Source organism: Aquimarina aggregata, assembly GCF_001632745.1.
Taxonomy (GTDB): domain Bacteria; phylum Bacteroidota; class Bacteroidia; order Flavobacteriales; family Flavobacteriaceae; genus Aquimarina; species Aquimarina aggregata.
Genome location: NZ_LQRT01000002.1, coordinates 922,747 through 980,417, shown reverse-complemented (window position 1 = coordinate 980,417; position 57,671 = coordinate 922,747). Strand labels below are relative to the sequence as shown.

Below are 57,671 nucleotides of genomic sequence, written 5' to 3'. Positions count from 1 at the left end.
ACTTGTTTTTAATATAATATTAGGACCATATTGAAAGTATAAGACAATGTAAATAATATACTGTTAATAGCTTCTTCAGAAGTTCAAATTTTTTGATATAATTGTTAGACAGGTAGTATCAATCAAAACTTGTTGTAAAAAATGTTTGACTATTGTTATTCAGTCTGTTATAGCGTTCTTCTTTGATATATATTAACTAGTTATTATGACTTTTTAAAATCAATTCAATAGTTCTGTTTTTAATTTTTTATCGTTACAATTGCCTTATTTTTGAATTCCGGTAAAAGTCCTATCATATAAGGATAAATTAAGCTCTACTTTATGTTTATTATACTTTTCCTTTAATATTTTTAAAGATATAGTTCCATCAATTGAAACAAAACTATATTTATCAAGAGGTTGGAGATAAGCTTTGATACTAGTGTTTAAAAGTTCAAACATAAGAACACCTTCTTTTTTTGATAGAAGAAGTTCCATAGGAAACTCTTCTATTGGATATATACCAAGTATACTATTGTCTAGATTCAATGATTCGTATTGATTTGATAATGAGGGGTAAAAGTTATCTGACTCATTAAAATCAGGAAAATCTGAATTGATTACTATAGATTCTATTTTTTTGAAATTAGGAATTTTAATAGTAAGGGTGCGATTGTTGTTTTTCCAAATGTCTGCTCCTAAAATAGATGAGTAGTTTTGTAGGGATTTTTTATTTATACTATCATATGCTACTTTTAAACTAATGGGTACAGGTCTTTCTCCTATTCTTTTTATAATAAGATTCCCTTCATTAAACGATTCAATTTTTAGATCAGGATATCCCATTTTAAAATACCAAGAATTCCAAAAGAAACTTAGATCTTCACCGCTAACATTCTCAAAAGTATAGAAAAAATCATATGGGGTTGGTGATTTTTTTGCCCAACGTTCAATATATGTTTTTAAACATTTAAGAAATTTTTTCTCACCTAAATGCTGGTAGAGTAATGCATAAGTAAATGATGGAAGGGAATAGGCATGATAACCATAATTATCAGTGGTGTATACGGTAGAAGTAACTGCCGGCAGACTACTAATGCTGCCAATTTTTCTTTGTACTCCAAGCTTAAATTTAGAATAAAACGAATGATCTTCTTTTTTATCATTAAAAAACTTATGCATGGTCAATATTTCAATAAAATCTGCCCAACCTTCATCCATCCATGCAAAGCGCCTTTCATTAATTCTTACATACATAGGGAAATATGAATGAAATAATTCATGAATTGTAAGAGGTTTACCTGGACCTCCATTGTTCGCCATCATAGGAAATTCCATACCACTACCTCTATTTTTAAGCCCAATAAAGGTTGTAAATTGTGGATACGGATATGGAACCCCGGGAACATCATAGGTAAAGTGTTTAATTATTTTTTGTTGAATGTGAGTTACTTCTTTATATTTTTCAATTTCTTGAACGGGAAAAGCAGTGTTGATAAGAACATTGTTCTCTTTTACTTTCTCAACAGCGGCATCCCATAAATAATGATCACTCATTGCAAAAGCAAAGTCGGTAACTTCTGTTGCCTTATAGTTCCAGGTTCCGCTTTTTAATTTTAAATTTTTAAGCTCTTCAGAAGTAACGATATTTATTACATCTTTTGAAGATTGAGCTTTTAGGTATTTTTTATGAATACTAGTAGGAAGAATATCTGCACTATTTTGTAAGGTACCTGTTGCCCAAACAAGAAAATTATCTGGTGCGGTAATGTTTACATCAAAACTTGATAGATTATTGTAAAACTCAGTAGTAAAAGTATAATCTATTTTATCCCAACCAAAAATATCATCATATACAGCTACTTGTGGATACCAGTATCCAATAAAAAATGAGGTTTCATCTACAGCACCTGTTCTTCTAAGTGTTAATGGTACTTTTTGCTGCCATTCAAATTGTAATGTTATTTTCTTTCCTGTTTTTAAGGGCTCAGCTAAAAGGATACTCATGTTTGTACCAATACGGCGTATTTGTTTGCGGTCAGAAAGATCATACTTTACACCTTCAACTATAACGCTTTTGATAATTGTACCTTCACCAATATCTTTTTCATTAACTTGAATACTCCTAGCATTGCCTTTTTTAAAGACATCATAGTACAATCTTATTACAACTTCAGATAGATCATCAGGACTGTTATTAGTAAACTCAACAACTTCTTTTCCATTGATTAATCTAGTTGAAGGAGTAACCGCAACATCTATTTTATAATTGACTTCATTTTGCCAATATTTTTCTCCAGGTTTTCCGTCTTTAGATCTAGTTTGTTTTTCATAAGCTGATTGAATTTCTCTAGGAATATGCAGATCGCTTTGTGCATTTATACTATTCGATAATATTATAAAAGAAAATGAAAGGATAAATATTTTTAATTTCATTGGGAATGAATTGTTTTTACATAGTTAATGTCTAAAAACAGTAGTATGTTACTCTTAAGAAAAATATATAATTGTATATGTAGTCTTCCTGTGATTTATTAGAGTAATTTAAAACATTAGTATAAGTGCTATTATAAAAAGCTTTATGATTAGCTAAGTTTAGCTACTACTATATACTAAACAAGTCATTTACATCACTCTTTACGGCAGCTAAAGCAATTTCACTAGGAGATCCTTTTTCTATTACAGTAGTTAGAATTATTTCTCTCATTCGATCAGTTGAGTCTACGGTTTCATCCAATGTTACTTTTCTAATTAATGAGATGATCGCATTTTTTGCTGTTTTAACTGTATTCCAACATTCGTCAGATATATAGATTTGTTGAGTTAGATTGTGCTCATATTCTTGATCAATAGCATGAATTAAGAGTACTTCATAGTTCTTTTTATTATCCCCAACAGGCTCCATTCTTTGCAATAGTTTTCCTGGAGAAATTCTTTCTAAAAATAAGGCTATACGTTCGTAAGCCTGAAGTTTAAGAGGTAATGCTTCCTTCTGGTTTTCTCGATACAAAAGAAATCTACGTCTTTTTTCTTCATTTGAGGTATGTAGTTTGAAAAAATACACAGACACTAAGGTTATTAGTATTGCAGGAATCAAAGATATAACTAAAGGTATTACTTCAATATTCATGAGAAAATATAGATTGTTAGTGTTAATTATTTTTTTAAATGACTATTTCGAATTATAAGAACCACCAAGATACGTACATTCTTTTAAATCCGTTGCACAGTTATACGCTACAGGAGTCTTGGTATACTTAAAAGATTCTTCTAATGTTTTTGTAAGTTCACCATCATCTACATTAAGGTCAATGTCTTGCATCGAAAATTGACAGGGGTGTTCATAACCCGATGCATGTGTAATTTCTATAAATTCTTTTCTAAATGTTTTAAAATATTGTGCTAAACGATCTGACTTAAGAGGAACATCGATACCTTTTTGTAACCATTTACTTTGCGTAGCTATTCCACTTGGACAGCGATTTGTATGACACACTTGAGCTTGTATACAGCCAATACTCATCATAGCTTCACGAGCGACATTAATACAATCTACCCCCATAGCAAATGCCATAGCTGCTTTGGCAGGAAATCCAAGTTTACCACTTCCTATAAAAACAACTCTATCGGTAAGATTGTATTTTTGAAATATTTTATAAATGGCTGTAAATCCATAAATCCAAGGCAAGGAAACATGATCAGCAAAACTTGGTGGAGCCGCACCAGTGCCACCTTCACCGCCATCTATTGTGATAAAATCAGGCCCTCTGTTAGACTCAGACATTAACTTAGCTAAGAGTTCCCATTGTTCAGTTTTTCCAATAGCCGCTTTGATACCTACCGGAAGTCCCGTTTCTTCAGCAATATCCTCGATAAATTGTAAAAGTTCAGGAACACTCGTAAATGCAGTATGAGATGATGGCGATAATACATCTTTACCAACTTGTACGCCTCGAATCTCTGCAATCTCGGGAGTTATTTTTGCACCTGGCAAAACACCGCCTTTGCCTGGTTTAGCTCCTTGCGATAATTTAATTTCAATAGCACGAATGAAAGGGTTTTTGGTTACCAATTCTTTCATTTTTTTCATTGAAAATTTACCATCATCACCACGAACACCAAAATAACCCGTACCAAAATGAAAAATAACATCACCACCATTACTATGATAGGGGGAAAGACCACCTTCTCCTGTATTATGATAAGAATGAGATTTTTGGATTCCTATGTTAAGAGATTCTACTGCGCGTGCTGATAAGGAACCGAAACTCATTGCAGATACATTTATTACAGATCCTGGACGATATGGTTTTTTACGTTGGTTGTAAAGCCCCATAACTTTTGCACAGGGCAAAAATGATTTATCATCTTTGTTGGGATGATCCTTATCCATTTGAAAAGGGATCATACAATTTTTTATAAAAATATGTTGATGCTCGTAAATATCTCTATCTGTACCAAAACCTTCATAATTATTCTCGTTTTTAGAAGAGGCATATACCCAACTTCTTTCAATTCTATTAAATGGAAGTTCTTCTCTATTATTAGCCACAAAATATTGCCTGATCTCGGGACCGATACTTTCTAATAGATATCTAAGATGACCTACAATAGGGAAATTATGACTGATTGTATGTCTTTTATTAAAAAAAACGTCTCGAATAGCAATTAAAGCAAAGGCAATAATGATCCATATCCACCAAGATATTGAAGCTAAAAAACCAAGTATACTTTCCATGTTACACTAAATCTATTTTATTGGGCGTTAAGATAATCTAAAGTTAACTGTGACATCACTTTAACCCCTAATAATAAACCACTTTCATCAATGTAAAAATCAGGTGTATGATGTGAAGGAGCGTTCTTTGTTGAAGGAGACTTACCACCTAAAAAGAAATAAAAGCCAGGCACTACTTCTTGAAAATATGAAAAATCTTCACCTCCAGTAGTTGCTTTTGACAAAAGTACATTTTCTTTACCTGCAATACTTTGAATAGTAGGTAACATTTGTTTTACCAAATCTGGATCATTATAAGTGATGGATGTATTGTTTTGAAAATTGATTGTTGCTTCAGCTCCGTAGGCTTTGGCAATTGCAGGTACCATTTCATTCATTCTACGAATAATAAGAGCTCTCATTTTAGGGTCTAAAGTTCTTACAGTACCAATCATTTCAGCACTTTCAGGAATAATATTAAATCGAACTCCACTAGTAATTTTTCCAACAGTAATAACAGCTGCTTCATTAACTAAAGGGGATTCTCTACTAATAATAGTTTGTAATCCGTCAATAATTTTTGCTGAGATAAGAATTGGATCAACTCCTGTCCAAGGTGCAGATCCGTGAGTTTGTTTTCCTTTTACATTAATGACAAAACGTTCTACAGCTGCCATTGTTCCTCCAGGTTTGTAACGGATTTTTCCTACATCGGTTCCAGAATTGATATGTAGTCCGAAAATTGCGTCTACATCAGGGTTTTTTAGCACACCTTCTTTAATCATTAATTTAGCACCACCTTCTTCTCCGGGTGGCGGTCCTTCTTCTGCCGGTTGGAAAATAAACTTTACAGTACCGTTTATTTTACTTTTGTTTTTCGCAAGAATTTCAGCTACTCCCATTAATATTGCAGTATGGGTATCGTGCCCACAGGCGTGACTAACACCAACCTCGGTATCTAAAAAAGTAGTTTTTACCTTTGATTTAAAGGGTACATCTGCTCTTTCGGTAACAGGTAAAGCATCAATATCTGCTCTTAAAGCGACTGTTTTTCCTTTTTTATCCCCTTTTAATATAGCTACAACGCCTGTTTTACCAACCTTTTCAGTTACTTCAAGCCCTAAGCTATTAAGGTGTTTAGCAATCTTTTTTGCAGTTTCAAATTCTCGATTAGAAAGTTCAGGATTTTCATGAAAATCTCTTCTCCATTCTATAACTTTTGATTCTAATTTTATTGCCATTGATTCTACTTCAGGATCTATTTTTTGAGCCTGAACTGTACAAATAGCCATTAAAAAAAGTACTAGTAGCGTTTGTGTGTTCATTATATTAAAAATTAATAAGTCTGTAGTTTTTATTCTGTAATTGAACCAAAGCAGTCATTGCAGACAATGCATATTGTACTTCTGGTAAAGTATTTTCTTTTAATATCTTACGGTAGGCTGCGGTTTGCCCACAAAGAATAATTTGCACGCCTTCCTTTGATAAATCAGCAATAAGCTTCGTGTTTGGGTTATTGATACCGTATTTAGCCTTATACTCGGAATCAATTAGGATATCATTGGCAGCAGAACCGTGAATAACTAATGCAACTTTAAGTTTTTCTAGTGCTATGCCAGCATCTGCATGCATATTTAAATATCGCGCCGCCGTGTTAAATAAAGGATTTACTTTTGAACTATCCTTAAAGGTGCGGCCAATATCAAATACTGCTTTTAACTCATTTTCTTTATCGGTTTTAAAGTCTGGTTTTTTCACTTCATAGGTTTTACCATAATCTGTTATGATTTTACCTTCTTTTTGTGAAAAAATGAATAACGGAAATAGAATAAGACTAAACGTAAATAGAAGAATATTTTTCAAAAGCTATTTTTTTGGCTTCTAAAGATATTCAAAAATCTATTAAAGGAAAGTTAAAATACCACTTAAGATATGTTAGTTACTAAAAAAGCCTATCTGCTTTATGAGCAGATAGGCTTTGTAATGAACTCAAAGTGAGTGTATTTTAAACTATTGTTTTACTAATTTTCCTATATATTTATTATCAATAAGTATCATATACAATCCTTTTGATAATTCAGAAACATCTAATTCAGGAGTAGGCATGGTTCGCAGCACGACTTCGCCAAGTACATTTACGATACTTATATTAAAATCATTAGCAGTAATACCATCTATTAATAAAAGTTTATCGTCGCTAACAGGGTTAGGGTAGTAGGTATATGTTTTACTATTAAGACTTAAATTAAGTTGAGATTGATCTACAGCAAATTCTGCAGAAAGAGCAGTACAACCAGCTTGATTAGCTACCTGTAATGTATATGTTCCTGTTTCTTCAGGAAGATATGTTGATCCATTAGCATCAGCTAATACTTCTCCATCCAAAAACCATTGGTATGAGGTAAACTCTGTATCTATGGCTAGTCTTTGATTTTGATTGACTGCTATAGTTGGAGATGTAGGTATTTCAAGAACTATAGCGCTTACCTCTGTTCTGGTAGCTGTTGTGCAATCTCCAATAATTCCCGAAACATAATACGTTTGTGATGCATCTAAAGCAGGTGTGTTATATGTTGCACCTGTAGCAATTACAATACCACCAGTTGGTTCTGAATACCATCGGTATTCACTATTTCCGGAGATTGTGATATTGGCTGATTCTCCAGGACAGATGTTTTGATCACTTGCAACAGGTTGTTCAGGAAGATTTATAGTTACATAATCCTTTTTTTCATTTTTGTTTTCTCCTATATCATTTACTGCAGTTAAGGATACGGTATATGACCCATTAGTGGTATAAGTATGTGTTGGGCTTTGCTCTGTAGATGTTGTTCCATCTCCAAAATCCCATAAATATGAGTTTACTTTGTTTATTGTAGTGCTTTTAAAAGTAATATCAGAACAGTCATTTCCAGATATTTCGAAATTTGCAACAGGAGGTTGTCTGTTATCTCCAGGCGTATATTTTCCAGAGATAAAATAATTACCCAATGATGAGTAATCCGAATATCCGTTTATAGGAGTTCCTTCACCAACACCATCAATTTCAATAAAGTACGTTCCTGCGGCTAAAGTTTCATTAATAGATGCAGATAAACCATCAGGATCAGAAGATACAATCTCTTCGCCAAGTGCATTAATAAGTCTGGCTTGTATATTCAAATTCGGATAATCGGGGTCAGGATTAAAATCAAAAGATACATCGCCAGCCTCTGCTATAAAGGAAAATACATCTTTATCATCTCTTTTACCAATAAAACCAAAATTTTGACTAGCACTAACATTTCCATCAGAGTCAACTTTAATTTCTGTTACCTCATTGTTTATAACATTACTATGATCATCATCTCGAAAACCAACACCATTGTTATTATCAGCCATTACTGCTATATCGTCTTGTGTTTGATTAGCGTTTTCAAATTCTCCTTGACTCCATTGCCCAATAGCTCTACTAGCACTCCATCCCATTATTGGACTCCATTTTCCATGTCCGGCATAATACTCTGTACTGCCTTGGCTATCATGTTGTAAACCTAGTGTATGGCCTACTTCATGTGAACCAGTTTCTCCAGCAACTCTACTGCCGCTTATATTATAAACCCAACAAGGGTTGTCATTACTTCTTCCAAAAGATCTTAAAAAAGCTACACCTCCAGAACCTGGAGCTGCATCATCTGTAGAAGTGAAAATACACATCATTCTGCGATTTCTTGGGGCTGCTTCAAAAATGTCTCTTCTTGTTGTAATATTGATATTAAATGGTCTAAAGTCTTCAGCCATTATTTTCCAAATCCTTAAAATTTGTTCGTCAGAAAAACTTGTAGCTCTAGCATTTATTGTAGCACCACCTTTCCAACTAGTACCTGTTACAACTTCACCATCAAAATCTAAGTATACGACACCTGTTGCTCCAGGAAGACTCTCTAACTCAAGTGCCATTTTTGTAATGGGTGTATTTTTACTAGAAGTCTTACCGCTTACTTTTTCATAATCTATACATAGGACACTATGGATATCAGTTTCTTCGATATATACTTTATTATCTGATGCTACGAAAATTTTATATGCTTTCTTAGAATCTTGTAGAACAATATTACCTTCTAACTTTCCAGCTACTTTTGATAAAGAAAGTATTGATGTTTTTTGATTATCGACTTTACCTATAATTGTAAATTCTTGATCGGTTTGCTTTTTTAGCGTAATAGAGCATAATAATGTTTCATCTTTAGATATTTTAATAGCCATAGGTTGGTTGCTTTTTTGGCTTATTAAATCATTGATAAAACTTTGTTGATCTTGGGCGATTAGATGTTTTGTAGATGATTGTGAATGAGTTATAAAACTACTTATTGTAAATAGAGTAAGTAGAAAAATGTTTACTAGTTTCTTATTCATTATGAGACGGGTATAATATCGTAGATATTGAATGCATTTTTGTAGTACAACTGAAAAAAAACAATTTTAGTATGTTAAACACGTATTTAGTATAATTGTTAAATATATAATTCTTTGTTCGGATCTGCTTTATTTTAAGAAAGTAAGACGTATTTTGAAAACAAAATACGCCGTTACCATAATCTAAAAACATAGATTAAAAAAAACTCGATGATTATCTATATCTAAGATTTAGAAATATCATGGTTATATTAAAACTTATGAGATGCTTATAATTCTTTCTAGAGGTATGATAGTAGATTGCTTTAAAATAACTTCTCGGTCAGTTATTCCCCAAATTGTAGTTTCTACTTTTTTAAATCCAGTATCGTCTACAAAGACTATTTTAACTTTTTGACGCTCAAGGTTGCCTAAAGATAAAGCTCTTTGTAACTCTAAAAATCGGTCAATTTGATCTTTTCTTTTATCCAGGACATCTTTTTTGGGAAACTTCAAAAATTTAATTTGCTCTTTTTCTATAAACTGTACATTCACATTTGGGGCCATAGTGTGTTAGATTAAGGTTGGGATTTAGTTGAGTAAAAATGGGTAAATTTTAAAAATTTCTTAAATATAACACATTTTAACTTAAAACAATGTATTTTGTCTATTAAATTTACTAACAATTGATTTTTATGTAGGAAAAATCTTTGTTAACAATTAAGTTTGCACTATCGTTTTTGTGTTTAAATTAACTTTTAAGAGTTCGAGTTTAGTACTGTTTACGATGGTATTGTAATCACGGTAAAATTATAAAAGTTATTGACGATGATTTGTTTACAAAAAGAGCCAAGAGTGTTTTTATAACCGTTATTCTTTCCTTAAATTTCCATCTTTAAAATTGTTACGTTGGAAGAATATTTAGCAGAGTTGAATGATGCACAAAGAGCCCCTGTACTTCAGAAAGATGGGCCTATGATTGTTATTGCCGGTGCAGGGTCAGGAAAAACGCGTGTATTAACTTATCGAATTGCTTATTTGATGCATCAGGGAGTAGATTCATTTAATATTTTATCGTTGACTTTTACCAATAAGGCAGCGCGTGAAATGAAAAAACGTATTTCTACTATAGTAGGAGCTAGTGAAGCCAAAAATCTATGGATGGGAACATTTCATTCGATATTTGCTAAAATTTTAAGGTTTGAAGCAGATAAATTAGGATACCCTTCTAATTTTACCATCTATGATACTCAAGATTCTCAACGTTTAGTTGCCTCTGTAATTAAAGAGATGGGGCTTGACAAAGATATTTATAAATACAAACAGGTTTATTCAAGGATTTCATCGTATAAAAACAGTTTGATTACCGTAAAAGCTTATTTTCAAAATGGCGAATTGGTAGAAGCAGATGCAATGGCAAAGCGCCCTAGAATGGGTGAAATTTATCAGCATTATGTAGATCGTTGTTTTAAAGCCGGAGCTATGGATTTTGATGATTTATTGCTTAAAACTAATGAATTATTAAACAGGTTTCCTGAAGTATTATCTAAATATCAAAATCGATTTAGATATATATTAGTAGATGAGTACCAAGATACAAATCACTCTCAATATCTTATTGTTAGAGCTTTGTCAGATAAATTTCAGAATATCTGTGTAGTAGGTGATGATGCACAGAGTATTTATGCTTTTAGAGGTGCTAACATCAACAATATCCTTAATTTTCAAAGGGATTATGATAATGTACAGCAATACCGTTTAGAGCAAAATTATAGATCTACAAAAAATATCGTAGAGGCTGCAAACTCAATTATTGATAAGAATAAAACCAAATTAGATAAAGTAGTATGGACCGCAAACGATCCTGGCCCTAAAATTATAGTAAATAGGTTATTAACCGATGCCGATGAGGGTAGATATGTCGCAAGTTCTATATTTGAAAATCAAATGAACCATCAATTAGATAATGGTAATTTTGCAATACTGTATCGAACAAATGCGCAATCACGATCTATAGAGGATGCATTACGTAAAAGAGATATAAAATATAGGATTTATGGTGGACTCTCGTTTTATCAACGTAAAGAAATAAAAGATGTTCTTGGCTATTTGCGATTGATAATTAATCCTAAAGATGAGGAAGCATTAAAAAGAGTAATTAATTATCCCGCTAGAGGTATTGGTGGTACCACGGTAGATAAACTTATTGTGGCTGCTAATCATTATGATCGGTCAATATTTGAGGTAATTGAAAATTTAGATCGTATTAATCTTAAAATTAATAGTGGTACTAAGACCAGACTAGAAAATTTTATGAATATGATCAAGAGTTTTCAAGTCACTAATCAAACTTCAGATGCTTTTGTTTTGTCTGAAATAGTTGCAAAGAAAACAGGATTATTACAAGAGTTAAAGAAAGATGGTACTCCAGAAGGTATTGCTAGAATTGAAAATATTGAAGAATTATTAAACGGTATTCGTGATTTTGTAGAAGGACAGAAAGAAGTAGTAGATTCAAAAGGATCATTAGCAGAGTTTCTTGAGGATGTAGCACTAGCAACAGATTTGGATCAAGATACTGGTGATGATGATAGGGTTGCACTAATGACTATTCATTTAGCAAAAGGACTAGAGTTTCCATATGTGTACATTGTAGGTATGGAAGAAGACCTTTTCCCTTCGGGAATGAGTATGAATACAAGAAGTGAGTTAGAAGAAGAAAGACGTTTGTTTTATGTGGCATTGACCAGGGCTGAAAAACAAGCTTACTTGACATATACACAATCTCGATATCGATGGGGAAAACTCGTTGATGCAGAACCAAGTAGGTTTATAGAAGAAATCGATGATAAATTTCTTGAATACCTAACACCTGTAGAAGGCTACAGATATAAGCCTTTAATAGATGCTGATATATTTGGAGAAGTAGATAAAAGTAAATTGCGACTCAAAAAACCGGTGTCTGGTGCGCCACCATTAGCACATAAACCAAACGAAGAACAGCTACGAAAGTTGAGAAAATTGCGTCCCGTTTCTAACGGTTCAACAAATACAGATAATAACACTAATTTATTTGATCAAGAATTAATTCCTGGTAGTGTTGTAGAGCATATGCGTTTCGGAATTGGAAAAATTATTAAAATTGAAGGAGTAGGGCAAGACAAAAAAGCAGAGATTAATTTTGAAAAAGGAGGGATTAAAAAATTGTTGCTTCGTTTTGCAAAATTAAAAGTAATAGGTTAGCTCCTGATGTATAAGTAATAGTATACTTCTTTGTATTATTAGTAAGAGGAACCTTTAATTTTGAGAGATATACACAAGAAGAATTATCTTTGAATAGCATTAACTTCGTTATGGCAGAGTTTATAAAAATATATAATGAAAATCCAAATCCTCGAGAAATACAACGAGTAGTGGATTGTTTGCGAGATGGGGGATTGATTATTTACCCTACAGATACGGTTTATGGTTTAGGTTGTGATATTACAAATACACGAGCATTAGAAAAAATTGCTAAAATCAAAGGGATTAAGTTAGCGAAGGCAAACTTTTCATTTATCTGTAAAGATCTTAGTAATTTATCTGATTATGTAAAACAAATCGACAATGCTACTTTTAAGTTATTAAAGAGAACACTTCCTGGTCCTTATACATTTATATTACCAGGTAATAATAATTTGCCAACCGTTTTTAAAAAAAAGAAAACAGTTGGTATCAGAGTACCAGAAAATAATGTATGTCTAGCTATTGTTGAAGGTTTGGGTAATCCAATTGTTTCTACTTCAATTTATGATGAGGATGAAGTTATAGAATATACTACCGATCCAGAGTTAATTCTCGAAAAATGGGATAAACTAGTTGATATTGTAATAGATGGTGGTTTTGGAGATAATATACCTTCTACTATTATAGATTTAACTAGCCATGAACCTGTTCTCGTTAGAGAAGGAAAAGGGAGTATAGACATTATCTAGGTTTTAATTTGTTGTGTTATAATGGGTAATTGTGATTAAGAAATCACATAATTTAATTCTGTCCTATACATACTGGGGGTTTTTCCTGTAAATTGTTTAAATAATTTACTAAAATGAGAGAAATTACTAAAGCCACTTTCATAACAAATATCTGTAATACTGGTTTGTTTTTCATGTAATAACTTTGCCGCATGTACCAATCTGTATTCATTTACAAATTGAGTAAATGTTTTTCCTGTAATTTTTTTGAAATACCTACAAAACCCTGGAACGCTCATACTTACTTTATCCGCGATTTCATCTAGAGATATTGGTCTGCTAAATTCCTGTTGTACAAAATTAAATATCAGGTTAATCCTATTATTATCTTGTAATGAAGTTTCTACGATAAAACCTTCTGCATTAAGTATGGTATAATCATTAGTTTTTTGCATTTCTCTTAGTACTTCTAAAAAACCAAGTAGTTTTTCAAAAGGCTCTAGATCTTTAAGCGCTTCGATTTGTGCTCCAATCCTTCTTTTAGTATCACCATGATATACAATACCTTTTTTTGCTTGCTCAAGAAGTTGACCAATGGCATTCATCTCGGGGACATCAAAAAATGTAGAACCAAGAAAATCGGGTAGCATTTGAATTATAGTTTCACTACTGTTCCCTGTAGTATGATCTGTAAATCCGCAATGGGGTAGGTTAGAGCCTATAAGCATTAATGCACCCTTTCTATAATAAGACATATGACTCCCTATTTGTCTTTTCCCTGTACCTCCGTTTACATATACAATTTCAATTTCAGGATGATAATGCCATATGGGATTTTTATTTTTGTTTTCTTTTGAAAATCTCTCGTAATAAAGTGAGCTCCCAAATTCTGGAACTATTTTTTCTAATGATGGTTTTACAATTTTCATAAATGATGTCTTGTTTTCAGGATACTCTAATCGACTACTAATATTGCATTTCTAACGTTAAATTAATGTAAATTTAAATTAAAAAATATGTTAATTTGATATTAAAATGTGTTTCTAAGTGTTTTTGGGTTAAAATAGCATAGATATGTGCAAATATTGTTGTGTTTCTACAGATATATCTGGATTACATTTGTACCGACAAAAGATATTAACAACTAAAACTAGAACGTTATGAAAAGAGTAATTAACCTAAGCTTACTAATATGTGTTATCTTATTTAGTACAGCTGTAAAAGCAGCAGATTTTTTATCTGTTAGAATAGAGAACTCTTCTACAATTAATGTTTCACTATCTAACATTAGCAAAGGACAAAAATTGTATCTTAAGGATTACACAGGAACTATTCTGTTTAATGCCACTTTGAAAGCAATGCCATCATATAGAAAGTATTTCAATTTTAATTCTGTAGCAGATGGTATTTATTTTGTAGAAACAGAAACAGAATTTGATGTTAAAGTAACTCCAGTATTAAAGAACTCTAAAGGAATAGCATTAATCGAAGATTCTTCGATAACTATTTTTAAGCCTAAAGTTCTTGTACAAAATTCTTTGGTAAAAGTTATGCTTACTAGATCTAAGAAGTCACCTCTAAGTATTTCGATTTCAGATGAGAATGGAGAAACCTTATTAACAGAAAAAGTTGAAGAAGAAAACTTAATTTTTGAAAGACTGTATAAGTTTTCTGAAGTACCTTCGGGAAGATATATAATCTCTTTTGATCTAGGCGATAGAAGCTTTACAAAAGAGGTTAATATATAATTATTACCACAACCACAAAGAAAAAGGCGATACGTGAGTATTGCCTTTTTTTTGTGTCAAATCCTATAGTATGATATATAAATTAAAGTTAGTGATCAGCTTGTATCGTAATGATCTTATGTCTTAATGAGAAATACTGTTTATAACTCATTACATAGTTTGTAAGTATATGAATTGGCATAACTATGATATCAACTTTACTTAAGTCAAACTCTTTGGATAATACTATTAATAAAGTTTCTTTGGAGAAGTACAGAGCCTATTAATTTAGGATGTATATTAATGGCTTAAGGATCTTTTATATTATATGGGCATAAAAAAAAGCCATCATTTCTGATGGCCTTTTTATATAGAGAATCTCTATGTTTTTCTAGTTTCCTCCTTGTCCTTGAGATGCTTTTTTCATACCATCTTCAATCATGTTATAAAATTGGTCAAGTTTAGGTAGTACAACAATTCTTGTACGTCTGTTCTTTGCTCTATTTGCTTCAGAACCATTGTCTGCAACTGGTACATAGTAACTACGTCCCGCAGCAGTCATACGCTTAGGATCTACTTTAAAGTCTTTTTGTAAAACTCTAACAACTGCTGTTGCACGTTTTACACTTAGATCCCAGTTGTCAAGAATAGCCTTATTACTCTTATATGGTTTACTATCAGTATGACCTTCTACCAAGAATTCGATATCTGGTTTGTCATTAACAACTTTAGCCACTTTACCTAACACTTCACGTGCTCTGGTAGATACATTATAGCTTCCACTTTTAAATAGAAGTTTATCAGAAATAGATACATAAACTACACCTTTTTCTACATTAACCTCTATATCTTCATCAGCCAAGTTTCCTAATGCACCTTTTAGACTTGTAACCAATGCTAAGGTTACAGAATCTTTTTTGGTAAGTGCATCTTGCATTGTCTTGATCTGAAGATCTTTTTCTTTAATACTTTCAAGAGACTTCTCTAAGTTTTCTGCTTCTTTAGTTGAAAGTGTTGCTAAATTACCAACATTGTTTAACAAAGCAGAATTCTGATTTTTAAGATTAGATACTTGGTCTTGTAAAACTTTTAATTGTGACGATGAGCTTGCTTTTTCTTCAAGGCAGCTGTTTAACTTAACTGTAGCTGTATTTAGTAGGTCTTCTGTTTTCTTGTTTCTGGCTTCTAGTTCAGAAAATTTCTTCTGTGAAACACATGAAGATAATAATACTGCCATAGAGGCTCCAATAATCATTGCTTTTTTCATTAGAAAATTTGTTTTTAGTCTTGTAATGGTTATATAACTCAAAATTATTAAAAATGTGACGTAATACTAATCCGTTAACATTAATTTATTATATAACCCTATAATTGTTTAAAATGTTTATGTTTCAAAATAAAATACTGCCATACAACGGAAAAAATGGTATAATATTTCCCCGACTTTGAAAGTTTTTTTCGTTTTTTTATAAAGTAAATAAAATTAGCGTAAAAGCTTAAATGTGCCTTTAGAATTGAAAATAAGTGAGATAATTTCCCCGAAAGTAAAAATTTAACCCCAGCCAACCCATCAAGAATTAATCTGCTAAACAATATAAACCAAATTATATTTCCTGGTACATTTTTGATGAGTAGATATAAATTATTTCTAAAATTTAGAAAAGTTTTTTGCGGATTCATTGTATCTAAAGTTGCACCGCCTAAATGATAGATTGTCGAAGTGCCAACATAGACTATTTTATATCCATAGTTATGGATCCGCCAACATAGGTCTATTTCTTCTTGATGTGCAAAAAAGTCTTCATCGAGTTTGCCTACTTCTTCAAAAACTTCTTTTCTTATAAATAAACAAGCTCCGCTAGCCCAGAAAATTGAAGTAGTATCATCAAACTGCCCATTGTCCTCTTCAAGAGTATCAAAAATTCGACCTCTACAATACGGATATCCAAATTTATCTATAAAACCGCCTCCTGCACCTGCATATTCGAAATGTGTTTTCTTTTTATAATCTAAGATTTTTGGTTGGATTGCTGCTATTTTATCAGAATCTTTAAAAGTATGTATTATAGGTATTAGCCAATTTTTAGTAACTTCTACATCACTATTAAGTAAACAGTAAATATCAGCATCAATTTTTGCAAGTGCTTCATTATACCCTTTAGCATAACCACCATTAGTATCATTTTTGACGATATTTACATCTGGAAATGTCTTTTCAAGAAAATGAATAGAGTCGTCTGTAGAGGCATTATCTGCTACATAAATAGTTGCTTCGTTTGAATATTTTATAATAGAAGGTAAAAACTGTTCTAATAAAGACCTTCCATTCCAATTAAGTATGACTACTGCTATTTTCACGGCTGCAAAGTAATGAGTTTAATTGGAAATTTAAGTTGAACTTTAAAAATAATTTGTAATCTATTTTTGACCTCGACTTTTGGGAAATAACAAAATCAAAAGGATAATTTTAATCTTAGATTAATGATTATTTAAATTTTAGCTTTGTTTCGATAAGAAAAAGATCAAAATTAAGACCTATTCTTATTTATAGCCTGGGATATCTTTTAAAAAGGAGTATTGTTTTTCTTTATAATTCATTTGACAATAATAATGATCCATTCCATTAGTGATCATTAAATATTCTGCATTCAAAGCTAAATTGTAACGAGCAATTTGATCAAATACTTCTTGAGTGATCTTTACTTTATGGGATTTACATTCTACAATAAGATGTATATCACCGTTTGGTTTATAGATAATAATATCATAACGTTTATTTAAATCGTTTACTTTAACAAGTTTTTCTACATTGATCAGGCTTTCTGGATATTTTTTTTCTTCAATTAGATATTGAACTGTATGTTGTCTTACCCATTCTTCTGGTGTAAGAATGATAAATTTTTTACGAATTCGGTCAAAAATAGAAACTTTATTTTCGCTACTTTTGAACCTGAACTTATATGCTGGAAAGTTTAACTCTTGCATTTTAACTCTTAATAAAGGTTCGAGCAAATTTGACGATTTTTTTTGAATGGACGAAGTAAAACAAATTGTAAGTAATATAAAGAAAGGGGATATTAAGCCCATATACTTTTTAATGGGCGAAGAACCTTATTATATTGATCGTATTGCAGAGTTTATTGATAAAAATGTTCTTGCAGAAGAAGAAAAAGGGTTCAATCAAATGGTGTTGTATGGTCGTGATGTAACTATAGATGATATTGTAGCCAATGCTAAACGTTTTCCAATGATGGCAGAAAGACAAGTTGTTATTGTTAAAGAAGCACAAGATTTATCCAGAACTATAGAAAAATTAGGAGACTATGCTGAGAACCCACAACCGTCTACTGTTCTTGTGATGTGTTATAAGTATAAGAAAATAGATAAGCGAAAAAAACTTTATAAAACGGTTGCTAAAACCGGAATTATATATGAAAGTAAAAAACTATATGAAAATCAAGTCTCTGATTGGATAAGACGTGTTTTAGCGGGAGCAAAATATAATATAGAACCAAAGGCTGCTCAAATGTTAGTTGAGTTTCTAGGTACCGATTTAAGTAAAATTAATAATGAACTAGAAAAATTGAAGCTTATTATTCCTGCTGGATCTCAAATAACAGCAACTCAAATAGAAGAAAATATAGGTATTAGTAAAGATTTCAATAATTTTGAACTTAGAAAAGCAATCGGCTCCCGTAATGAGATAAAAGCGTATAGAATTATTAAGTATTTCTCTCAAAACCCTAAGGATAACCCCTTGGTTGTTACAATCTCGTTATTATACAGTTTTTTTTCGCAAGTTTTACAGTACCATGGATTATCGGATAAATCGCAACGTAGTGTAGCTAGTGCATTAAAAATAAACCCATATTTTGTAAAAGACTATTCTGAAGCTGCACAAAATTATCCTATGAAAAAAGTAAGTCAAATAGTCGGTTTACTTAGAGATGCCGATGTTAAAAGCAAAGGAGTTGGTGCATCAAACTTACCTCAAGGTGATATTCTAAAAGAACTTCTCGTCAAGATCATGAGATAATTTTTTCTCAGTTATATAGACTCATACCTTAGAATGTTTTTTTTAATTAGTAATTGTTTAACAAGCTTTTAGGGTGATGCATCTTATTTTTAGATTATGAAAGGATTTAGTTTTCTTAATCAAGCAATTTTTCCAATTCTATTAGTCAATTTTATAGGGATTTTGGGGTATAGTATCGTTATTCCTATTTTAATATTTATCGTTACAAATTTAGGCGGTAATGGTTTTGTTTATGGTGTTTTAGGAGCGATGTATCCTTTTTTTCAATTAATAGGCGCTCCTATTTTGGGGAAACTATCAGATAAAATAGGAAGAAAAAAAGTATTGATCATCAGTCAAGTAGGTACTTTTGTTGCCTGGCTATTGTTTTTATTGGCCTTTATCATTCCCGAAACCATAATTTGGAATACAGATTCTAAATATACGGGAAGTTACATAATGACATTGCCCTTGCTCTTGTTGTTTGTTGCTAGAATTTTTGATGGGTTTACCGGGGGAAATGTTTCGGTCGCTAATGCATACTTATCCGATATTTCTACGGATAAAGATAGAGATAAAAATTTTGGAATAATGGGGGCTTCTACGAGCCTTGGTTTTGTACTAGGACCTGCAATAGCGGGTGTATTAGCTTCTACTTTTTTAGAAGAAAAATTGCCAATTATTCTAGCTGCTTTGATTTCTTTGATTGCAATTTTTGTAATCATATTAAAATTACCCGAAAGTAATCCGTGTGTAGTAGATACAGGTAGATTAAAATTTACTTCTTTTCGACGTTTTTTTCAAGTTGAACATAAAGATTGCTATAACGATAGGGATAGTAGTGATGATGGTACTTCGAATTCGTTGTTTAAAATTCTGAAACTAGATTCGTTACCTTTACTATATAGTGTGTATTTCTTTACATTTTTAGCTTTTAGTCTTTTTTATGCGGGACTACCAATATATGCACTTACAATACTTAAGTGGTCTGCAGTAGAACTGGGCATTTTTTTAGCATATTCTAGTTTGGTAATGATTTTGGTGCAAGGTCCTTTACTATCTTATTTATCTGGAAAAATATCTAATATCGCATGTGTAGCGATTGGTTCGATATTACTATCAATAAGTTTTTATTTCCTTTCTTTTTCTGATCTTGTTATAATGTATTGTGCAAATACTTTATTGTCTATTGGAAATGGTTTAATGTGGCCAAATTTTTTGTCTTTATTATCAAAAACAGGAACCCCCCAAATGCAAGGAACTATTCAAGGTTACGGGAATAGCATGGGTAGTTTTGCAAGTATTTTTGGATTAATTTTAGGTGGAGTGCTCTTTGATAAGATACAAACTTTAATTTTTGTAATAGGAGCAGGGATTTTTTTATTCATATTTTTAATGGTAGTCATTAATCATTATAGAAATAAAGAAGCTATTATAGGTCTTCAATCAAAAATGAACTAAACTTTTACTTATAAGATGGCTAATTTTATGATTAATTTCTTTTGATTGTCATATGTAATAACCAGATTTGCTTGCTTGTTATTTTGTAAAGTACTAGCAGTGATGGTAATATCTTGTTTGGTGCTAGACTTGATTAGGTGATGAGAAATAGATTTTTGTATTTTAAAACTCGAAGCATCAACCCCTATAATTTCAATCTTACTTATGAAATTACCTGCATTGCCACCAGATGAAATAATAGGAATATTTTTGGTTTGGTTGGGTTCGAAATCAATTTTATTACTAGCTGTAAGTATACTTGCTTCTATAGCAACTCCAACAGGCTTATCATTATTATATACCTCCATATTATGCATTCTTCCGCCAGCTTGTACCGGAGATCCACCAGCAATAAATATCCCCGGCCCAGAGACTATAGCTTGTGTACCATGTCTACCAAAATTTAAATCTGTTTTTGTAGTCCATTTGTTTGTTGAAGGATTGTATGCTTCTACTTTTTTAAATGCAGGACCCGATTGTTCACCTTCACCACCGATTACGAACAGTTCATTATTAAAATTAACACAGCTAGCTCCAGCTCTTGGAGTTGGTAAATTTTGACCGTTCTCTAATGTAGACCACCTTTTCGTTTTTAAATCATAAATATCAACTTGTGGAATCAGGGGAGCAAATGTACCTCCAGGACCTCCGGATTTTCGACCACTTGCAGCATAAATTTTATCATTGATAACTACCGCGCTAAAGTGATCTCTTGATCTAGGAGCATCATTAAGTTGTTTCCATGTATTATTTAATGGATCATATTGATCAAACCAAGAAACAAAACCTCCGTTATGACCTTTTGAATTTCCTGCAACTAAATAAAATTTATCATTGTGCATAACAAGTCCGGCACCACCTCTTTTTCTATTCTTTGGAATTTCGGGACCTTTCAACCATGCATTTAGTGCAGGGTTATATATATAAACATGATCAGCCGGAACTTCATTAGGGAAATTATTGCTTTTAAAAGCACCTACAATCCATATCAATCCATCATATTCTATAGCCTGAAAATGATTAAACTCGATTGGAGCAGAAGCACCTTGAGTCCATTTGTTTTCTTTATAATTATATACATCAAGTCTTTTGGCTTGTTCTCGACCTCCAAATAGTATAAATGTATTGCCAGATTGTACAAAAGAACATTCATGCCTTGCAACATAATCTTGATTTTCATTTTTATCTATCCAGACATCTTGAGCAATTATCACATTAATACATCCTATGAAGTAAATAGAAAAAAAGCAGATAATATATTTGTTTAAATTGTACATAGTGTGTTTAAATAATAGGTCTGTATTTAATTAAATAGAGAAAACAGGAAAATTTATAAACTATCCCGTTTTCTCTTTAAGATTAAGCTATTCAACAAATATTTTTTTCATGATATTGTTTCCATCAAAACTTATATTCACTAAATAAAGTCCAGAGCTCATAGTGTTTCTTATTTTATCTAGAGAAACCATCATATTCCCTTTAGTTACTGTTCCTAATTTCTTACTTAAAATTAGTTTTCCAAAAACATCTATGATTTCTACAGATGCAGAACTTAGGTTTTTAGATGAACTAATTTGTAAATTGTAATTGCCTGTTGTTAGTGGGTTAGGGGATAAAACAGTTTCATTTTTAAAATTTAATTCTTTTAGAGATACATTTTCTTTTGCTCTATTGGAAGTAAGTCCATCGATAACAAATTTTTCCCATGAGCCGATAGCAGTTCGATTGCAAGTAATTCCATTATTACTACCATTCTCATGGCTAACATATCTACCATTACTTCCTTTAATCGCATATACATTACCTCCTTGAGGCACTAGAGTGAATTTTTCCCAACCTTGGGCTACATTACGATTACAATTCATAGCTTTATTACCATTTTCATGACTTACAAATTTACCATTACTACCTTTAAAGCTTACCATTCCATTTCCTTCTGATCTTACAGTGAACCTTTCTTGTGTTCCAGCACTATTTCTATTTGCACGCATAGATCTACTACCATTTTCAGAACTGATGTATTTATTGATACTTTGGGCTTTTATGGTTACGGTACCTCCGGTACCACCATTTCCACCGTCACCTCCGCCTGGCGCACTTCTCATTAAATTATTAAGTTTGGTTGTATTACCGTTTTGATCGCCAGTAAAAAGATAATATGCGATACCTGCATCAGAAGCATCTCCTGGGGTTCTAACGGCTACTACACGAGAATAAGTCCATTCATAAGCTCTGTCATATTGGCCATTAAGATTATTAAGAAAATTCCAGGCAGCATCACTTCCAGGGGAGAACTTATTTTCATTTTGATCAGATATTTGAACCCATTTTACACCTAGAGGTTCAATATGCCTCCTTTGATGAGATCCAGGGTGGCATTCTGTCCAATTTAAACCATCATCACAATCTCCATGAAAGTTATTCCATAGTGAATGAGAAATAACGGTTACAAATTTTCTTTTGTTGGGATTTGCAGCAAGGATCCCTTGATACGGAATTTCCATTGGTCCTGCAGCAATTAGAAATAAAGGATTATTTGCTGAAGATGCATTAACCGCATTTTTTAAACTATTTATGGCTTTATTTTTATTTCTAAAACCATTATGAAACTTTGATTTATCAAAACCGAAACGGTCTGCTGCCCCTAATGCACTTTCTGTAATTTGATTTTCAAAAAAACTGTCGTTATTCCAAACGTGATTTGCATAGTCATAATGAACTACTTTATTCTGTAATCCTCGATTGGCAATAATAGCTAGTGTTACTGCCGTTGCTCCCCAATCGTCACTATCATGTTGATTTCCGTCAGAACTTATAGCAATTCTACCTTTACCTTGCCATAGTTGAGCGTTTATTGTGTGTGTAAAACCAAGACATAAAATAAAGGCAAGTAAGGAGAGCTTACCTGCCATGTTGTTAAAATTTTTCATTGTTAATTAGGTTTTAAGAGTTAGATCATTAATATATTGAATTGTTTATGTTTAGAACGAAATTCATATTCTTAATCCTATATCATATTTCCAAAACCTTATGTCAAATGGTTTTACTGTTAATTCTTTAAATTACCTCTGTATTTTGCACGTTTCTTTTTAGATATTAATTTTAACTATGTTTTTGGGTTTGTTGCAAAAACAGTAGCTTCTGTAATAAAACCTCTATCATCCATTTCTAATAAACTACTAATTGTGTGAGCAATTTCTTCACCACGTAGTTTTGTTTGCTGTTCGGCTTCGGTGTATTTTTTTTCGGATAAGTTAACATCTACACGATTATTAGCAAACCCAGTCATTACTTCACTTGGGTTTACTTGCATGACTCTTATATTATGAGGTCTTAGTTCATTTCTCCAACTTTCGGTCATACCTCGTAAAGCAAATTTAGTAGCTACGTATGGTGAAGCATTTGGTGAACCTTTTAATGAAGATGTAGAGCCTATATTTATAATATTGCCATATGCTTGAGAAACAAAAAGTTTAGCAGATTCTTTCGCACATAAAGTTGCTCCTAAAATATTGGTTTTAAATTGGTCGGTAAACTTATTGGGATCAATATCTACTAGTTTTGAAATATATCCATATCCAGCATTATTGATAAGTACATTAAGTCCGGTCATCTTGTCTTTTGCCTCTTTAACCATTGTTTTTACTTGATTCTCATCGGTAACATCAGCTTTTATATATGCTACTCCTAATTCATTTGCTGTAGTTTTAAGAGTTAATTCATTACGTCCAGAAATGACTACTTGAGCGCCTTTTTCTTTTAGTAATTTTGCAGTGGCTTTTCCTATACCAGAGTTACCTCCTGTGATTAATACTTTTGCGTCTGTTAAATTCATTTTTATGTCTTTTGATTTTGGTTAGTGCTAATACTAAGATTTATATTCAAAACAAATATAAATCTCGAATTCTAAATTTTTTGTTAAGCTCTTTTGATAAACTTAAATGTGGGCTTTTGTGAATTACTTATGGTTTAACAGGATAAATTAGTTTGTACGAAACACATGTAAGAGATAAAACTCATCATTTATTTTGTTTAAATACTTGTAAATAAAATAATTACATGCAAATGGACTAATATTTTTAAATCATCTTATCAAAACCATTTGTTGCAGGCTTGAAAAGATTTGTTGTAGTCTAAAAAAGATTTGTTCCGTCGATACAACTACCACGGATATACTTTTACGTTAAAATTTTACAAATAACACACACTAATCAATTAAAACTTATGAAATTAACTGTAATTAACGTAAAACATCGTCAATATCGCAAGTGGTTGCTGGTATTGTTGGTTTTACTTATTCCTGTGATATGCGTGCATGCACAGACAAACACTATTACCGGAAAGGTTTTTGATAACGGAATACCTTTGCCCGGAGTAAATGTATTCATAAAGAATTCAACAAGTGGAACTCAAACTGATTTTGATGGAAATTTTGTATTAAACAACGTCCCAATAAATTCAGTCCTTGTTTTTTCTTATATCGGATTTGAACCACAAGAAGTAACCATTGGCACTCAAACTTCACTTTCAATTACAATGAAAGAAGATTCTCAAAGTCTTGAAGAAGTAATTGTTGTTGGATATGGTGCACAAAGAAAAAGTGACCTTACTGGAGCGATTAGTTCTATCAGCGCTGATGAAATTGTAAGAGCTCCAGTGGTTTCTACAACTCAGGCACTTCAAGGAAGAGCACCTGGAGTTAGTGTAATAGCTAATTCAGGGCAGCCAGGTGCTGCACCATTAATTCGTATTCGTGGTACAGGTACTATTAACAATACGGCACCTTATGTGATTATAGATGGCGTGCCAGGTGACCTAAACAACATTAATCCATCAGATGTTAAATCTATCGAAGTACTTAAAGATGCTTCTGCTACAGCAATTTATGGTTCTAATGGGGCAAATGGTGTAATTTTAGTTACCACAAAGGCCGGAAGAGTAGGGAAACTAAAAATAAATATCAATAGTAGTATTGGTACACGTAATCAAATTAGAGAACTTGATGTTCTTAATTCTCAAGAATATGCGGGCTTAATAAACGAGGGATTAACAAACTCTGGTGAACCGGCACGTTTTACAAATGCCGAAGCTGCAGCGTTACCCACTTTTGAATGGGGGACACTAAACTTACAAACAGGTTTTTTTCAGAATCAACAAGTATCACTATCAGGGGGAACAGAAAAAGTAAACTACTTTGTATCTTATGGATATGTTAATGAAGAAGGAACTTTAAGAGACTCAAATTTTGATAGACATAACCTTAGAATTAATAATGAGTATAAGGTAAATGATAATATAAAGTTTGGTCATAGAATTACATATTCAATTACTGATCAAAATACAAGACGTTCTTTTGGTGCCTTTTTAGAAAGTCAATCGGCAATTAATGGTTGGGCTTGGGAACCATATCTTCCGTTTTTTGATCAAAATGGTGGATTTACAGCTCCCGTTAATAGAACAGCGATACATCCTTTAGCCGAAGTTCGATTTGATACAAACAATGATATAAGAAGGAATTTTGGTTTAAATGCTTATGTTAATGTTGACTTTCTAAAGGATTTTAACTTTGTGAGTACATATGCTCCAGGTTTTGGTACTCGTGAAGCTTATGATTTTGATTTACCTACAGGTACTACATTTGCAGAAAATGGAGGTGTTGTTCAAAACCAAAGACGATTACAGACAAGGTCAGATAGATTTACTGGGTATACTTGGTCCAATGTATTAACCTATGCTAAAGAAATAGGTAGGCATAATATTACTGCCTTGATAGGTCATGAACAACAGGAATCAGAATCGTTTATAAGTACAACCACTACTGTAGATATACCAGATATTATTAATGATCCTGATATTAGTAGTGGTACGACTTCTGCCGCTGGTAGTAGAACTCCTTTGGCTGTATTATCCTATTTTTCTAGAGTAAGTTACAATTTTGCCGATAGATATCTACTTACAGGTACTATGAGATGGGATGGAGCAAGCGTTTTTGGAGAAAATGAAAGATTTGGTAGGTTTCCAGCAATATCAGCTGCATGGAATGTGCATAATGAAAAATTTTTAGAGAATAGTTCGTTTATAAATCAGTTAAAGTTAAGAGGAGGGTATGGAGAAGTAGGAAATCGTAATATAGGTACTTTTGGATATCTTCCGCGTTTGCAAGCTGGTCCGACTTCTGGTTTTGATGTGGTTTTTGATGGTGCACGTTCTGGTGGAGCTGCAGCAAGACAAATTGCTAATCAATCTTTAAAATGGGAACGTGCTGTAAGTACAAATTTTGGTATTGACATATCTTTTTTAAATGATTTTTCAATAACCGTAGATTATTTTGATAAGGATACAGATGGAGCAATTCTCCCTATATTACCATTAACACAAACATCTGGACTAAGTGATACTACCAATTTTAACATTGCAGAAATAAATAATAAAGGTTGGGAGTTTTCTGTAAGTTATAAAAAACGTTTTGGAGATTTTGGGATTCGAGCTACCGGTTATATGGATATGATCGATAATGAAGTTACTTCTTTAGATAGAGATAGTGGTTTTATTGCTAGTGGTACAGCTGCGATTCTTGAAGACTTTGCAAGAACTGAAGCTGGTTTTCCAATTAGCTATTTTTATGGATTACAAACTAATGGTATTTATCAAAATGCTGCAGAAGTTGCTGCGGGACCAACAAACCCGGGAGATCAAACAAATCCAAACATAGTTAATCAACCTGGTGATATTCGATATGTTGATCAAAATGGTGATAATGTTATTGATGGTGATGATAGAGTACAAATAGGATCTCCACACCCAGATTTTACCTATAGTATTAATTTAGATTTTGATTATAAACAATTTGATTTAAGTTTATTTTTCCAAGGAGTAGAAGGGAATGATATTTTTACAGCCTTACCTTATTTCTTTGAAGCTGAATTATCATCTAACTTTACTAGAAGTGCTTTAGGAAGATGGACAGGTCCAGGCACCTCTAACACTTTACCACGGTTAACAGTAGATAATACAAAAAATGTAAGAACGTCTGATAGGTACGTATATGATGGATCTTACTTAAGACTTAAAACAGTTCAATTAGGATATAATTTCCCAAAAGAAGTTATTGATCGACTGCATGTAGACAAACTTAGAGTCTATTTTTCTGGTCAAAACTTAATAACATGGGATAATTATGATATTGGACTTGATCCAGAAATTGGGACTACTTTCTTTGAAGATGCTACAGGTCCTAATAATCGTACTTTAGGATTGGATAGAGGGGTTTACCCACAACCAAGAACGCTTCTATTCGGAATTAACTTAACATTATAAAAAATTATGAAAAAAGGAATTTATATACTCGGCATGCTACTTATACTTATAGGAGCATGTAAATCTGATGAATTCTTGGACACTACACCTTATGGTGTAGCGGTGGATACACCGGGAGCTTTTTTTAGAAACCAAGATGATGCACTTTTAGCTATTAATGCTACGTATCGAAATCTAAGACAACGTTATGCTGCCTTTGCAGGAGATTATGGATACGGTAACATCGGTACCGATGATGCATGGAAAGGGGGAGGAAATCCCGCTGATAACGAAAGTTTGGCTCAAAAAGAAAACTACACAATAACGCCCACTATCGGAGAAATTACAGATAGATGGGGACAATCTTATCAAGGAATATTAAATGCTAATAAAGTGTTAGAGAATGTTCCAGGTATTGATATGGATGAAGCTTTAAAAACAAGAATAATTGGGGAAGCTTATTTTTTAAGAGCTGTATATTATATGGATTTGGCAAAATGGTTTGGAGGCGTACCTATTTACCCAAAAAATCTGGCAACTCCTGCCGAATATCTTGATGTACCCAGAAGTACTGAAGAGGAAACATGGGCATTTGTAGAAGAGAATCTTTTAGAAGCATTGTCTAGGCTTCCTAAAAAATCAGAATATGAAGCAGCAGATATTGGTAGAGCAACACAAGGTGCAGCTTTAGGTTTTTTGGTTAGGGCTAATGCTTTACAAAATGATCTACCACAGGTTAAGCAGTATTCTGAACAATTATTTGACTTAGGTGAATATTCTTTAGCGCCAACCTATAAAGAAATTTGGCAATCTACGGGAGAGAATGGACCAGGATCTATTTTTGAAGTGCAATTTACAGAAGCAGGCCAAGGATGGGGTAGTATAACCTTAGGATCAGCATCAGGAACAGCTTTTGGACCGAGACAAGGTAACGACAATTATGCAGGATGGGGATTTGTACAAGCAAGGCAAGAATTATTGGATGAATTCGAAACAGACGATCCAAGACTAGATCATAGTTTATTTTTTGTGCCAAATCAAGAATATGGCCCCTTAGATGCTGATAATAATGCTTATTTTGGTAAGAAAGTTGCCTATGCACCTTTTACGGATTATCCAATTCCAGCAGTACCAACAGATGGATCAAATAATTGGAGGGTACTACGGTTAGCAGATATTTATTTAATGTATGCAGAATCAATATATCAATCAGACCCTAATACAGCGATGGAATATGTGAACAGAATTAGACAAAGAGCAAGAGAAGGTAATAATGCTTTGTTGCCAGATATAACAGGGTTAAGCGGGCAAGTTTTATTAGATGCTATTTATCATGAGCGTCGAGTAGAATTAAATCTCGAAGGTTTAAGGTTTCATGATTTGATAAGAACTAATAGAAAGAGCATATTAGAGCAATACGGTTTCCAGGTAGGTAAAAATGAAAAAATGCCTATACCACAGGCAGAAATTGATAATTATGGAGGAAGATTGCCTCAAAATGAAGGCTATTCAAATTAACAACACATTAATTTAGCCTAAGAACGATTCTCTTTATTTTAAGGGAATCGTTCTTTTATTAACGAAAAGAATAATATTCAGGTATTTTAAGTTGAGTATATGAGTAATGAAATCTATAAAAAACAAAAAATCAGTTGGGTCAATTGGTTGGATAATGAAGAAATAATAAAAGTGGTCTTTTTTCTTCTGGTTTTAATAAGTATATGTTCTTGCAATAATAACACAGATAAACAATTCGAATTAATAGGTCCTAAAGATTCTAATATTGATTTCGTGAATATGGTTTTTGGCGAAGAAGAATTGGATATTATGGAGAATAGCTTTTATCATAGCGGGGCAGGAGTTATGGTTGCTGATTTTGACAATGATGGTTTAGAAGATATTTTTTTCTCCGGAAATCAAGTTCCCTCAAAACTCTATAAAAACTTAGGTAATTTTAAATTTCAGGATATAACAAAAGAGAGCGGTTTATTAAGTGATTCTTGGGCAACAGGAGCAACCTTTGCAGACATTAATGGAGATGGTTTTAAGGATATTTATATATGTACAGTAGGTAAAGGAGAACCTAACTTGTTTTACGAGCATCAAGGTTTAAACAAGGAAGGAATACCAATTTTTAAAGAAAAAGCAGCACTTTATGGTATAGGAGTTACAAATGTATCAACACAAGCTGCCTTTTTTGATTATGACAAAGATGATGATTTGGATCTTATAGTAGCGGTCAATTCTCAAATAATGAATTACCGCAACCAAATATATCTAGATACTACTGTTACAACTTCACAAAAAACTCAAGAGTTTTTATTTAAGAATAATGCAGATGGTTCTTTTTCTAATGTTTCAAAAGAAGCAGGTATTACAAAAGAAGGTTCTTCATTAGGTATAGCGATTAATGATTTAAATAATGACGGTTGGCCTGATATTTATATAGCTAATGACTTTCTATCTAATGATTTAATGTACATTAATAATCAAGATGGGACATTTACAAATAAAGCCAAAGAATATTTAAGACACACAACTTTTCATGGTATGGGAGTGGATATCGCAGATATTAACTCTGATGGATTAATGGATATAACTGTATTAGATATGTTACCTTCTTTAGATGAACGAAAAAAGAGAATGCAAATGCCTATTAACTATGATCTTTATGAAGAACGTGTTAAGGTTGGATACCTTCCGCAATTTGTAAGAAATACATTGCAGATTAATAGAGGTAAAAATACTCAGGGAACTCAGAATTTTAGTGAAATTGGTTGCATGTCAGGAATTTATGCGACAGATTGGAGCTGGGCTCCTTTATGGGCAGATTATAATAATGACGGTAATCGGGATTTATACATTACAAACGGTTACCCAAAAGATATTAACGATTTAGATCATGTTTTTGGATTAGATGCGCATATAAATATAGGTACGTCAGAAGCATATAAAGCACTTAAAATTAAGGCGCAAAATGCAACAAAACCAGTATTAGAAAGTAATTACCTGTATCAAAACTTGGGTAATATGGAGATGTTAGACATTTCTAAGGAAGCAGGGGTAAAGAAACCTTCCATTTCTTATGGTGTGGCATTTGCAGATTTTGATAATGATGGTGATTTAGAACTAGTAACAAATAATTTTAAAGAAGATGCCTTGTTGTATAAGAATAATTCAATACAAAATGATAAAATTCATAAAGCCAATTATATCAAGGTAAAGTTAAAATATAAAGGAAAAAATAAAGAAGGTCTAGGAACTACATTAAAACTGCATACAAAGAATAAAATACAGACGTATTTTCATTCATATGTAAGAGGTTATATGTCTAGTATGGGAGAAATTATTCATTTTGGTTTAGGAGCTTTAAAAACTGTGGATAGTCTCGAGATATTATGGCCAGATAACCGGAGCCAAATGGTGTATACTATTGACATAAACAAAGTTCTCGATATTACGTATAAAAAGGTAGATAATAAAGAAGTAAAAGTAACCGCCAATAACTACCTTTTCAAAAATAGCACGGATACTTTAGGGCTTAGGTATATGCATAAAGAAAATAGATATGTGGACTTTAAGAATGAACCGTTACTTTTTAAAATGTATTCTAAAGAAGGTCCGGGGCAATCAATAGGAGATGTAAATGGAGATGGAAAAGATGATATAATCCTGGGTGGATCTATAGGAAACACGACTTCTTTTTTTATACAACAGGACAATGATTTTTCGCGTTCAGAACCTATAAATGATAAAGAGTATGAGGATATGGGGTGTCTGCTATTCGATGTTGATAATGATAAGGACCTAGATCTTTATATGGTAAGTGGAGGGTCAGAGTATGGTGCACAGTCTAAACATTATCAGGATAGATTATATATAAATGATGGAAATGGAAATTTTACTACATCTCATAATTTACCAAAGATAGAATCCAGTGGAGGAGCAGTAAAAGGGGCAGATTATGATAAAGATGGAGATATCGATCTATTTGTAGGAGGAAAGGTAAAAATGGGAGAATATCCCACAGCTCCTAGAAGCTATCTTTTAGAAAATAAGGAAAGTGTATTAGTTGATAGTACACCAGAAATTTTGCAATTTCCAGGGATGGTATCCGATGCTATTTGGACTGATTTTGATAATGATAGTTGGGTAGATTTAATTCTAGTAGGAGAATGGATGGAGATTAGCATGTTTAAAAATAATAAAGGGAAGTTTGAAAAGTATGAGAAAAATGGATTAGAAGGCACATCTGGATGGTGGAATAGTATTGCTGGTGGTGATTTTGATAAGGATGGAGATATAGATTATATAATTGGTAATTTAGGAACAAATACTATTTTTGAAGCGACCACTACCGAACCTCTTAGATTATATGCGGGAGATTATGATAAAAACGATAAAATAGACCCGGTTTTAACTTATTATAACACCACTAAAGAAGGAGAACGTAAAGAAATGGTATTTCATAATAGAGATGCTATGAACGATCAAATTGTTGGCTTTAAAAGAAGATTTAGAGATTATGTAACATATTCTACAGCTTCATTTCGACATGTATTAACAGAAGAAGAAACTAAAGATGCATTAATTTTAGATACCAAATACCTGACATCAAGTTTTGTAGAAAATTTAGGAGATGGTACTTTTAAAATAAAAGAATTGCCTTGGCAATGTCAAGTAGCACCCATTAATGGTATATTGATAGAGGATCTAAACATGGATGGTAATCTTGATGCATTACTAGTTGGAAACTCTCATACGATCGAGCCTATACACGGTAAATTAGATGCCTCTCTTGGTGTTTTGATGCTAGGAGATGGTAAAGGTAATCTAAGTGTTTCTAAACCTATAGAAAGTGGTTTGTTTCTTGATGGAGATCAAAAAAGTGTTGCAAGTGTTACAATGAATACAAAAACTATAGTTACAGTAGGTAGTAACTCAGGAGAGTTTAAAGCTTTGGAAATAAACGACAAAATTCCAGGACAAATTATTAAGTTAGCACCATTAGATCAGTATGCTCAAATTAGCTTTGTTAATGGTACAACTATTAAAAAAGAATTCTATTATGGACATTCTTATCTTTCTCAAAATGCAAGACAACTGGAGATTACATCAGATATGAGCGAAGTTATTATTTATGATTCAAAAGGTATATCACGTAAAATTAAATAAAGATATGAGAGTATTGGTGATATTTTCTTTGAGTATTTTGATATTTAGTACTATCGGTTGTAGTCCTAAGGCTTATGATGATGAGGCCTTCAAAATTTATTCAAAAGAACAATTAAATATTTGGAACAAGATCGTTACTGATATTATGGTAAAAGATATATTTTCTCCACCGGTTGCAAGTAGAATTTATGCCTATCCAAATATTACAGCTCATGAAATTCTAACAAATACAGACACTTCTTTAGTATCATTATCAAATACTATAAAACATTTAAAAGATATACCTGAGCCGCAAAAAGAAAAAAAGTATAATTTTGAAATTGCTGCTATTATTGGATTTTCAATGGTGGCAGAAGATCTGGTATATAGTTATGATATAGTTGCCCATAAAAGGAAAGTATATCTAGAAAAGATCAAAACTTTTGGAATTTCGCAAGAAGTAATAAACAATTCTGTTGAATACGGTGTTTTAGTTGCTGATCATATTAAAAAATGGGCAAATAATGATGGCTATAAAAGTAGAAATAATCATTCACAGATTATAAACGATAAAGGTGAAGGAACATGGAAACCTACGCCACCGGATTTTTTAGAGCCAATAGAACCCAATTGGCATAGATTAAGAACATTTGTTATAGATTCTGCAGGACAATTTTCATCAGGAGAACCGACAGATTTTGATACAGATAAGCTATCCCTATTCTATAAGGAATCTATAGAAGTTTATGATGCTGTAAGAAATGCTTCTACAGAACAATTAGAGATTGCGAAATTTTGGGATTGTAATCCCAACGCTTCTACACATACCGGTCATATTATGAAATTTGAACAAAAAATTTCTCCTGGGGCCCATTGGATGTTGATAGCGTCTCATGTTTCTAAAAAACAAGATTTAGGTTTTATAGAGCGTGCTAGAGTATTTACGTTTTTATCTGTAACTCTTGCCGATAGTTTTATTAGTTGTTGGAATGATAAGTATAAGACCGTAGTTATTCGTCCAGAAACATATATAAACAGATACATTGATAAAAGTTGGAGACCAGTCTTACAAACTCCTGCTTTTCCTGAGTATACCAGTGGTCACAGTGTTGCTTCTGCGGCATCAGCAGCAATGTTATCTGAAATGTTAGGGCATCAGACTGCTTTTACAGATTCAACAGAAGTCGAGTACGGACTTCCTATACGATCTTTTGTGTCTTTTAAAGCTGCGGCTGAAGAAGCTGCTATAAGTAGACTCTACGGAGGTATTCATTATATGCCTGCCATAACCAATGGTGTAAAACAAGGTAATCAGATTGGTAATTACATATCGAAACAACTTATTAAAAAGAACTAATTGATTAAGATTTATTCATGAAGAAATATATACTGGGACTTGCTATTTTATGTTTGGTAGCAATATTGACTTTTGTTTTTTGGCCTAAAGAAAAAGATTTTGAAGCAAATAGCTGGGAAAAAGAGATAAAAGAAATTGGGTTTACTTCTTCACCTAGAGCAACAGACCTTAATAATGATGGTATCAAAGATATTATCTTAGGAGGTGCAGGAACAGAATTTGATTCTATTCAACATGGTGTTATTGCTTTAGATGGCAGAAATGGAGAATTATTATGGAAAGTACCTGCAAGAAATCAGGTAATAAGCTCAGCAATACTAAAAGATATTAATAATGATGGAGTAGATGATGTATTTATAGGAGGTAGATCAGCAATTTTGTATGCTATTAATGGAGCTACAGGAAAACTTTTTTGGGAGTATTTGCCTAATTTAAAAGATATGGATTTAGTAAATGATCCTAAACTACTTAATTTTTATAGTCCACAATTTTTACCTGATGTCGATAATGATAATGTGCATGATATTCTTGTATCATTTGGAGGATTTGTAAAAGCAATGCCATATGATAATACAGTGAGACCTTCTGGTAAATTAATGATAGTAAGTGGTAAAACCGGAAAACTATTGCATAGTATAGATATGCCAGACGGAAAAGAAACATATATGTCTCCAATAGTACACAAATTTAAAAATGATAATGATATTTCAATAATTTTTGGATCTGGAGGAGAGACAATTCGAGGTAATTTATATAAAATATATCTTAGAGATTTATTAACGAACAGTGGCAGTAAAGCGCAGATTTTAGCAAAGGGAATAAAAAAAGGTTTTATTGCGCCTCCTGTTTTAGTCGATGTAAATAAAGATGGAATTAAAGATATTGTGGCCAATGCGGTAGAGGGTAAAACGTTTTGTATTAACGGAAAAACAAATGAAGAACTTTGGGTAGTAAGTTTAGATGATAAATTTCATGTATATACTGTACCGGCAATTGGTAATTTTGTAGGTGATGATGAGGTTCCTGATTTTTATAGCGGTTTTAGTTTTGCCCCTTGGTCAGAAGAAAGACAAGCTGTTCATATTTTAATCGATGGAAAAGAAGGAAAGTTAGTTTCTGCCGATACAATTGGTGTTTTTCAGTATGCATCGTCTACTGTCTATAATTTTATAAATAATGATTTTGATGAAGCACTAGTTGCAACAAATGAATATGGAGTAATACCAAACTCTGGTTTTGATGCTAAATTTTATTTAAATGGTCTTAAAGTTCTTAATTTTAAGGATAAATCATACGTATCCTTAAGACCATTAAAGGTTGGATCTAATTTAGGGACTACACCCCTGATAACAGATATTGATAACGATGGCTGGTTAGATATCATTAGTTGTTATTCAAAGGATGGACAAAATTTATATTCTTTTAAAAACGGAATCATAGAACGCACAGAACTCAAGGTAAAAAAAAGAGCTCCTATTGATTGGGGAGAATACATGGGACCACAGTATAACGGGGTTTGGAGATAAATTATGGAATAGGTAAGTAGGTAGAATCTTTTACTTCGGTCATTACAAATGAACTTTGGACTTTAGAAATATTTTCTAATGAAGCAAGTTTATTGGATAAAAAGTCTTGATAACGCTCCATATCTTCAGCATAGATTTTAATCAAATAATCAAACATCCCGGCAACGTGATAACATTCTACGACTTCTGGAAATTGTTGAATATCTTTTTCGAATTTTTTTAAATAATCTGTTTGGTGAAGGTTTAACGTTACATTACAAAATACCATCAATTGCAGGCCTATTTTTTTACGATCAAGTATGGCTTTATATGACTTAATATAGCCTTCACGTTCTAATTTCTTAACTCGCTCAAAAATTGGAGTAGTTGTTAAATTAAGTCTTTCTGCAATTTCTTTAATTGTAATTTTTCCGTCTTTCTGAAGTAAATATACAATTGACCGATCTATCTTATCCATATTATTTTTCTAAAATAAATTAATAATTTAAACTAAAATAGAATAATATTCTTTAAAAATAAATTTAAACTAAAATAATTCTAAAAATATATGTTTTTATGGTTTTTAATTCTTTGATAAGTATTTTTATGAAGTGAAAAATAATCAATGATAGTATATAATACATCAATTTTTTTCTAAATAACTTCTATAACAAAAAGACATATGAAAGAACACGATTTTAATCCAGAGAGTTTAATGATGACGTATGGTTATAAACCAGAATTATCTGAAGGAGCGATAAAATGTCCAATATTTCAAACATCTACTTTTGTTTTTAAAACAGCAGAAGAAGGAAAAGCTTTTTTTGAATTAGCATATGGGTTAAGAGAAAAATCTCCTAAAGAAGAATTAGGACTTATATATAGTAGAATTAACAACCCTAATCTTGAAATATTAGAAAATAGACTTTGTCTTTGGGACAAAGCTGATGATTGCGCAGTCTTTGAAAGTGGTATGTCTGCAATTAGTACAGTATTGTTAGAGTTTTTAAAACCAGGTGATCTATTAGTGTATAGTAACCCTTTGTATGGGGGTACAGATCATTTTATACATCATTTTTTAGATAAAATAGGAGTACATACCATAGGAGTGATGCCGGACCAGAGAATGGATGAGGTTACTCAAATGATTAAAGATTCTGGTAAAGCAGATAAATTAGCCATGATTTTTATGGAAACTCCAGCCAATCCAACCAATGATATAGTTGATATTGAAAGTTTTAGCCAAATCGCGAAACAATTTAGTACAGACGAGAAAAAAGTTTTGGTAGCAGTAGATAATACCTATATGGGGCCATTATGGCAACACCCATTACAATGTGGTGCAGATTTGGTGATGTATTCTGCAACCAAATATATTGGAGGACATAGTGATTTGATTGCTGGTGCTGTTCTTGGAAATGCAGAATTGATGATACGTGTAAAAACATTACGTACTTTCTTGGGTAATATGGTAAGCCCACACACAGCATGGTTATTATTAAGGAGTTTAGAAACATTGAAAATACGAATGGATCAACAAACTCAAAATGCTCAGGTTGTTGCTAACTATCTTAATAATCACTCTAAGGTTGAAAATGTATATTATTTAGGATTATTAGAAGAAGGTACAGAAGCACATATAATATACAAAAAACAGTGTTCTGCGCCAGGCGCAATGGTATCTTTTGATATTGTAGGAGGAGAGAAAGAAGCATTTGCTTTTTTGAATAATTTAAAGCTAATGAAACTTGCTGTAAGTCTAGGAGGAACAGAAAGTTTAGCAGAGCATCCTAAAACAATGACACATGCAGGAGTTGATCTAGGACAGATGCAACAGATGAATATTACAGATCAATTAGTGAGATTGTCGATAGGAGTAGAGAATGCTAAGGATCTAATATGGGATCTCGAACAAGCATTATCAAAAATAGAAATAGGTGCTACACTAGAACTTACTGAAGTTTAAATAGAAGTAATAGATGGTTTAAATAGAAAGCACAGTTAACAGAGTTAACTGTGCTTTTTATTATATTAAATTTAGTATTGAATCCTATTTTACATCCTAGTTTTCACATAGATTCTTCAGTTTTTCTAATCCCTTATTCCAATCCTTACCCATCAATGACTCCATATCAGTAAAAAGATTCATGAGATTAAAAGGGTAAGACATTTCACTTTCAAAACCCCAAGTAACTTCAGTTGCATTACTATCTTTTTTTAATTTAATATACCCTTTGGCTTCACTTTCATAAGGTTCGTAAAATTTAAGGTCAGTTTCAAGAAGATTAGGAACCTCAATTTTGGCAATGGTTTGGCTACCTTTCCCAACTTCTTCAACGTCACTATCCCAACTAGCTTTTGCTCCAATAGCGCCATCTGTGCCAGTCAATTCTTTTTTCATATTAGGATCATATTCATTCCAGGGGCTCCATGCATCTAAATCAGATAAACTATTTACATGTTCCCATACTACATCAATAGGTGCATTGATACGAATTGTTTTTTCATAGACAACCTCTTTAGAAACAAAAATGGCTGCAACAAGTGCAATAATAATAATTCCAATCAGTGCAATAATTACTTTTTTCAAAATTTTCATGTTGTTGTTTATTTACGGTTAAAAATTAGATTGTATTATGTTTTTTAACAATAAAGATTTGATTAAGAACATGTTATTTTAGAAAAGAGGCATCTACAAATTTAAGAGTTTTTTAATTATAGGCCTTTTTACATAATATTTGGTAGATAAGAATTCGGGATTTAATAAGCTTAAAAAATAAACATTGTTTGTTTTTTTAATAAATAATAAGGGTTTGAAAATAAGCTAATTTATAACTCTAACCGCCTTAAATGTTTTGAATAGGATGCTTTTATATGCTCTTATATAACATAAGTTAGTGTCATCTTGATTAATCCAAACTTTTACAGCATAACTTTTCCCACTATCAGCATTGTATATTGTGCCTCCTGATAGTACACCATCTTGATAGCTAAGGTTATCTAAAATGACCATTCCTAATAAAGGTCGATTTTGAAGTTCTTTTTTAGGGTTTTTATTATCCAAACCATTAAAATTAGATAATGGTTTTTCTGCTCGTTTATCAATCTTTCCGTAGAAGTGATCTCCTTCTTTGTAAATTTCGATAATAGAACCTCCAGTAATTTTCCATTTTCCTATATAGGTGTTTGAAGTAACCGAAGAAGACACACAAAGTAAGGCAATAGCAATACCGATAATAAATTTCATTGATATAAATTTATCAATAATATTAAATTTATAGTAAAGAAACTATAATAATATCATCAATTATTAAGCGAATTAACGTTTTTGTTTGTAAATACTAATAAAGCCAGGAGGTTACCTAAAATTATAAAAAGAGTATAAAATTTATATTATAGTATAAGTTAGGAATAAATATACGTAGTTCCTCTTATTTTATAATCTAGACTCATTACATAATTTTGTATAAATTAATAAGCTTGCTTTTAAATAAAGTATCAATGTAAAAAATCTACAATTATGAAAATATTAGGTGTCAACTTCAGATTTATTTTAGATTTTCTTAAAGAACTGCCTAAGGCTTGTAGCCATGCAATTCATAGATAGTTTTACTTAGGGGGGAAATATATCTTTAAAGTTTGGGGTTTTTCCCCCTTGTGAGGTTTGTACCTTCACAATATCTTTACATCAGAATTAAAAAACAAAATATGAACCAATTTTTACACATAAACATCATGAATTTACTAGGCATTAATTTTCGTTTTATTTTAGAATTTGTTAAAGAATTACCTAAGGCTTCAAGCCACGCTATTCATAGATAAAAATATTAACAATTAGAGTAAGTAATCAGTTTTATCATTTGGGGGAATTATAAAACTAATTATTAAAGGGAAGAAAAAAGCCTCATCAAATTTGATGAGGCTTTTTTTATATTTTTTAAAAGAAGGTTATTTTTTACTTCAATGCACCAACCATGTCTTCTGGTTTTACCCATTGGTCAAATTCTTCTTCAGTAACGTATCCAAGAGCAACTGCCTCATGTTTTAAGGTAGTACCGTTTTTGTGAGCAGTATTTGCAATTTCGGCCGCTTTATAATATCCAATTTTTGTGTTTAACGCAGTCACTAACATTAAAGAATTATTTAGCAACTCTGTAATTCTTTTCTGGTTAGGTTCAATACCTTTAGCACAATGCTCATCAAAAGATACACATGCATCACCAATTAATTGAGCACTTTGTAATAGATTTGCTGCCATTACAGGTTTAAAAACATTCAATTCAAAATGTCCTTGCATGCCGCCAACATTAATTGCAACATCGTTACCTAGAACTTGTGCACAAACCATTGTTAATGCTTCACATTGTGTAGGATTAACTTTTCCTGGCATAATAGAACTCCCTGGTTCATTTGCTGGTATAATTAATTCTCCGATACCACTCCTTGGTCCAGAAGCTAACATACGAATATCATTTCCTATTTTATTTAATGAAACCGCTAATTGTTTTAATGCACCATGAGTTTCTACAAATGCATCGTGTGCCGCTAAAGCTTCAAATTTATTTTCGGCAGTAATAAATGGAAGACTTGTAAATTGAGCGATAAATTCTGATACTCTTTTAGCATAACCTTTCGGAGTGTTAAGTCCTGTACCTACAGCAGTTCCTCCTAGAGCAAGTTCTGCCATATGAGGTAATGTGTTTTCTAATGCTTTTATACCATGATCTAACTGAGATACATATCCAGACAATTCTTGACCTATAGTAAGGGGAGTAGCATCCATAAAGTGCGTACGTCCAATTTTTACAACGTCTTTAAATTCTTTAGATTTATTATCAAGCGTATTTCTTAATTGTAAAACTCCAGGGATTGTTACTTCTACAATTTTCTTGTAAGCCGCAATATGCATTCCTGTCGGAAACGTGTCATTTGAAGATTGAGATTTATTTACATCATCATTAGGTTGTAATGTTTTTTCTCCTTCTCCTATAGTATTACCTGCTAATTGATGTGCTCTATTTGCAATAACTTCATTTAGGTTCATGTTACTTTGTGTTCCCGAACCTGTTTGCCAGATTACTAAAGGAAATTGATCGTCATGTTTTCCTTCTAGAATTTCATCGCATACTTGTGCAATAAGATCTCTTTTCTCTATAGGTAATACTCCTAATTCACAATTGGTATATGCTGCAGATTTTTTAAGATATGCAAAACCATAAACAACTTCTAATGGCATTGATGCTGGAGCACCTATTTTAAAATTATTTCTTGACCGCTCTGTCTGTGCACCCCATAGCTTATCTGATGGCACTTTAACCTCGCCCATGGTATCCTTCTCTATTCTATATTGCATAACTTGTGATGATTTGTTTTTTTTGAAGGGCAAATTTAAGCATTTGAACCGCTATTTCGGAATAAAGAAGCTAATTTTTGAGATATAAATTTTTTAAGAAAAAGCCAATTTAAAAATAAATGATATTTATGTTATGACATGTACATAAGACTTATTATCTTTGTCAAAATTGAAAATTATATTATCGTTATGTTCGAATTTGATCAATATCTTGGTTTTTTAGCTTTTTTAACTATCCTTACAATAGGATTTTGGTTGATGATCTTTTTATTAACTTTTGTAGTTCCTTATTGGATTATTGGAGCTAATATTGAAAACTTTAAAATGTGGAGAGAATCAAAGCGTAAAGATAAATAGGCATAACGAAATCAAAATATATAAAAGGGAGTCTTATTGACTCCCTTTTTTTATTCTCTTTTATAGCTATACTAACCTTCAAAATCATCTTGTCCATTAAGATCTCGTTGAGGTCGCTTCTTTTTCTTCTTTTGATTGAATCTATACGTGAACGATAGGTTAAAGCTACGCTCTCTCCATTGAAATTCACTATCTGATATAAACGTAGATGTAGTTGCGGTACTCATTCGTTTTCTAGAATTAAATACATCGTTTACATTAAAAGTAACAGAAGCCTTTTCTTTAAACAAATCTTTGCTAAAGGCAAGAGTAGTACTAAAAATTCCATCGCTTTTGGTTTGAGCATTCTCATTTGGACCTCGATAAAAAATACTGGTTTGCCAATCAATTTTTGCTGGCAAAGTAATTTTATTATTTAATCTCGCAAACCAACTAAAATTATCTGCATCTAGACTCTCTCCATTATTTTCTCCTCTAACATTGTTTTGAAATGCATTAAAATTGCCATTTATTCTCCATTTTCTACTAGGGTTATAAATTAGGGTGAATTCAAAACCATATCGATCTGCACTAGTTAAATTAATAGGAGTTCTACGTATAACTGGTACAATAACAGGGACATCGTTTTCATCAACTCCTATTGTAGCGGTATCCCCAGTATCTTCAGAAATAAAGTTAAAAACTTGAGTTGATCTATTGTAATATACAGAGCTATTTAAAGTTAGTTTTCCAAACTTGTGCAGGTAGCCTAAATCAAATGTATTAGCATAACTAGGATCTAAATCAGGATTACCTTGAAATAAATTTGTAGCACTTGACCTTGATGGGAAAGGATTAATAAATCTTGATCTAGGTCTTCTAATTCTTCTATTGTATCCAAGAGTTATACTTTGTTTTTCAGAGATTTCTAATCCAAGATTAACTGTTGGAAATACATCTGTATAGTTCTTTTTGCTTAAGTCATTAGTAGTTTGCTGATCTATTGTGATTCTTGTACTTTCTATTCTTAACCCCAGCAAGTATGAAAGCTTACCGGTTTTACTACCATATTGAGAGTAAACTGCATTTACATATTCTTTGTATAGTAGTGTATTTGATAAATCAGTATCTGTAGTTATAATTCCGTTATCTTCAATTTGAACAAGATAATCTGTATCAAGAGTATTAAAATTGCCACGATAACCTAACTCAAACTGCGACTTCTTTTTAAGAGGTAGCACATAATCAGCTTGTAATAATATTCTATCCTGATCTTCATTTGTGTTTACAAGTTCGATAGCACTTTGATTGTCTTGTGTTATTCTTGAATCTTCTTCTTCATTACTTTTTTCTTTTTGAAAGTCAAATGTTAACTTATGACCACTAGTATTAAAATTTTTGGTATAGTTTAAAGAAAATTGTTTTGTGACATCATCTTCAATTTCTGGGTCAAATCTTATATTTTGACTTAAAATTGTACCATTGGCGTCAGGTTCTGAGATAATATTTGTAGTGTTACTTTCATTGTCACTTGATCGAAATAAAAATGAAGTGGTTAAAGAGGAACTATCATTAATATACCATTCTACTCCAAAATTTGTGTTTAGTCCTTTACGAATTCTATCAAAATCACGTTTTTCGTTTAAGAAAGTATCGGGGTTATCTAGGCCATTATCGTCAATATTTAAAAACCGTGTTTCGGACAATGAATTACCCGGAATTTCTCTATAATTATATCCTGAAGTTGTGAAAAAATTAAAATCTCCTGTTCTATAATTAATATTTCCTGATATACCTGCTCTTAAGGGATAACCGCTGTTTATAGTTATGGCACCATTTAATCCTTGTAATTTACTTCTTCGTAAAATTATGTTTAAAATTCCTGCTGTACCTTCAGCATCATAACGGGCCGAAGGAGAGGTAATGACTTCAACTCTTTCTATAGATTCGGCAGGTAATTGTCGTAGCGCATCTGTACTGTTTAGTCCTACTAATCCAGATGGCTTACCGTTAATTAAAATTCGAACATTATCATTGCCACGAAGCGCTACATTACCCTCTACATCTACAGAAACAGAAGGAACATTATCAAGTACATCACTTACTGTTCCTCCGCTCACAGTAAGGTCCTTACCAACATTGTAGATTTTTTTATCTAATCTAACTTCTACTGTAGTTTTTTCAGCAATTACTACCACATCATCAAGAGATTCTCTATCTAATGCAAGTGTAATTGTTCCTAAATCTGTATTTTTAAATAATTTTTGTTTAGATATTTTTTTAGTCTCAAAAGAAATATATTCGATAGAAATATCATATACACCAGCATCGATTTCTATATTAAACTGTCCATTACCATCTGTTATACCACCCGTTACTACTTTTTGTAATCTTGGGTTAAAAAAAGACAGTGTTGCATATTCTAAAGGAGTGTTAGTGTCCTGGTCTAGAATTATGCCTTTAATATTTATGGGACCAGTAGGAAAATTTCTTTGTTGTGCTTGAATGGTATACAAAACAAAAAGAGATAGAACGAATAAAAATTTCTTCATTATATAAAATATATGTCGGCCAAAAGTATTAAAGGCCTTTATTGATAGCGGTTAATAGCCTGTTAAATGTTTTACAATTAAAATAAGCAATGTATACCTGAGTATACATTGCTTATGTTAGACTACTTATTTTATAAATGGTTTAATGCAGAAAGATTTTTTTTTAAAATTAAAGAATAGTAATAACCTGTTGTGGTGGCCTCCCTAAAATTGCTTTATTTCCTTTAACTACTATAGGTCTTTCAATAAGTTTTGGATGGTTAAGCATTGCATTAATTATTTCATCATCACTTAATTTTTCGTTTTTATACTTTTCCTTCCATATTGTTTCATTTTTTCTAACCAAGTCGATAGGAGGAATACCTAAAAGATCTATAAGTTCTATTAAAATATCTTTAGTAATAGGAGTATCTAAATATTTTATAATAGTTACATCTTCTTTTTGTTCTTCAAGTAATGCAAGTGTTTCTCTTGATTTACTACATCTTGGGTTGTGATAAATTGTGGTCATAGTGATTTGTATTATTACACTTTTGTATCAAATTAATCTTCTTGTTTTTGCCCCATCATCATTAAGTAGGCCTTTAGAAATTTGTCGATACTTCCATCCATAACAGCATCTACATTTCCAGTTTCTTCTGCTGTTCTAACATCTTTTACAAGTTTATAAGGATGCATCACATAATTTCTAATCTGAGAACCCCACTCGATCTTCATTTTAGAAGCTTCGATCTCATCACGTTGCGCTCTTTGTTTTTGAAGTTCTATTTCAAATAATTGTGATTTAAGCATTTGTAGCGCTTTGATTCTATTTTCTTGTTGTGAACGAGTATCAGAACATGAAATTTGAATACCAGTAGGGAAGTGGGTAAGTTGTACTTTGGTTTCTACTTTATTTACATTTTGTCCCCCTGCACCACTAGATCTTGATGTGATAATTTCATAATCTGCTGGATTGATATCGATTTCAATACTATCGTCAGCTAATGGGTACACATAAATTGAAGCAAAAGAGGTATGCCTTTTTGCATTGCTATCAAAAGGAGAAATTCTAACCAAGCGATGTACGCCATTTTCACCTTTAAGCCAGCCAAAGGCATATTCACCTTCGATTTCTAAAGTAACCGTTTTTATTCCGGCAACATCACCACCTTGATAGTTCAGTTCTTTTACTTTATATCCTTGTTTTTCTGCCCACATCAAGTACATACGCATAAGCATACTGGCCCAATCACAGCTTTCGGTACCACCAGCACCTGCCGTTATTTGAAGCACGGCACTCATATTATCTCCCTCATCACTAAGCATGTTTTTGAATTCTAAATCTTCGATTAGAGATTTAGTTTCTTCATAGCGTTCAGATACTTCTGTTTCTGTAGCGTCACCTTCTTTATAAAATTCGTAAAGCACTTCAAGGTCTTCAACTAAAGAATCTGCTTTTTCGTAATCCGAAACCCATTTTTTTTCAGCATTTAGAGTACGCATAAGGTTTTCGGCTTCTTGGGCATTATCCCAAAAATCAGGAGCATAAGTTTTTTCTTCCTGATTCGCTATTTCAATAAGCTTGGCATCAATGTCAAAGATACCTCCTTAACGCAACCAGGCGCTTTCTGAGATCAAGCAAAGTCTCGGTAGTAATCATAGTTATATATATTTCTTGCAAAAATAGGATTTAACAGTTCAGAAGGAAATATTTTTGGCATTATTTTATAGCTTTCATACTTTTATCAACCTTATCACATAAATCATCCTTCATGAAAATTTATATTACTTGTTTACTCTTTATTTTTACACAAATACTTAATGCTCAGTTTTTAGAAAAACAAAAAGATTTACTTCTTAACAAGGGCTACTTTAATTTTTATTATAGTGAAGATAAAGACGAAATTTATTTAGAAGTTGATAATCTTGATTCTGAATTTTTGTACGTACATTCTTTGGCTACAGGTCTAGGATCGAATGATATAGGTTTAGATAGAGGGCAAATAGGAGATGGTGTTGTTGTTAAATTTCAGCGTGCAGGAAATAAATTATTATTAGTACAACCCAATCAAAGGTATAGAGCTATTACAGATAATTCATTAGAAAAGAGAAGCGTAGAACAGGCTTTTGCCAAATCAGTTTTATTTGGTTTTCCGATCAAGGAAGAAAAATCAGGAAAATTTATTATTGATTTAACCCCATTCTTATTACAAGATACTCATGGCATTATAAATAGATTAAAAAATCAAAAAGAAGGAACATACAGTATTGATAAGTCCAAAAGTGCCTTAAGTATGGATAGGACTAAAGCTTTTCCTAAAAATATAGAGTTTGAAGCATTAATAACATATAAAGGAATACCAAAAGGGGATACTATTGGTTCTGTAGCGCCCAATTCTCAATTATTAACTGTTATACAACATCACTCATTTGTCGAGCTACCAGATGACGGTTACAAGAAAAGAGAATTTGATCCTCGTGGCGGAAGTATCTATATATCCTATATGGATTATGCAACTCCGGTTCAGGAACCGATAATGAAACGATACAGTATTAGACATAGATTAGAGAAGAAAGATCCTACAAAAGAAATAAGCGAAGCTAAAGAGCCAATTATTTATTATTTAGACCCGGGAACACCCGAACCTGTTCGAACTGCACTGCTAGAAGGAGCAAGATGGTGGAATCAAGCGTACGAAGCAATTGGTTTTAAAGATGCTTTTCAGGTCAAAATGTTGCCACCAGATGCGGACCCTATGGATTTAAGATATAATGTAATTCAATGGGTTCATCGTTCTACAAGAGGATGGAGTTATGGTGCTAGTGTAGTAGATCCAAGAACTGGCGAAATACTTAAGGGACATGTTAGTTTAGGTAGTTTAAGGATACGCCAGGATTTTTTGATAGCTCAAGCTCTTTTAAACCAACCTTTTAAAGATAATGATGAAGCATACGACCCCATGCTCGGTATGGCTTTAGCACGTATTCGTCAATTATCTGCTCATGAAGTAGGACACACAATAGGTTTTGCTCATAATTTTGCCGCTAGCACAAGTGGTAGAGCATCGGTTATGGATTACCCACATCCGACAATAAGACTTAAAGATGGTAAAATAGATATTTCAGATGCGTATGATACTAAAATCGGATCTTGGGACAAAGTTACCGTCGCATATAGTTATTCAGAATTTGAAAAGAATACTAATGAAAAACAAGAGTTAAATAAAATTTTAGATAAGGCATATCAATCTGGTCTTCGTTTTATTTCGGATAGTGATGCAAGACCACAAGGAGGAGCACACGAATTAGCCCATTTATGGGATAATGGTAAAAGTGCTACTCAAGAATTAGATAACGTACTAAAAGTTAGAGAAACTGCAATTCGTAACTTTTCGATAGATAATATAAGGACTAATGAACCTTACTCTGTTTTAGAAGACGTTTTTGTGCCTTTATATTTCTTTCATAGATACCAAACAGAAGCGGCTGTGAAACTTATAGGAGGACTCAATTATAACTATGCTATAAAAGGAGATGATCAAAATATTGTAGAAATAGTAGCGGCAAATAAACAAAAAGACGCACTTAAACAGATACTACAAACCTTAACGCCAGAAACATTAGCTATACCAGAGGATAAGTTAAAGTTATTTCCGCCTAGGGCCTTTGGATACCATAGAACAAGAGAATCTTTTAAAGGAAAAACAGGAGTAGGTTTTGATGCCATAAGTGCAGCAGCAACCGCAAGTGATATGACTTTGTCTTTGTTATTACATCCAGAAAGAGCATCTAGATTAATACAACAAAAAGCACTTAACCAAAATCAATTAGGGCTTATTGAAGTACTAGATGAATTGATTACACTTACTTTTAAGACTAAAACAAAAAATAATTATCATAAAGAAATTCAAAATATTATAAGAAATAATATGTTAAAACATTTGATATCTCTTAATATCAATAAAAATACGTATCCTCAGGTTAATGCCATATCTTACATGAAAATTATAGAGATCAAAGAGTATCTAAATGGGTTGTCAATAGGGGATCCACAAATGAAATCATATAAAAATTATTACATCAAACAAATAAATGACTTTCTAGAACACCCTGATCAATTTAAGGTTTTATCTTCTCCAAAAATACCTGATGGTTCACCAATAGGTAGTTTTAGATGTGGATTGTAATACTTAATACTTTGTATAATTTGTTGTGTAAAGGTTTTTGAGAAATTCTAGAAATTAGATAAGTATATTTGTTAATGGTGTAGATAGCTTTTTATCTTTACCTAAATAAAAAATACCTTATAATAATCGACTTAAGTAGTAAAACTACATTAAATACTAAATATTAGATGAATATTGAGATTGAATTTAAAAAGAAATTAAAACAAATAAGCGAAATTATTGATGCAAAAGCTCATGAAAATAAGGAGATAGGAGTTTTGTCTGGTATTTCGGGAGTTGCATTATTTCAATTTTATTATTCAAAGTATATAGAAGATGATAGTCATGCGGATAAAGGGGCCGAAACTATTACAAGAGCAATAGACTTGATTAATGAGGGAGTTATTTATCCTACTTTTTGTACCGGAATTGCTGGTGCTTGTTGGGTCTTGGAAGTTTTAAAAGAAGAAGAATTTGTAGAATTAGATGAGGACTTTCTTTCATCTGATCTTGATGCGTATTTGTTACAGGCAATGAAAGCAGATATTGAAACAGAAAATTACGATTTTTTACACGGTGCTATGGGATATGGTTATTACTTTTTAAAACGATATCAAAATGTAACAAATTCAGAATCAAAAAAAGCATATAAAGAGTATTTAGACCTATTGATTAATGCCTTAAAAAACTCATCTTTAAATAAAGACGATAATGTATGGTGGGAAACAGAGTTGATAAAAGATGAAGGTACAATGGGATGCAATTTAAGTTTGTCTCATGGTATGTCCAGTAATATCAACTTTTTATCAAGAATTGCAGAACATAGTGAGTTTTACGATGATGTAAAAGAATTATTAAAAAATGCTTCACACTATATTTTAAGCTGTAAAAATAAGGATACAACGTTAACAGCCACTTTTCCTAATTGGGTAGTCAAAGAAAACGCTGATGAATCTGGTTCTAGACTAGCATGGTGTTACGGTGACTTAGGAATAGGATTATCTTTATTACGTGTGGGAAAGCAATTAAATGATACCAAACTTTATAATGGAGCCTTAAGTGCATTAAAATATTCTACCAAAAGAAGGGATATTGATGAAGCAGGAGTTATGGATGCCGGTTTATGCCATGGAGCATATGGAATCATGCATATTTATCATTACTTGTACAAAACAACAAATGAAGTTGTTTTCAAGGAAACCGCAGATTTCTGGGCAGAAAAGTCACTTGAGCTCGCTATCCATACTGAAGGATATGCTGGATATATGATGTGGAGAGGAGGACAAAAAGATAATAATTGGAAACCATCTGTAGATCTATTAGAAGGTATTGCAGGAATAGGATTATCAATGATATCATATTTAGCTCCTTTTGATACGAAATGGGATGAGTGCCTTTTAATAGGCTAGTTTAAAAATGGTTTTTTCTCAAAAGTGGTGATTTACTTTCTAAGTACATCGGAATTCTAGAAAATCGATCGAAATTCTTGAATATTCAATATAACTAGTTGCATTTAATTTCTTCATAGACTTACGTTTGTATAATTCAAATCGTATTCGTTAACTAATGATTTAATATTATGAAGAATAAAAAGAAGCTATATCTAAAAAAAATGAATATTGCACAACTAGATTCTATTAAAGCAGGAAATCTTGGACCTTTACCTCTGCCAACAGTTACAACAATTAATTCTATTTGTGATCATCTTACAACAACAAGTACTAATCAAGGATGTATATATCCAGAAAGTTTAGATATATGTGTAATCAATAAGATTAAATAAAAATCATTTTTTTACTAAATGTCCACCAATATAATAGGTTTAGGATACTGTTAGTTAGGTTAAATCGTTTGAAACTAGTTTTAGACGATTTTTTTTGTGAGTAATTAGTCGAAATTCTTGAATATCGATCGAAATTCTAGAATTCTTAAAATAACATTTTGTTGAACACCTGATTATGATACTATGTTTGCCATCATATAGCGTTTTGATCACAAATAATGTATAACAAAATCTAATACAATGAAAAGTAAAAAAACATTAAGTTTAAAAAAAGTAGACATAGCAAAGTTAGACACGATTAAAGGAGGCAATTTAGTATTTACATCTCCGAATCTTCCTACAGCTAATCCAAATGGATGTGGAAATGGAACCCAAGGACTTGCATGTCAATATTCACAAACACCTATGAGTTGTGTTGTTTGCGTGCATGTCGAAAAATAAAAAATAAGTGAAGTGATTCTCAATAATTTTTTGATCACACATTTTTAGCTGATTTGTGAGGGTATTACTTTTTTGAGAGTTTGAGTTGAAAACGTCTAAACCTAGTTTAGACGTTTTTTTGCTATACTAAACTCAAAAACTTTATTTAAGATAAATAATCAAAAGTCTATTAATATTTTGACTTTTTAAAGCCCACTTATTAGGGTTTGTTACCTGGTTTACTCCTTTTAATATTTAATAATTAGAACTTGAAATTTTATTTTATTGTTTTATCGGTTATCTATCAAAATTCATTGATTTAAATTTATTAACAAGCAGTAAATATTCAAAACGGTTAACTACAAAACCAAATATAATTGTCCTAAGGGTAAACAATCAAATCTCCTTGATAAATTCTTATTAAAACAAAACGAAATTCTGGAATATCGGTCGAAATTCTAGAATACCTCATGCAAACTGTTGCAATACAGTTGGTTGTTCTGTTATGTTTGTTGATGTCAAAGCGCTTTGATAGAAAATAAGTTTAACAATTAAATTTTACAAAAATGAGAGATTTAAAATTTGAGGAAGTACAAGAAGTAAACGGCGGGGATTTGGCAGATTTCGCAGATGGTGCTTGTTTAGCAGTAGGTACTACCTCACTCTTTGGTTGGGCTGTTCCTGGTCTTAACGTAGCTAAAGCCGGTTGTTTAATATGGGCAGCAATAAAAATAAGTTAAAAATTAAAAACAATAAGATGAGAAATTTAAAAATTGAAGAAGTAAATAGAATAAATGGAGGAATTAATGCTAGCCATGGTGCTGGAATAAGTTGTACAGCAGCTATTTTGGGAGGTGCAGTCTTGTTTTTTGGAACTGCAGGTTTAGGATCTGCTGCTGCTTTTAGTCTTGGATTGGCAGGATGCTCTGGATTTGGTGGAGCAGCTATTACTTCTAGTAAACCAAAAGAAAAATAAAACCAGATTTTTCTTAAGTTATCATTTTATTATTTGGTGGCTTGATCTGGTCTAAGAAAAATTAAGTAAAACATTAAAATTTACAAACATGAGAGATTTAAAAATTGAAGAAGTTCAAGAAGTAAATGGTGGAGATGCAGGAACAGGTGCTATAAATGGTGCACGTATAGGAGCTGCATTTGGGCCAATAGGTGTTATTTTGGGAGCTGCAATAGGTGCCGCTGTTGGTGCCCTTAGTGAAGAATAATTAATAATTAAAGGCCCTGTTAATAGGGCCTTTATCTTTTTTTGTTGAAATAGTATAAAAACAATAATCATGAAAAATAAAAAAATAGTAAAATTAAATCTTAAGAAGAACATAATTTCAAAACTTCAATTAAAAAAAATACAAGGAGGATATCATGGATCATGTACTCCAGATTGTAATATTACTAAAAGTAATTTGGTGTGTTTACCAACCCAAGAACAAATGCAATAAATTAAATATAGTAAGTCATGAGTTCACCATTATTTCGTAAAGAAGCAATAGAAAATAATACCCAAAGATTATTAGGGGATGTTTTACTTATAAGACCTATATCTTTTTGGATTTTTACGTTCGCTATGGTGTTATTGGTTGCTATAGTCAGTTTATTTTTAGTATTTGGTAAGTTTGCCCGCCGCGAGACTGTGGCGGGTTATTTAGTGCCAGATAAAGGAGTAGTGCGCGTATATGCTCCGTTTAATGGAATCATAGATCAAAAACATACTATCGATGGTTCTAAAGTAACTAAAGGGCAGAATTTATTAGAAGTTACTACAGAACGAGGTTCAAAAGATAGTATAAGTATCAATCAACAGTTAATAATAAGGCTAGAAACACAGAAAACAAATTTAACCCAACGCATAGATGACGAAATATTAGTACTTGATAGTGAAGGTAACCGTTTATCGGTCGTTTTATCAAATCATAAGAGTGAATATTATCAAATCACGAGGCAAATAAAAAGTCAACAAGAAGAATTAAAATTATTAAAAGAAGAGTGGGATAAATATATAAAACTAATGAAAAAAGGGTTGATTTCTGAAGATATATTAAACTCAAAGAGGAATGCATATTATAATAGTAAAGCATCACTAGATGCAACAAAAAGATTTAGAATACAAAAGAAAACAGAAATAGCCAATACAGAAAAGCAGTTAGAGCAATCTCCTTTACGAAAAAACAATCGTCTGCAAGAATTGCAACATCAATATGCACAATTAGAAGAACGGTTGATAGAACTAAAAAACAGTCGTTCTTATATCATTAAAGCTCCTGTGAATGGAAGAGTGACCTCATCACAAATCACTATCGGACAAAATGTTTCTCCGGCAGTTCCCATACTAACAATTATTCCCGAAAATACAGTTATGCACGCAGAACTGTTTTTACCATCGAGAGCGATTGGTTTTATTAAGAAAAACCAAGAAGTATTAATGCGTTATGATGCATTTCCATACCAACGATATGGTTTATATAAAGGAAAAATCATTCAAATAGCAGAAGCGGTTATATCACCTAATGAAGTTGTAATACCAATTGCTTCACAAGAACCAGTATATCGAATAAAAGTTGCATTAGATATGCAAGCTATAAATGCGTATGGCAAAAGGGTGCCTCTGCAATCAGGAATGTCTGTTGTAGCAGATATTATTTTAGAAGAACGCAGTTTGGGACAATGGTTGTTAGAACCTATTTATAGTTTAAAAGGAAAATTATAATTTATGCAGAATCCTATTCATTTATTACAGTACGGTTGGGGTAAAAGGTTACCAGTAATTATACAAACTGAGGTTGCAGAATGTGGTTTAGCTTCTATAGCTATGGTAGCTAATTATTATGGTCATAAATTAGACCTAAATGCTTTAAGAAGAAAATATTCAATCTCATCTAAAGGAGCCACTTTGCAAGGGCTTATAAAATTAGCAGATGGTTTACAGCTTAGCTCTAGACCATTACGATTAGAATTAGAAGAACTCTCACAATTAAAAAAACCATGCATTCTACATTGGGATTTGAATCATTTTGTGGTGCTAAAATCTGTAAAAGGCAATAAAATAACCATACATGATCCTGCGGTTGGTCTAAGAACTCTAAAATTAGAAGAAGTATCTAAACATTTTACAGGAGTAGCTTTAGAATTAACACCCACACCAGATTTTAAGCCTAAAAAAATAGCTAAAAAAGCAAGATTATCTGATTTTTGGACTAGAATTACAGGCTTGAAAAGAGTACTTATACAAATCCTAGTTTTATCCATATTATTACAACTATTTGCCATTGCAACACCATTTTATATGCAGTTGGTTGTCGATGATGTTATTATAAGTCGAGATCTAGATTTACTTATCGTATTAGCATTGGGGTTTGGTCTTATGAAACTTGTCAATTTAGCAGTAACGGCATTGCGAGGTGTAGTAATATTATATATGGGTACACAACTTAATATCCAAATGGCTGCAAATCTATTACGGCATTTATTAAAGTTACCTTTGGAATATTTTGAAAAGAGACATATAGGAGATATCATTTCGAGGTTTGGATCTTTAGAAGATGTAAAACAATTATTAACCACAGGGCTTATAGAGACCATTGTTGATGGTATCATGGCGATTGGACTTCTGGTAATGATGTTTATATATAATATTACATTGGGTTTTATCGTATTAGGAGCCGTTATACTTTATATTATTGTAAGGCTGGCACTATATCACCCATACAGGCAATTAAAAGAAGAGGCTATTGTAGCAGATGCTAAACAGAATTCTAATTTTATGGAAACTGTTCGAGGAATACAAAGTATTAAGTTATTCGGTAATGAAAGTCAACGTCAAACCATATGGCATAACTATTATGCAGATGCTATGAATACTAGTATCCGAATAGGGAAATTAGATTTGGGATATAACTTTATAAACGGCTTCTTATTTGGTTTAGAAAATATTATTGTGATTTACTTGGCTGCCTCTTTAGTAATGGATAGTTTAATGACTATTGGGATGTTATATGCTTTTATGTCTTATAAACGACAATTCACAGAAAAGACTTCAGCCTTAGTCAATAAGTTTATACAGTTTAAGATGTTGTCATTACATATGGAGCGTTTAGGAGACATCATTTTAACACATAAAGAAAAAGATATAGATAGTCACAGACAATTACATGATGTAAAAGGTGAACTTAGTCTAGAGAATATTAGTTTTCGATATTCGGATAATGAACCATATTTATTTAAAGATCTTAATTTTAGCATAAAAAAAGGAAGTTCGGTTGCGATTGTAGGCGCTTCAGGTTGCGGAAAAACAACGATGATGAAATTGATGTTAGGGTTACTGAAACCAGAAACTGGTAATGTATTTATAGACGGATATGATATAAGAAAAGTTGGTTTAAGAACATATCGAAATTTAATTGGTACCGTGATGCAAAATGATCAATTATTATCAGGAAGTATAGCAGATAATATATGTTTTTTTGATCCAGAGTTTGATCAATCTTGGATAGAACAATGTGCACAAATGGCCGCAATACACCAAGATGTTATAACTATGCCTATGGGGTATCACACTTTGATAGGGGATATGGGTAGTAGTTTATCTGGGGGACAAAAACAGCGTTTATTATTGGCAAGAGCCTTATACAAAAAACCTAAAATATTGTTTTTAGATGAAGCAACTTCACATCTTGATGTTGGATTAGAGTCGGTAGTAAATGATACTGTAAAAACGTTAAATATTACTCGTGTCATTATTGCGCATCGACCTGATACCATTGCTATGGCAGATAGGGTAATTGTGTTAAAGAATGGACAACTTATTCAAGATAATATGTGTGCCTCTTCAATAGCAGTTTAATAATTGACCGTAAATACAATCAATTTGTTTTAGTAAAATTTAAAGCTAATTAACATAGTATTTTATTCCTCATTATGCACACATGTAATACTCGCTGTTCCGCAAAATATTCCTCTTATCGTATGAAAAGGTATATATCCCCCAGATATAGTATTTAAATTTTCTAGTTGTGATACTTTAACCTTTTTAAGTGCTAGTTTTTTATTTGGTTGTTTTTTCATTATGATGTTTTAAATTTATTTTTTATAGTGAAGAATCCAGCCTCTTTTTTTGATTGATCTATTTGATGTCATTTATGCATCCAGACTCTCCCAAAAAACTAGCTGTTCCTCCGCAAATTAAGCCTGCAAGACTTCGAAAATTAATACCCCCAGATATTGCATTTAAATTTTCAAGTTTTGATATTTCAGTTTTATTTAAGATTAATTTTTTATTTGTGCTCTTTTTCATAGTTATTTTTCAGGTTAAAAATAAAGCGATTTATAAGTGATTATTTTACTTGAACAGTACATTCAGATACACTAGCAGTTCCACCACATTTATTTAGTGCATAAGTATCAAGGGGATTACCTCCACCTTGTATTGATGAGGGAAGAGTAAGTTTAGACACTTTAATTTTTTTTAATTCTATTTTCTTTTTTCTGTTTTGACTTTTCATTGTGCTTAAGTTTTAATTTGATAATACGGTAACGAATGTATTTAAAAACGTTTGCTTTTCGTTAAAAAAGTTAAAAAAGCACACGAAATTCTAGAATTTCGTGTGCTTTTTTAACTAATAATCAGGGATGTAACTATTCGTTGTTATTTAACTTTGCTCAATTCTTTTATGTAATATGAAGGTTTAATTTTTACTTGTTTATAAAAAGCATTAGAAAATGTTTCAGCAGTGCTATAACCAAACTCATTTGCAATAGCTTTGATGGTAAATTTGCGTAACATGGTATTTTCTTGTAACTCTTTTACAGCATAATCTATTCGTAATTGATTCAAATAACTAGTAAAACTTTTATTTTTATAATGATTGATGATTAGGGATAGATATTTAACATTAGTTTCCATATTATCAGCTAAAGATTGAGCGCTTAGTCCTACAGTAAGATAACCTTGTTCTTTTTCAAATTCAACAAGTTTTTCCAAAATATAAGTAACATGCTTCTCAGGAACTTTTAGTTCTTTATTTTTAACGACAGTTTTAGCCTCTGTAATAGTTTTATTTTGAGAGGAAGATTTATTACCTTCAGAAATAAGATTTTCAAAACGTATGCGATATCTTTGTTTTTTCTTGTATTGATAGTACAGTAACCCTGCACAAAGAAACAAAAGAATGCCAAGGATGAAAATACCTTTAATATATGCATTATTGTTTTGGTTCAATTTCTTTATAAGTAGTTCTTTTTCTTCTAACAAAAGTGGAATATCATAGTCTTCTTTTATTTTTTTACTTATAAATATTTGGTCGTTTAAATAATTATTCAAAACAGAGTTCAACTTGTCTAAATATTTATTTTGATTGTTTAGATCTCCTGTTTCTTTGAAATATTCTTTAAGATATTCATAAGTCTTAATGTGTTTATATTGAGGTATTGATTTAAGAGTTTCAAGTATCGAATCTGTCTTTTTTAAATAATAAATAGATTTTTCATTATTCTTTAGTTCATAATAGGATTTTCCTAAATAGAAATAACTATCAATAGTATTAGATTTATCTTTAAACTCAAGTATTTTAGGTAAGGCCCTAGTAATACTATCAATTGCTGATAAATATCTATTTTGTTCATATTGATTAATACCTTCACATAAAGTGAAATAGGTTTTCATTTCTAATTGGTTAAGATCATTACTTTTAGATGCTCTTTGGTAACCTATTGTATTGTAATGTGTTGCTGAATCATTTTGTTTTAGTCCAATATAGGTTTCTGCAATTGCGTGAAGTGTATATAGGTATCTAATTGGGTAATTATTCTCGGGCGTACTTTTATAAAAATTAGCACATTTTTTAAATATTTCTACAGCTTTTTGTTTTTCACCTAAATGTTCACTTCGTACAATGCCCAAATAATAGTCTATACGATATAATAAACGCGTATTTTGATTTTTTTCAGCAAGTTTTTGAGCTTTGTTTAGGTGTTCCAGAGTTTTTTTTATATTTCTTTTCTCAAATAAAAAAAACTGAGCTTTTCTAAAGTATGCCCTAGCCGGAAAATCTTTATTTTGCTTGTGTTTGGTTAAATTGATAATACTATCAGTATAACTTAATTTGGAATGGTCTTTTGCTACGTTATAAAAATGATAGTATGCTCTGGCAATTTTAAAAGTATCCTGTTCAAATTTTGCTTTGTCAAGGTACAATGATATTATTTTTCTAGCTTTTATACTGTCAATTTCCTCATACTTTAGAAATAGTTTTTCCAGTTCGTCATAATTTTTATTTTGCAAAACATCGGTAAAACTTTGAGCATTTGTTGTGAATGGTAAAAGAATGAGTTTTATAATAAAAAGATGTATAAGTGCTCTATGCATGTTTGATAAATAAATGAAAATTTGTTCAGAATTATTACTTATCTCAAAAGTAGTATTATTTTATTTGATACTTTTGAGTGCATACTGTGTTATTAGTTTTCTACTAAGTAAAAAAAGAACCACTACTTAT

General features: G+C 31.8%; 45 protein-coding genes. 20 read left to right on the top strand and 25 right to left on the bottom strand.

Translation table 11 applies throughout. The features are described from left to right. Window positions 1–264: 264 nt before the first annotated feature. The 7 genes from AWE51_RS06025 to AWE51_RS05995 form a co-directional block, all read right to left on the bottom strand. The gene (locus tag AWE51_RS06025; protein ID WP_066310871.1) at window positions 265–2,415 is read right to left on the bottom strand and encodes a M1 family metallopeptidase; all 2,151 of its coding nucleotides are present in this window, start codon (window positions 2,413–2,415) and stop codon (window positions 265–267) included. A 169-nt stretch (window positions 2,416–2,584) separates the two neighbouring features. Further along, window positions 2,585–3,109, bottom strand: a complete 525-nt coding sequence (locus AWE51_RS06020; RefSeq protein ID WP_066310869.1) for a DUF7935 family protein — start codon at window positions 3,107–3,109, stop codon at window positions 2,585–2,587. A gap of 42 nt (window positions 3,110–3,151) precedes the next feature. Beyond that, a complete protein-coding gene (locus tag AWE51_RS06015; RefSeq protein ID WP_066310865.1) occupies window positions 3,152–4,717 on the bottom strand; it encodes an FMN-binding glutamate synthase family protein in 1,566 nt (521 codons plus the stop codon). Window positions 4,718–4,734: 17 nt separating this feature from the next. After that, window positions 4,735–6,021, bottom strand: coding sequence for an amidohydrolase (locus tag AWE51_RS06010; protein ID WP_066310862.1), 1,287 nt, complete (start codon window positions 6,019–6,021; stop codon window positions 4,735–4,737). A gap of 4 nt (window positions 6,022–6,025) precedes the next feature. Beyond that, entirely contained in the window at window positions 6,026–6,559 is a 534-nt protein-coding gene (locus tag AWE51_RS06005) for a DsrE family protein (protein WP_066310860.1), read from the bottom strand. A gap of 147 nt (window positions 6,560–6,706) precedes the next feature. Then, window positions 6,707–9,091, bottom strand: a complete 2,385-nt coding sequence (locus tag AWE51_RS27170) for a PKD domain-containing protein (protein ID WP_066310857.1) — start codon at window positions 9,089–9,091, stop codon at window positions 6,707–6,709. Between the two features lie 258 nt (window positions 9,092–9,349). Further along, the gene (locus AWE51_RS05995; RefSeq protein WP_066310854.1) at window positions 9,350–9,637 is read right to left on the bottom strand and encodes a hypothetical protein; all 288 of its coding nucleotides are present in this window, start codon (window positions 9,635–9,637) and stop codon (window positions 9,350–9,352) included. A gap of 342 nt (window positions 9,638–9,979) precedes the next feature. Here AWE51_RS05995 and AWE51_RS05990 point away from each other — a divergent pair, with 342 nt between their 5' ends. Further along, a complete protein-coding gene (locus AWE51_RS05990; RefSeq protein WP_066310851.1) occupies window positions 9,980–12,313 on the top strand; it encodes an ATP-dependent helicase in 2,334 nt (777 codons plus the stop codon). 110 nt (window positions 12,314–12,423) lie between these two features. Further along, window positions 12,424–13,044 carry an L-threonylcarbamoyladenylate synthase gene (locus tag AWE51_RS05985; RefSeq protein WP_066310849.1) on the top strand — a complete coding sequence of 207 codons (621 nt, stop codon included), beginning with the start codon at window positions 12,424–12,426 and terminating at the stop codon, window positions 13,042–13,044. 35 nt (window positions 13,045–13,079) lie between these two features. Here AWE51_RS05985 and AWE51_RS05980 read toward each other — a convergent pair whose 3' ends face one another. Next, window positions 13,080–13,952 (bottom strand): helix-turn-helix domain-containing protein, encoded by an 873-nt coding sequence (locus AWE51_RS05980; RefSeq protein ID WP_066310846.1) that lies wholly within the window; start codon window positions 13,950–13,952, stop codon window positions 13,080–13,082. 231 nt (window positions 13,953–14,183) lie between these two features. Between AWE51_RS05980 and AWE51_RS05975 the strand changes: the two genes are divergently transcribed. Further along, window positions 14,184–14,771, top strand: coding sequence for a PPC domain-containing protein (locus AWE51_RS05975; protein WP_066310843.1), 588 nt, complete (start codon window positions 14,184–14,186; stop codon window positions 14,769–14,771). A 370-nt stretch (window positions 14,772–15,141) separates the two neighbouring features. Here the strand turns inward: AWE51_RS05975 and AWE51_RS05970 are convergent, their stop codons facing one another. The 3 genes from AWE51_RS05970 to AWE51_RS05960 all read right to left on the bottom strand — a co-directional run bounded on the left by AWE51_RS05970 (window position 15,142) and on the right by AWE51_RS05960 (window position 17,837). Beyond that, window positions 15,142–16,017: an OmpA/MotB family protein gene (locus AWE51_RS05970; RefSeq protein ID WP_066310841.1), complete on the bottom strand. Its 876-nt coding sequence runs from the start codon at window positions 16,015–16,017 to the stop codon at window positions 15,142–15,144. 98 nt (window positions 16,018–16,115) lie between these two features. Beyond that, window positions 16,116–17,108 (bottom strand): glycosyltransferase family 2 protein, encoded by a 993-nt coding sequence (locus tag AWE51_RS05965; protein ID WP_066310840.1) that lies wholly within the window; start codon window positions 17,106–17,108, stop codon window positions 16,116–16,118. Window positions 17,109–17,291: 183 nt separating this feature from the next. Next, window positions 17,292–17,837 carry a type I restriction enzyme HsdR N-terminal domain-containing protein gene (locus AWE51_RS05960; RefSeq protein WP_082832325.1) on the bottom strand — a complete coding sequence of 182 codons (546 nt, stop codon included), beginning with the start codon at window positions 17,835–17,837 and terminating at the stop codon, window positions 17,292–17,294. On the opposite strand from AWE51_RS05960, the gene holA reads away from it, so the two are divergent. Together holA and AWE51_RS05950 are read left to right on the top strand one after the other, a co-directional pair. Continuing rightward, window positions 17,782–18,786 carry a DNA polymerase III subunit delta gene (holA, locus tag AWE51_RS05955; RefSeq protein ID WP_066310837.1) on the top strand — a complete coding sequence of 335 codons (1,005 nt, stop codon included), beginning with the start codon at window positions 17,782–17,784 and terminating at the stop codon, window positions 18,784–18,786. The two genes, AWE51_RS05960 and holA, sit on opposite strands and share 56 nt — an antisense overlap. A gap of 96 nt (window positions 18,787–18,882) precedes the next feature. Then, window positions 18,883–20,226, top strand: a complete 1,344-nt coding sequence (locus tag AWE51_RS05950; RefSeq protein WP_066310834.1) for an MFS transporter — start codon at window positions 18,883–18,885, stop codon at window positions 20,224–20,226. Between the two features lie 8 nt (window positions 20,227–20,234). Here the strand turns inward: AWE51_RS05950 and AWE51_RS05945 are convergent, their stop codons facing one another. The 3 genes from AWE51_RS05945 to AWE51_RS05935 form a co-directional block, all read right to left on the bottom strand. Beyond that, window positions 20,235–21,542: a Kelch repeat-containing protein gene (locus AWE51_RS05945; protein ID WP_066310831.1), complete on the bottom strand. Its 1,308-nt coding sequence runs from the start codon at window positions 21,540–21,542 to the stop codon at window positions 20,235–20,237. 87 nt (window positions 21,543–21,629) lie between these two features. After that, window positions 21,630–23,195: a T9SS type A sorting domain-containing protein gene (locus AWE51_RS05940; protein WP_066310828.1), complete on the bottom strand. Its 1,566-nt coding sequence runs from the start codon at window positions 23,193–23,195 to the stop codon at window positions 21,630–21,632. 176 nt (window positions 23,196–23,371) lie between these two features. Continuing rightward, entirely contained in the window at window positions 23,372–24,100 is a 729-nt protein-coding gene (locus tag AWE51_RS05935; RefSeq protein ID WP_066310826.1) for an SDR family oxidoreductase, read from the bottom strand. A 389-nt stretch (window positions 24,101–24,489) separates the two neighbouring features. On the opposite strand from AWE51_RS05935, the gene AWE51_RS05930 reads away from it, so the two are divergent. The 5 genes from AWE51_RS05930 to AWE51_RS05910 all read left to right on the top strand — a co-directional run bounded on the left by AWE51_RS05930 (window position 24,490) and on the right by AWE51_RS05910 (window position 35,598). Continuing rightward, window positions 24,490–27,582 (top strand): SusC/RagA family TonB-linked outer membrane protein, encoded by a 3,093-nt coding sequence (locus AWE51_RS05930; protein WP_066310824.1) that lies wholly within the window; start codon window positions 24,490–24,492, stop codon window positions 27,580–27,582. Between the two features lie 6 nt (window positions 27,583–27,588). After that, window positions 27,589–29,079 carry a RagB/SusD family nutrient uptake outer membrane protein gene (locus AWE51_RS05925; protein ID WP_066310822.1) on the top strand — a complete coding sequence of 497 codons (1,491 nt, stop codon included), beginning with the start codon at window positions 27,589–27,591 and terminating at the stop codon, window positions 29,077–29,079. 99 nt (window positions 29,080–29,178) lie between these two features. Beyond that, window positions 29,179–32,736, top strand: coding sequence for a VCBS repeat-containing protein (locus tag AWE51_RS05920; RefSeq protein ID WP_082832324.1), 3,558 nt, complete (start codon window positions 29,179–29,181; stop codon window positions 32,734–32,736). Next, window positions 32,702–34,072, top strand: coding sequence for a vanadium-dependent haloperoxidase (locus AWE51_RS05915; protein WP_082832323.1), 1,371 nt, complete (start codon window positions 32,702–32,704; stop codon window positions 34,070–34,072). Before AWE51_RS05920 ends, AWE51_RS05915 begins: the two co-directional genes overlap by 35 nt. Before the next feature lie 17 nt (window positions 34,073–34,089). After that, window positions 34,090–35,598, top strand: coding sequence for an outer membrane protein assembly factor BamB family protein (locus AWE51_RS05910; protein WP_066310819.1), 1,509 nt, complete (start codon window positions 34,090–34,092; stop codon window positions 35,596–35,598). A 1-nt stretch (window position 35,599) separates the two neighbouring features. Here the strand turns inward: AWE51_RS05910 and AWE51_RS05905 are convergent, their stop codons facing one another. Continuing rightward, the gene (locus AWE51_RS05905; protein ID WP_066310817.1) at window positions 35,600–36,055 is read right to left on the bottom strand and encodes an Lrp/AsnC family transcriptional regulator; all 456 of its coding nucleotides are present in this window, start codon (window positions 36,053–36,055) and stop codon (window positions 35,600–35,602) included. 180 nt (window positions 36,056–36,235) lie between these two features. Here AWE51_RS05905 and AWE51_RS05900 point away from each other — a divergent pair, with 180 nt between their 5' ends. Further along, complete coding sequence (locus tag AWE51_RS05900; protein ID WP_317041822.1) at window positions 36,236–37,543, top strand: cystathionine gamma-synthase family protein; 1,308 nt, start codon at window positions 36,236–36,238, stop codon at window positions 37,541–37,543. A 96-nt stretch (window positions 37,544–37,639) separates the two neighbouring features. Here AWE51_RS05900 and AWE51_RS05895 read toward each other — a convergent pair whose 3' ends face one another. The 6 genes from AWE51_RS05895 to prfB all read right to left on the bottom strand — a co-directional run bounded on the left by AWE51_RS05895 (window position 37,640) and on the right by prfB (window position 45,460). Then, window positions 37,640–38,176, bottom strand: coding sequence for an SRPBCC family protein (locus AWE51_RS05895; protein ID WP_066310812.1), 537 nt, complete (start codon window positions 38,174–38,176; stop codon window positions 37,640–37,642). Window positions 38,177–38,401: 225 nt separating this feature from the next. Next, window positions 38,402–38,824 carry a DUF2147 domain-containing protein gene (locus AWE51_RS05890; RefSeq protein WP_066310810.1) on the bottom strand — a complete coding sequence of 141 codons (423 nt, stop codon included), beginning with the start codon at window positions 38,822–38,824 and terminating at the stop codon, window positions 38,402–38,404. Between the two features lie 708 nt (window positions 38,825–39,532). Beyond that, window positions 39,533–40,930: a class II fumarate hydratase gene (fumC, locus tag AWE51_RS05885; protein WP_066310809.1), complete on the bottom strand. Its 1,398-nt coding sequence runs from the start codon at window positions 40,928–40,930 to the stop codon at window positions 39,533–39,535. Between the two features lie 428 nt (window positions 40,931–41,358). Beyond that, window positions 41,359–43,818: a TonB-dependent receptor domain-containing protein gene (locus AWE51_RS05880; RefSeq protein WP_066310805.1), complete on the bottom strand. Its 2,460-nt coding sequence runs from the start codon at window positions 43,816–43,818 to the stop codon at window positions 41,359–41,361. Between the two features lie 169 nt (window positions 43,819–43,987). Continuing rightward, window positions 43,988–44,329 carry an arsenate reductase (glutaredoxin) gene (gene arsC / locus AWE51_RS05875; protein WP_066310802.1) on the bottom strand — a complete coding sequence of 114 codons (342 nt, stop codon included), beginning with the start codon at window positions 44,327–44,329 and terminating at the stop codon, window positions 43,988–43,990. Window positions 44,330–44,361: 32 nt separating this feature from the next. Next, window positions 44,362–45,460 (bottom strand): peptide chain release factor 2 gene (prfB, locus tag AWE51_RS05870; RefSeq protein ID WP_099098763.1). Its coding sequence is split into 2 segments (ribosomal slippage): window positions 44,362–45,396 and window positions 45,398–45,460, totalling 1,098 coding nucleotides; the frame shifts between segments, so codons are not numbered across the junction. Between the two features lie 112 nt (window positions 45,461–45,572). Here prfB and AWE51_RS05865 point away from each other — a divergent pair. The 9 genes from AWE51_RS05865 to AWE51_RS05840 all read left to right on the top strand — a co-directional run bounded on the left by AWE51_RS05865 (window position 45,573) and on the right by AWE51_RS05840 (window position 55,021). Then, complete coding sequence (locus tag AWE51_RS05865) at window positions 45,573–47,987, top strand: zinc-dependent metalloprotease (RefSeq protein ID WP_066310797.1); 2,415 nt, start codon at window positions 45,573–45,575, stop codon at window positions 47,985–47,987. Window positions 47,988–48,154: 167 nt separating this feature from the next. Further along, the gene (locus AWE51_RS05860) at window positions 48,155–49,375 is read left to right on the top strand and encodes a lanthionine synthetase C family protein (RefSeq protein WP_066310795.1); all 1,221 of its coding nucleotides are present in this window, start codon (window positions 48,155–48,157) and stop codon (window positions 49,373–49,375) included. A gap of 170 nt (window positions 49,376–49,545) precedes the next feature. Continuing rightward, window positions 49,546–49,749, top strand: a complete 204-nt coding sequence (locus AWE51_RS26395) for a hypothetical protein (protein WP_157766030.1) — start codon at window positions 49,546–49,548, stop codon at window positions 49,747–49,749. Between the two features lie 240 nt (window positions 49,750–49,989). Further along, window positions 49,990–50,190: a hypothetical protein gene (locus AWE51_RS05855; RefSeq protein ID WP_066310792.1), complete on the top strand. Its 201-nt coding sequence runs from the start codon at window positions 49,990–49,992 to the stop codon at window positions 50,188–50,190. Between the two features lie 545 nt (window positions 50,191–50,735). Continuing rightward, window positions 50,736–50,909 carry a hypothetical protein gene (locus AWE51_RS26390; RefSeq protein ID WP_157766029.1) on the top strand — a complete coding sequence of 58 codons (174 nt, stop codon included), beginning with the start codon at window positions 50,736–50,738 and terminating at the stop codon, window positions 50,907–50,909. Between the two features lie 17 nt (window positions 50,910–50,926). Then, window positions 50,927–51,145 carry a hypothetical protein gene (locus tag AWE51_RS05850; RefSeq protein ID WP_066310789.1) on the top strand — a complete coding sequence of 73 codons (219 nt, stop codon included), beginning with the start codon at window positions 50,927–50,929 and terminating at the stop codon, window positions 51,143–51,145. A gap of 88 nt (window positions 51,146–51,233) precedes the next feature. Continuing rightward, window positions 51,234–51,392, top strand: coding sequence for a Blp family class II bacteriocin (locus AWE51_RS26075; protein WP_082832322.1), 159 nt, complete (start codon window positions 51,234–51,236; stop codon window positions 51,390–51,392). A 248-nt stretch (window positions 51,393–51,640) separates the two neighbouring features. Further along, window positions 51,641–52,888 carry an HlyD family secretion protein gene (locus AWE51_RS05845; RefSeq protein WP_066310788.1) on the top strand — a complete coding sequence of 416 codons (1,248 nt, stop codon included), beginning with the start codon at window positions 51,641–51,643 and terminating at the stop codon, window positions 52,886–52,888. Between the two features lie 3 nt (window positions 52,889–52,891). Beyond that, the gene (locus AWE51_RS05840; protein WP_066310785.1) at window positions 52,892–55,021 is read left to right on the top strand and encodes a peptidase domain-containing ABC transporter; all 2,130 of its coding nucleotides are present in this window, start codon (window positions 52,892–52,894) and stop codon (window positions 55,019–55,021) included. Between the two features lie 62 nt (window positions 55,022–55,083). On the opposite strand, the gene AWE51_RS26385 is transcribed toward AWE51_RS05840, so the two are convergent. The 4 genes from AWE51_RS26385 to AWE51_RS05835 all read right to left on the bottom strand — a co-directional run bounded on the left by AWE51_RS26385 (window position 55,084) and on the right by AWE51_RS05835 (window position 57,541). Continuing rightward, window positions 55,084–55,242 carry a hypothetical protein gene (locus tag AWE51_RS26385; protein WP_157766028.1) on the bottom strand — a complete coding sequence of 53 codons (159 nt, stop codon included), beginning with the start codon at window positions 55,240–55,242 and terminating at the stop codon, window positions 55,084–55,086. Window positions 55,243–55,300: 58 nt separating this feature from the next. Continuing rightward, entirely contained in the window at window positions 55,301–55,471 is a 171-nt protein-coding gene (locus tag AWE51_RS26380; RefSeq protein WP_157766027.1) for a hypothetical protein, read from the bottom strand. Between the two features lie 40 nt (window positions 55,472–55,511). Next, window positions 55,512–55,679: a hypothetical protein gene (locus AWE51_RS26375; RefSeq protein ID WP_157766026.1), complete on the bottom strand. Its 168-nt coding sequence runs from the start codon at window positions 55,677–55,679 to the stop codon at window positions 55,512–55,514. A 143-nt stretch (window positions 55,680–55,822) separates the two neighbouring features. After that, a complete protein-coding gene (locus tag AWE51_RS05835) occupies window positions 55,823–57,541 on the bottom strand; it encodes a helix-turn-helix domain-containing protein (protein ID WP_066310784.1) in 1,719 nt (572 codons plus the stop codon). Window positions 57,542–57,671: the final 130 nt, after the last annotated feature.

Coding starts and splice junctions, on each gene's coding strand:
- AWE51_RS06025 (WP_066310871.1), bottom strand. CDS start 2,415: ATGAAATTAAAAATATTTATCCTTTCATTTTCTTTTATAATATTATCG.
- AWE51_RS06020 (WP_066310869.1), bottom strand. CDS start 3,109: ATGAATATTGAAGTAATACCTTTAGTTATATCTTTGATTCCTGCAATA.
- AWE51_RS06015 (WP_066310865.1), bottom strand. CDS start 4,717: ATGGAAAGTATACTTGGTTTTTTAGCTTCAATATCTTGGTGGATATGG.
- AWE51_RS06010 (WP_066310862.1), bottom strand. CDS start 6,021: ATGAACACACAAACGCTACTAGTACTTTTTTTAATGGCTATTTGTACA.
- AWE51_RS27170 (WP_066310857.1), bottom strand. CDS start 9,091: ATGAATAAGAAACTAGTAAACATTTTTCTACTTACTCTATTTACAATA.
- AWE51_RS05995 (WP_066310854.1), bottom strand. CDS start 9,637: ATGGCCCCAAATGTGAATGTACAGTTTATAGAAAAAGAGCAAATTAAA.
- AWE51_RS05985 (WP_066310849.1), top strand. CDS start 12,424: ATGGCAGAGTTTATAAAAATATATAATGAAAATCCAAATCCTCGAGAA.
- AWE51_RS05980 (WP_066310846.1), bottom strand. CDS start 13,952: ATGAAAATTGTAAAACCATCATTAGAAAAAATAGTTCCAGAATTTGGG.
- AWE51_RS05975 (WP_066310843.1), top strand. CDS start 14,184: ATGAAAAGAGTAATTAACCTAAGCTTACTAATATGTGTTATCTTATTT.
- AWE51_RS05970 (WP_066310841.1), bottom strand. CDS start 16,017: ATGAAAAAAGCAATGATTATTGGAGCCTCTATGGCAGTATTATTATCT.
- holA (WP_066310837.1), top strand. CDS start 17,782: ATGGACGAAGTAAAACAAATTGTAAGTAATATAAAGAAAGGGGATATT.
- AWE51_RS05960 (WP_082832325.1), bottom strand. CDS start 17,837: ATGGGCTTAATATCCCCTTTCTTTATATTACTTACAATTTGTTTTACT.
- AWE51_RS05950 (WP_066310834.1), top strand. CDS start 18,883: ATGAAAGGATTTAGTTTTCTTAATCAAGCAATTTTTCCAATTCTATTA.
- AWE51_RS05945 (WP_066310831.1), bottom strand. CDS start 21,542: ATGTACAATTTAAACAAATATATTATCTGCTTTTTTTCTATTTACTTC.
- AWE51_RS05940 (WP_066310828.1), bottom strand. CDS start 23,195: ATGAAAAATTTTAACAACATGGCAGGTAAGCTCTCCTTACTTGCCTTT.
- AWE51_RS05935 (WP_066310826.1), bottom strand. CDS start 24,100: ATGAATTTAACAGACGCAAAAGTATTAATCACAGGAGGTAACTCTGGT.
- AWE51_RS05930 (WP_066310824.1), top strand. CDS start 24,490: ATGAAATTAACTGTAATTAACGTAAAACATCGTCAATATCGCAAGTGG.
- AWE51_RS05925 (WP_066310822.1), top strand. CDS start 27,589: ATGAAAAAAGGAATTTATATACTCGGCATGCTACTTATACTTATAGGA.
- AWE51_RS05920 (WP_082832324.1), top strand. CDS start 29,179: ATGAGTAATGAAATCTATAAAAAACAAAAAATCAGTTGGGTCAATTGG.
- AWE51_RS05915 (WP_082832323.1), top strand. CDS start 32,702: ATGATTCAAAAGGTATATCACGTAAAATTAAATAAAGATATGAGAGTA.
- AWE51_RS05910 (WP_066310819.1), top strand. CDS start 34,090: ATGAAGAAATATATACTGGGACTTGCTATTTTATGTTTGGTAGCAATA.
- AWE51_RS05905 (WP_066310817.1), bottom strand. CDS start 36,055: ATGGATAAGATAGATCGGTCAATTGTATATTTACTTCAGAAAGACGGA.
- AWE51_RS05895 (WP_066310812.1), bottom strand. CDS start 38,176: ATGAAAATTTTGAAAAAAGTAATTATTGCACTGATTGGAATTATTATT.
- AWE51_RS05890 (WP_066310810.1), bottom strand. CDS start 38,824: ATGAAATTTATTATCGGTATTGCTATTGCCTTACTTTGTGTGTCTTCT.
- fumC (WP_066310809.1), bottom strand. CDS start 40,930: ATGCAATATAGAATAGAGAAGGATACCATGGGCGAGGTTAAAGTGCCA.
- AWE51_RS05880 (WP_066310805.1), bottom strand. CDS start 43,818: ATGAAGAAATTTTTATTCGTTCTATCTCTTTTTGTTTTGTATACCATT.
- arsC (WP_066310802.1), bottom strand. CDS start 44,329: ATGACCACAATTTATCACAACCCAAGATGTAGTAAATCAAGAGAAACA.
- AWE51_RS05865 (WP_066310797.1), top strand. CDS start 45,573: ATGAAAATTTATATTACTTGTTTACTCTTTATTTTTACACAAATACTT.
- AWE51_RS05860 (WP_066310795.1), top strand. CDS start 48,155: ATGAATATTGAGATTGAATTTAAAAAGAAATTAAAACAAATAAGCGAA.
- AWE51_RS26395 (WP_157766030.1), top strand. CDS start 49,546: ATGAAGAATAAAAAGAAGCTATATCTAAAAAAAATGAATATTGCACAA.
- AWE51_RS05855 (WP_066310792.1), top strand. CDS start 49,990: ATGAAAAGTAAAAAAACATTAAGTTTAAAAAAAGTAGACATAGCAAAG.
- AWE51_RS26390 (WP_157766029.1), top strand. CDS start 50,736: ATGAGAGATTTAAAATTTGAGGAAGTACAAGAAGTAAACGGCGGGGAT.
- AWE51_RS05850 (WP_066310789.1), top strand. CDS start 50,927: ATGAGAAATTTAAAAATTGAAGAAGTAAATAGAATAAATGGAGGAATT.
- AWE51_RS26075 (WP_082832322.1), top strand. CDS start 51,234: ATGAGAGATTTAAAAATTGAAGAAGTTCAAGAAGTAAATGGTGGAGAT.
- AWE51_RS05845 (WP_066310788.1), top strand. CDS start 51,641: ATGAGTTCACCATTATTTCGTAAAGAAGCAATAGAAAATAATACCCAA.
- AWE51_RS05840 (WP_066310785.1), top strand. CDS start 52,892: ATGCAGAATCCTATTCATTTATTACAGTACGGTTGGGGTAAAAGGTTA.
- AWE51_RS26385 (WP_157766028.1), bottom strand. CDS start 55,242: ATGAAAAAACAACCAAATAAAAAACTAGCACTTAAAAAGGTTAAAGTA.
- AWE51_RS26380 (WP_157766027.1), bottom strand. CDS start 55,471: ATGAAAAAGAGCACAAATAAAAAATTAATCTTAAATAAAACTGAAATA.
- AWE51_RS26375 (WP_157766026.1), bottom strand. CDS start 55,679: ATGAAAAGTCAAAACAGAAAAAAGAAAATAGAATTAAAAAAAATTAAA.
- AWE51_RS05835 (WP_066310784.1), bottom strand. CDS start 57,541: ATGCATAGAGCACTTATACATCTTTTTATTATAAAACTCATTCTTTTA.